The following is a 57,671-nucleotide window of genomic DNA, read 5'->3' as shown; positions in this document are numbered from 1 at the left end:
TGCACCAGCGAGGCTACCGGCAGGAGGTGGGGAGAGCGCCCCTGCGCGAGACGTTGGCGGCGGGCCTGCTGGGGCTCGCGGGCTACACAGGGGGCGTGCCGCTGGTGGATCCGATGTGCGGCTCGGGCACGTTCCTGGTGGAGGGCGCGTGGATGTCCCAGCGCAAGGCACCGGGGCTGCTGCGCACGTTCGCGTTCCAGTCGTTCCCTTCCTTCGACAAGGAGGCGTGGGCGCGCCGCCGCGCGGAGGCGGAAGCGGCCGTGCTGGTCGAGCCGCGTGTGGCGATTCGCGGGTATGACATCAACGCGGGCGCGCTGGGGACGGCGCGGCGCAACGCGAAGCGCGCGGGGGTGACGCTGACGTTGGAGCGGCACGACCTGCGCACGCTGAAGGCGCCGTCGGAAGGGCCGGGGCTGGTGGTGGCGAACCCGCCCTACGGCAAGCGCGTGGGCGAGGAGCTGGACCTGCCGGACCTCTACCGCGCGCTGGGTGCCACGTTGAACGGCGCGTTCAGGAGCTGGCGCAAGGCCATCATCATCCCCGACGAGCCGAAGCTGCTGGCCGCGCTGGGGCTGAACGGTGCGCGGACGGTGGATGTGAAGAACGGCGGCTTGCCGTGCCTGCTGGTGCTAGCCGGGCCGTGAGGCCCGGGCCCGGTTAGAGCGGCAGCACCAGTTCGAACCGCGCCCCACCTTCGGGCCGCGCGCCCGCGTGCACGGTGCCTCCGTGCGCGAGCACCACGCGCCGCACGATGGCCAGCCCCAGGCCGCGTCCGTTGGCGCGCGTGAGGAAGAAGGGCTCGAAGACGCGCTGCGGATCCACGCCCGGGATGCCCGGGCCCTCGTCCTCCACCACCAGCGACACGCCCTGCGGCACGCGGCGCACCGCCACGCGCACCGTGCCCTTCGCGGGCGAGGCCTGCAGGGCGTTGCGCATCAGGTGCGTGATGGCCAGCTGCAACAGCGTCTCGTCGCCGGAGATGTCCGGCACGTCCGGCGCCTCGTCCACCGCCATGCGCGGGGTGGGCAGCTCCTCCCGGCCGTGGAGCTGGCCTAGCGCGCGGTGAACCAGCTCCCCCACGTGCACGGGGCGCGGCCGGGGCTCCAGCGGGCGCACCGTGTCCAGCAGGTCGCGCACGATGTCCTCCAGCCGGATGGCCTCCTCCTCCAGCATCTCCACCGCCGCGGCACCGGACGGCCCCAGGCGCGACTCGCGCTTGAGCACCGCCACCGTGTTGAGGATGGCGCCCAGGGGGTTGCGCACCTCATGGGCCACCACGCCCGCCGCTTCGCCCAGCGCCGTCAGCCGCTCGCTCGCGACCAGCTCGCCCTGTAGCCGTTTCACCTCCGCCAGCCGTTCCTCGGCCGCGCGGTGGTGGCGCACGTTCTCCAGCGCCCCGCCGATGAGCTGCGCGAACAGCTCCAGCGCGCCGGCGTTCGCGGGCGTCAGCGTGGAGGACTGCACCGCGAGCACGCCGAAGGGTTCGTCCCCCACGAAGATGGGGGCGTCCAGCGCGCGCGAGCCCGGGGGATAGATGGACTGGATGCTGTCCGCCACGTCCGGCGGATGGATCTTCCGGACCATGCCGAACGCATCCGGATGGAAGGTCGCCTTGCGCCGGACGAGTACGTCCGTCAGGTGCGGCATGGCCGACCGGTGGATGCGCACCTCATGCAGGGCCTGCCCATAGAGGCGTTCGGCGATCGCCACGCTCTCCGGCTCCTGGCGCAGCGGACCGTGGCGCAGGAAGTCGCCCTCCAGCAGCATCACGGACACGTAGAAGCCCTGCCGGTGCACCGCCTCCACCGCCAGCTCCAGCACCGCCGTCTCATCCCGGCAGCGCAACAGCTCCGCCGCGGTGGACACCAGCACGGTGGACAGCCTGCGCACCGCGTCCCCGCCTTCGGCGTCCAGCAGCAACACGAGCTGCTCTTCCGGCACCCGGCCCGGCGCATGAAGCAGCGTCAGTTGGTGCTGCCGCCCGTCCGTGCCCTGCATCCTTCCCCAGGTGGGTTGATCCGGCAGGGGCTCGCCGCGCGAAAGGGCCCGCGCCAGCGGCTCCACCCAAGCCTGCTCGTCCGGACTGAAGCGGGCGCTGAACTCCAGGATGGTGGGCAGCTCGCCTTCGCCCAGGCCCAGCATCGTCCGGAGCGCGTCGTTGGTGAACACCAGCCGGTCGCCACGCACGACGAACAGCGGCACCGGCAACACCTGGAGCAGGCCGTCCAACGTGGCGGGAGGAGCGCCAGTGCTCATCGCGATACCTGCTGGATGACGCCATCCGCTTCCCTGGCCGCACGCCGTTCGGGCCCGGGCGTCCGCGAGGCCCGGGGCAATCGTCGCGCGCCGGGTCCGTAGGAAGAGGGGAAGACACTGATGATTGGAGAGAACACCATGAACTTCTCGAACGAGCTGGACCGCAGGGACCTGGAGTTGAAGTCCGTCATGGCGGTGATGGTGGCCTTCGTCGCCATGAGCGCGGTCTTCCTGGGTCAGTTGTTCTGACGCCTTTCTTGTAACCTGACTCGCGGCCCGATTCGCAGCCCGACTTGCGACGTCAGGGCTTCTTCGGTCGGCGGACGTACTGCTGGATGAAGTCGCGCTCCTCCGCGCGCAAGGCGCTCAGGCGCAACCCGTAGCCGCGCGGGTTCTTGCCGTCCTCCAGGGAGTTCTCCCAGATGACGGAGCTGCGCAGGGTCATCACGCGCTCCGGCTCATCGAAGCGCAGCGTCAGCTCCACCTGCGTCCCCAGTCGCAACGGCCGGTCCGTGCCGATGAACAGACCGCCCGACGACAGGTTGATGATGCGGTGGTCGGTGAAGATGCCCGTGTTCTTCATCGTCACCCGCACGTCCGCGTGCAGCCGGTCGTCCGAGCGCCGCTCCAGCCCCACGAACTCCGCGCTCGAATACGACGGCGCGGGGCTCGCCACCGGGGCACGCCGGACCGGGGCCGGAGGAGGGGGCGCGGGCGGCGGCGGCGCGGGAGGCGGCGGCGGTGCTGGAGGTCGCGCCGACGGTGTCATCACCGGAGGCGGGCGCGGCGGCGCGGGCGGCGGAACGTAGGGCGCGGGACGCGCCGCGGCCGGAGGGGGCGGCGGTGGTGCCGGGGGCGGCGGCGGTACGAACGCTGGCGGCCGCGCGGCCACCGGGGATCCGCTCAGGGGCAGCGGCGAGGGCGGGGGCGGCAGCGCGCCGTTCATGTCCAGCCGGGGAGGCGGCGGAGGCGGCGGTTGCACCGCGCCCTGGAGGAAGAGCGTCTCCGCCTCGCGGATCCGCCGCGAGAGGAAGTCGAAGATCTCCACGGAGATCTTCCGCAGCTCCGGATGCAGGTCCGGCGACAGGTGGTCCGGAGAGAAGCGCTTCGCCATGCGGAAGAAGGCGGTGCGGAACTCGTCCAGCGACGCCTGCGGCTTGAGCCCGAACACTTCATGCGGCGGCAGGTGCAGCAGGCCGCGCAACTGGGTGCGCAGGCGCTCCGCCTGCTGGGTCTCCACGGAAGGCGACGGCGCGGCGGCGAAGAGGTCGCGCACCTCCGGCAGTTCCTGGAGGGGAAACCAGTTCGTTCCATCGCGCGACGCGCGCACGGCCGTCTTCAACCGGCCGGAGGCGATGAGCTCACGGAATGCTTGCAGCTGGAGGGGGCCCAGCACGCGGCCGAGCGAATCTCCCACCCAGTAACCGACAGCGGATGACGACACGGGGACCTCGGAATCAGGACGCGAGTGCCTCGCGCATGGCCGACGCGATTTCCATGGGGTGGAAGGGCTTGCCCACGAAGCCCACCGCGCCCGCTGCGATGGCCTGCTCCACCACCGGCTCCGCGTCCATGCTGCTGATCACGAGCACGCGCGTTCCCGGCGACACGCTCTTGATGGCACCCAGCACTTCCAGCCCGCTCTTCTTCGGCATGAACAGGTCCAGGAACATCACCGCGGGCTGCTCCTTCGCGGCCAGCGCCAGGCCCTCTTCCCCGTCCGCTGCCTCCAGCAGTCTCAGGGCGATGCCCGTCTCCGCGATGACGTCCTTGAGGATGCGACGCACGAAACTGTCGTCATCCACGAGCAGCAGGGTTGGCAGTCCAGACATGGGCGGCAGGATACATGGACCGCGCGTTTTTCGGCGCGGTCGTCGTGCGGCGCCTGCCCGCCTTTTGGGTTAAGGGGTGGGCATGTCCACCGACCTCGCGCTGTCCCATTTCGAGTCCCAGAAAGCCGCGTACCTCGAGGACCTCAAGACCCTCGTACGCATACCCAGCGTGTCTTTTCCCGGCTTCGACGCGGGCCTCGTGCGCAAGAGCGCTGAAGCAACCGCCGCGCTGTTGAAAGACCGTGGGTTTGAAAACGTCCAGCTCCTCGAAATCGAGGGAGCCCACCCGTATGTCTATGGCGAGGTGCTCAAGGCGCCGGGCAAACCCACGCTTCTCCTCTACGCGCACCATGACGTGCAGCCCGCCGGAGACGAATCCGCCTGGAAGAGCGCGCCCTTCGAGCCGGAGCTGCGCGACGGTCGCCTGTACGGCCGCGGTGCGGCGGACGACAAGGCCGGCATCGTCGTGCACACCTCCGCGGTGGACGCGTGGCTCAAGAGCACCGGCCAACTCCCACTCAACGTGAAGGTCGTCATCGAAGGGGAGGAGGAGGCGGGCAGTGACCACCTGGGTGCATTTCTCCAGAAGCACGCGAAGTTGGTGGCGGCGGACGCCATCGTGTTGACGGACACGTCGAACTTCGACACGGGCCTGCCGTCCATCACCACGGCGCTGCGAGGGCTGGTGACGGTGGATGTGGAGGTGCGCGGCCTGAAGCAGGCGGTGCACTCGGGCATGTGGGGCGGGCCGGTGCCGGATCCAGCGATGGCGCTGTGCCGGATGCTCGCGAGCCTGACGCACGCGGACGGATCCATCGCCATCGAAGGGGTGATGGAGCACGTGAAGCCGCTGACGGACGCGGAGCGGCAGAGCATCCAGGCGCTGCCGGGCGACGACGCGACCTTCCGCGAGCAGGTGGGCCTCAACGACGGCGTGGAGCTGTTGGGTGGCGGACGTCACCCGTGGGAGACGAACTGGCGCCAGCCCAGCCTGGCCATCAACGCCATCCAGGCGAGCAGCCGCAAGGACGCGCGCAACATCATCGTGGAGTCGGCGTGGGCGCGCGTGGGCATCCGCGTGGTGCCGGACCTGGATCCGGAGGACGTGCAGCGCCGGCTGGTGGCGCACCTGAAGAAGGTGTGCCCGTGGGGATTGGAGCTGGAGATCCGCGAGGACCAGGCTTCGGGCTGGTGGTACACGGATTCGTCGCACCCGGCCTTCCAGGCGGCGTTCCGCGCGCTGGAGAAGGGCTACGCGAAGAAGCCCGTGACCATCGGGTGCGGTGGATCCATCCCGTTCGTGGAGCCGTTCGCGAAGGAGCTGGGCGGCGTGCCCGCGCTGCTCATCGGCGTGGAGGATCCGTACACGTACGCCCACTCGGAGAACGAGAGCCTGCACCTGGGCGACTGGGAGAAGTCCATCCGCTCCGCCATCCACCTCTATGAGGAGCTGGCGAAGGCGTTGACCGCTCGCGGATAAAGGACGTCCGACGTGAAACGCCTGTCCTGCCTGGCCCTGCTCCTCGCTGTCGTCGCCGCACCCCTCCTCGCGCACGCGGACGAAGGGATGTGGACGTTCAACCACTTCCCGTCGGACGCGGTGGCGAAGAAGTACGGCTTCAAGCCCACGCAGGCGTGGCTGGACCGGGTGCGGTTGGGATCCGCGCGGCTGGCGGAGGGCTGCTCGGGCAGCTTCGTGTCGCCGGACGGCCTGGTGATGACGAACCACCACTGCGCGCACAGCTGCATCGCGCAGCTGTCCACGGCGAAGAAGGACCTGTCGAAGGAAGGCTTCTTCGCGCGCACGCTGGCGGACGAACCTCGCTGTCCCACGATGGAGGTGGACCGGCTGACGGACATCCGCGACGTGACGAAGGATGTGCAGGGCGCGACGCAGGGCCTGCAAGGCGAAGCGTTCGAGGACGCGCAGCGCGCGGTGTTCGCGAAGCTGGAGGCGGCGTGCGCCACGCGGGACGACCTGCGGTGTGAGGTCGTCACGCTGTACCAGGGCGGCCGTTACGACCTGTACACGTACGAGCGGATGCAGGACGTGCGGCTCGTCTTCGCGCCGGAGACGGACATCGCGGCCTTCGGTGGGGACCCGGACAACTTCGAGTTCCCCCGCTACGACCTGGACGTGTCGTTCATGCGCGTGTACCGCGACGGCAAGCCCGCGAGGACGGAGCCGTACTTCCGCTGGAGCAAGGAGGGCCCGAAGGAGGGCGCGGTGACCTTCGTGCCGGGCAACCCGGGCAGCACGTCGCGGATGGACACGCTGGCGCAGCTTGCGTACCAGCGGGACCATTCGCTGCCGGAGAACCTCTTCTGGCGCTCGGAGCTGCGTGGGCGGTTGCAGGAGTTCGCGCGCCGGGGGCCGGAGTTCGCGCGCATGTCGGAGGAGCGGCTGTTCGGCCTGGAGAACGGCCTCAAGTCGATGAAGGGCGGACGCGAGGCGCTGGTGGAGCCCGCGTTCTGGGCGCAGCTCTCCGAGAACGAACGGGCGCTGCGCGCGAAGGTGGGCCAGGACGCGAAGCTCCAGCAGCAGTACGGCGACGCGTGGGACGCCACCGCGGAGGCGATGGACACGCTGAAGACGTTCCGTCGCGAGCTGCGGATGCTGGAGCAGAATGCGGGCATGGGCTCGCAGCTCTTCGACGTGGCGGCGACGCTGGTGCGCGCGACAGAGGAGGCGGGCAAGCCCAACGAGCAGCGGCTGCCGGAGTTCTCCGAAGCGAACCGGCCCTCGACGGAGCAGTTCCTGTTCAGCCCCGCACCGGTGTACCCGGCACTGGAGGAACTGGTGCTGGGCTTCTACCTCACGCGCCTGCGCGAGGACCTGTCTCCGGACCACCCGGTGGTGAAGGCGGTGCTGGGCACGGACTCGCCGGAGGTGGTGGCGAAGCGGGCGGTGCGCGGCAGCCAGCTCAAGACGGTGGCGGTGCGCCGGAAGCTGCTCGCGGGAGGGTCCGCGGCCATCGCGGCGTCGAAGGATCCAATGGTGATCCTCGCGCGCACGCTGGACGGCCCGGCCCGCGCGGTGCGCAAGCGCTACGAGAACGAGGTGGTGGCGGTGCTCAAGCGCAACGGGGAGCGCATCGGCGACGCGCGCTTCGCCTTGTACGGCACGTCGGTGGCGCCGGACGCGACGTTCACGCCGCGCCTGTCCTACGGCAGCGTGCAGGGCTACACGGCGGACGGGAAGCAGGTGGCGCCCTTCACGACCGTGGCGGGGCTGTACCCGCGCGCCACCGGGCAGGAGCCGTTCAAGCTGCCGCCGAGCTGGCTCCGGGCGAAGGCGAAGCTTCCGCCGGAGACGCCGCTGAACTTCGTCACCAGCAACGACATCGTCGGGGGCAACTCCGGGTCGCCCATCCTCGACGCGCAGGCGGAAGTCGTGGGGCTCGCGTTCGACGGCAACATCCAGTCGCTGGGCGGGAACTACGGCTTCGACGCGGCGGTGAACCGCGCGGTGGCGGTGGACAGCCGCGCCATCGAAGCGGCGCTGCGTCAGGTGTACGGCGCTGAGCGGCTCTTGAAGGAGCTGGGGCTTTCAACCCCGTAGGCGGTTGGATTAAGTGCGCGCCCATGCGCGCGCCTCCTGTCCGGACCGTCTGTCTTCTCCTCCTGTCGTGCCTGCTGAGCCCCTGGAGCGCGGGGGCCGCGGAAGCCCCGTGGGCCATCATCCTGGGCCAGGACGCGACGCGTCCCCCGGTGACGAAGTTGCTCGCGGCGCAGAAGAAGGCGCGTGCGTTCGCGTGGGTGAAGCCGGCGAAGGGCTTCCCCAAGCTGGTTGCCTCCAAGGCGCTGCCGGGGCTTCCGGAGGGCCAGCACTTCCTGTTGCTGGGGGTGTGCGGGACGAAGGAGGAGGCCCAGGCCGCCCGGGCGCTGGTGCGGCCGATGGTGCCGGATGTCGCCGTGCAGCAGTTGACCGGTCCCGCGGCGCTGGCGTGCCCGGTGCCCAACGCGCTGAAGGCGGAGCTGCCGACGGACGCGAAGGCGCAAGGGTCGTTCGCGTTCCCGGACGCGCCCGGGCTGGAGTTGACCGTCCACCGCGTGGCCCCGAGCCCCGCGCTGGCGTGCCCGGCCACGGACCTGTGGCTGCGCGTGGTGCAGGGCAACGCGGTGCTGGCCCGGCACGTGATGAAGGGACAGTGCGCGGGCGCCTGCACCGCCCAGGAGCAGGAGGCGGCGAAGGCGCGAGTCGCGTCACTCCAGGCGAAGGCGCGTCAGGGGGACTCGACGGCCGAGCTGATGCTCAAGAACGTGAGCGTGGACTGTCAGGCCCGCCAGACCCACTTCAAGACGGTGCTGACGGAGCTGGGGCAGCCCGTGGCGGTGGTCGCGCAGGAGCCCGCGATGAGCAACCGCATGCCGGACGTGGGCATGCTGGTGGGCACGGGTTGCGGGAAGCTCATCGTCTCCCCGTACCTGTCGGGTGAGACGGGGACGCAGGACCTGTCGAAGGTGCAGGCGAAGGCGGACGCGGAGGGCCCAGAGGGCTGGAGGGCCTTCAGCGTCTTCGTGCCCGGGCGGGACCCCACGGCCCAGGCGGAGCGGCGGCACCTGGGGCACTTCGTGTGGATCGCCCCGAAGTGCGAATGGGTGACGGACGATGAGGAGGGGCAGGACATGTAGCCGGCCCCTCGCGTCTGTTCTCTAGCGGCTGCGGAAGCGGTCCGTGGCCTCGATGAGCGCGGACGTGTTGCCGGGCTCGTTGGCGGAGTGGCCCGCGTCCGGGACGATGACGAGCTGGGCTTCGGGCCACGCGCGGTGCAGGGCCCACGCGCTCTCCGGCGGGCAGACGACGTCGTAGCGGCCCTGCACGATGACTGCGGGGATGTGGCGGATCCGGTGCACGTCGTCCAAGAGCTGGGTGTCGCTGCGCATCCAGCCCTTGTTGACGAAGTAGTGGCACTCGATGCGCGCGAAGGCGATGGCGAAGTCATCCCCGGCGTTGCGCGCGATGAGCTCCGGGTTGGTGAAGAGGCAGCTCGTGCGGCCCTCCCACATGCTCCACGCCTTCGCGGCCTCCTGCTGCGCGTGGCGGTCGTCGCCGAACAGCCGCCGCGCGTAGGCCTGGAGCAGGTCCCCGCGCTCCTCCTCCGGAATGGGCGCGAGGTAGTGCTCCCACGCGTCCGGGAAGAGCGCGTCCGCGCCGCGCTGGTAGAACCAGTCGATCTCCTGCTTGCGCAAGAGGAAGATGCCGCGCAGCACCAGCTCCGTGACACGCTCCGGATGGGCCTGGGCGTAGGCGAGCGCCAGGGTGCTGCCCCACGAGCCGCCGAAGAGCTGCCAGGCCTCCAGCCCCAGGTGTTCGCGCAGCCGCTCCATGTCCGCGACCAGGTCCCAGGTGGTGTTCATCACCAGGCTGGCGTGCGGGGTGCTGCGGCCACAGCCGCGCTGGTCGAAGAGGATGACGCGGTACACGCTGGGGTCGAAGAAGCGGCGCTGCTTCGCGTCGGTGCCACCGCCCGGGCCGCCGTGCACGAACACCACGGGCTTGCCATTCGGGTTGCCGCACTCCTCGAAGTACAGCGAGTGGTCCCCCGGGACGCTCAGCCGACCGGTCCGGTAGGGCTCGATGGGGGGATAGAGCGTGCGCGGAGGGGTGGGGGCAGGCACGACGTTCCTTCCGTGAAAGGGTGGTGCCGGGGAACCTAGCAGGTTGATCCACCGGTGCGGCTCCGCTCGGAAGCCCCCACCTCCGCCCGACGACACGTCGCCAGTCCCCCCACCTTCGCGGTGGCGTTCAGCCTTCAGCGTGGGCGGTGATTTCGCGTTCCAGCGGAGACGCCGGGTCCATCCGAAGGGGGGCTGGGACCTTCCGGGCGTCGCCGCCCGGAGTCCTCGTTCCAGCTCAGGGCCTGGTGGGCGGAACCGGCGCGGCGGCCGTGTCCGGTGCCTTGGGGGCGGCGGGGGCTTCGGGCGCCTTCGGAGGACCGGGCGGCACGCCGCGTCCTGCCTGGGCCACCATGTGCACCTCGGCGTTCTCCCCGAGCGCGAAGCCGTCGCCCTTGGTCTCCAGGTCGGTGACGTCGATGACGTCGCCGCGCTGGAGGTGGAAGAAGCGCTCGTTCTTCTCCGCGCGGTGGCGCTCCTGCATCGCCAGCCCCACGCGCCCCTCCGGTCCGCAGCCGATGTAGCGCTGGCGGCCCTTGCCCTCCAGCGACTCGCTGACGATGCGGAACAGCCGGCCCGGGGGCGGCTCCGGCCACGCCTCGCCCTTGGGCGCGACCACGAGGTAGCTCATCTTCAGCGATTCCTTGTGGAACCCCGCCGTGCGCGCCAGCTCCTCCACCACGCGCGGCATGGGCCACGCGCGTTCGGCGTGGCACCAGTCCGTCTCCTTCACCAGCGCGGGGCAGGCGCCCCGGTACAGGCACGGCGCGCGGATGCCGTAGCCGCGCTCCACCAGCAGGTCGCGCACCTTGAGCAGGTTGCGGCTCGTCTCGCGCAGCGCGGGCTCCATCACCAGCAGGCTGCCGCCCTTCTTCACCTTCGCGAGCACCGCCTCCAGCAGCGCCGCGCGCGGCTTGAGCGCGTCGTCATTGGCGCCGTACAGCTCGTTGACGACGTGGCCCATCGTCACCAGGTCGTACTGGCCGTCCGGCAGCGTGGCGTTCTTCTTCAGCGGATCCCACTCGCGCGTGGCCAGCGCCTCGCCCGCCTCGGTGGCCAGCTTGAGCGCCAGCGCCAGGGCCGGCTTGCTGCGGTCCGCCGCGGTGACTTCACTGGCGCCCCCGTCCATCGCCGCGAAGGCGACCGGGCCCGGACCGCTGCCCAGGTCCAGCACGTGGCGGGGGCGGTTGGGCAATTCCCCCAGCACCTGCCGCGCCTGGGCGTAGGAGACCGGCCAGTAGAAGAGCAGGTAGGCGCCCAGCAGGCGCGGGTCGTCCATGTACCGGGCGCCGGCCAGCTGCCGGTCGCGGGTCAGGCCGAGTGACAACTGCTTCACGCCCGCGCCCACCTCCTTGACCTCCTGTGGCGTGAGGCGCCCCTCCGGGCCGTCGCCCTTGCCTCGCGACGCGCGCCACACGGCGATGAGCCGCGGCAGCCACCGCTCCAAGTCCTTGCTGTATGCGTTGCTCATCCGTGCCTTCACTTCTGGGGTCGCCACCCGGAGGCGACCGCGTTAAACCCGTCCCGCCATGATTTCCGTCCGCGGATTGCGCAAGCACTATCAGGTTCACAAGCGCCCGCCCGGCCTGAAGGCGGCCCTGCGCTCGCTCGTCCACCGCAGCTACACGTCCGTCAAGGCCGTGGACGGCATCTCCTTCGATATCAAACCCGGCGAACGGGTGGGTTTCCTGGGCCCGAACGGCGCGGGCAAGACGACGACGCTCAAGGTACTGGCGGGCCTGCTCCACCCCTCCGAGGGTGAAGTCACCGTGGACGGCCACGTCCCGAAGATGCGCGAGGAGGCGTTCCTCAAGAAGATCATGCTGGTGATGGGGCAGAAGCAGCAACTGCTCTGGGACCTGCCCGCCGCGGAGACGTTCGAACTCAACCGGGCCATCTACGACGTGCCCCGCCTCCAGTACAAGCAGACGCTGGAGGAGTTGGTGTCGCTGCTGGAGCTGGAGGACCTCATCACCAAGCCCGTCCGCCAGCTCAGCCTGGGCGAGCGGATGAAGTGCGAGCTGGCCGCGGCCCTCATCCACCGCCCCCGGGTGCTGTTCCTGGACGAGCCCACCATCGGCCTGGACGTGTCCATGCAGGTCACGATGCGCAACTTCATCAAGGCCTACAACGAGACCACGGGCGCGACCCTCATCCTGACCAGCCACTACATGGACGACGTGGCGGCGCTGTGTCCGCGCGTCATCGTCATCGACAAGGGGCAGTTGTCCTACGACGGCACCCTGGACGCGCTGGTGCAGCGCGTGCGTCCGGAGAAGCGCGTGGTGCTGCGGCTGGCGCGGCCGGTGGAAGCGGCCCTGCTGGAATCGCTGGGGCGGGTGGTGTCGCACGAGTCGGGCACGGCGGTGCTCCAGGTGCAGCAGGACGCGGTGAACGCCACCGTGGGCCGCGCGCTGTCCACGCTGCCGGTGACGGACCTGACGGTGGAGAACGCGCCGCTGGAAGAGGTGATGAGCGAGCTGTTCCAGGAGGGCAAGGCCCGCCGGGCAGAGGCCGCCCGGGAGACGGTGTCCGCATGAGCCTGCGCACGTCGCTGAAGGCGCTGCCCACGCTGCTGCGCATCGGCTTCGCGGAGGCGGTGGCCTTCCGCGCGGAAATGATCGTCTGGGTGTTCGCCACCACGATGCCGCTCATCATGCTGGCGCTGTGGTCGGCGGTGGCTCGCACGGCGCCGGTGGGCCGCTTCGGGCAGGGGGAGTTCATCGGCTACTTCCTCGCCGCCTTCTGCGTGCGGCAGATCACGAGCTGCTGGGTGGCGTGGATGCTCAGCTACGAGGTGAAGCAGGGCACGCTGGCCATGCGGCTCTTGCGGCCCATCTCTCCGCTGCTCGCGTACGCGACGGACGTGCTGGCGGGCATCCCGCTGCGGCTCCTGGTGGTGGCGCCCGTGCTGGCCATCAGCCTCTACGTGGTGGGCGCCAAGGCCGTGCCGGCGTCGCCCGGGGGCTGGGGGCTGTTCATCCTGTCGCTGGCGGGAGGGTGGCTCATCACGTTCTACCTGAACGTGCTGCTGGGGACGCTGAGCCTGTACATGGAGTCCAGCCAGAAGCTGATGGACATCTACATGGTGCTGTTCTTCGTGTGCTCCGGCTACATGTTCCCGGTGGAGTTCTTCCCGGCCGGGGTGCGCACGTTCATCGACCTGTTGCCCTTCCGCTACCAGATGGGTCTGCCGGTGGAGCTGATGACGGGGGCACACGCGACGGGGGTGGCGCTGGGGTTGCTCGCGAAGCAGTGGGCGTGGGTGGCGGGGCTGGGCGCGGTGGCGATGCTCGTGTGGCGGCGGGGCCTGGCGCGCTTCGCGGCGTTCGGAGGATAGGGCGTGAGGCTGAAGCGATACCTGCGATTGCTGGGCGTGCAGTTGAAGGCGTCGGGCCTGCTGGCGCTGCAATACCGCGCGGACTTCCTGGCGGAGGGGCTGTCGTCGGTGGCGTGGACGTTCACGGCGCTGGCGCCGCTGTTCGTCGTCTTCGACAACCGGCCGAGCCTGGAGGGGTGGAGCTTCCACGAGTCCCTGCTGGTGGTGGGCTGGTTCACCTTGCTCCAGGGCGTGCTGGAGGGCGCCATCAGCCCCAGCCTCACGGGCGTGGTGGAGCACATCCGCAAGGGCACGCTGGACTTCGTGTTGCTCAAGCCCGCGGACGCGCAGTTCCTGGTGTCCACGCAGCGCTTCCTGCCGTGGCGCGCGGTGAACGTGCTGTCCGGCATCGGGCTGTTCATCTACGCGTTCGTGTCGCTGGGCCGGTGGCCATCGTTCCCGGGGCTCCTGGCGTCGCTGGTGCTGCTGGGGACCAGTGTCCTGCTGCTCTATTCGCTGTGGATCCTGGTGGTGAGCGCGGCGTTCTTCGTGGTGAAGGTGGACAACCTCACGTACCTGTTCACGTCCATCTTCGACGCGGCCCGGTGGCCGTCCTCCGTGTTCCGGGGCGCGCTGGCGATGGTGTTCACCTTCATCATCCCGCTGGCCCTGATGACCACGTTCCCCGCGCTCGCGATGCTGGGGCGGCTGCCGTGGACGTCGCTTTTGGGCGCGGTGGCGGGTTCGGTGGTGTTCGCGTGGGTGGCGCGGCGGGTGTGGTTGCTGTCCATCCGCCACTACACGTCCGCGAGCAGTTAGTGGGTGGGCTCAGCGGGGGGCTCGGGTGGAGGTGAATCGAGCCCGAGCCTTCGCGTGAGAGCCCAGAGCCTTTCCATGGCCATGTCGGCCTCGGCTCGGATGCTTGAGCGGGTCAGCCGAATCAGCGGCTCAATCAGGGAAGGCTCTCTCACTCCGCGCATGCTGAAGAGTGTCGCGAATCGGGTCATCTCGTCGGGATCCTCCAGCATTTCAAGGAGGGTGGCCGCCGCAGGCGCTTCGGGCTCGGAACGTTCGAGTTCGGAGCTCCGGTCCTTCTGTGTCGCGGTCACGCGTGGCCATATGGGGTGAGTTGAATCTTCGCGCCGCTTCAGGATGGCTTCCCTGAGCCTGGCGCCAGCAGTCGTGCGGCCTCTGAATTCAATGAGGTCGAGAATGGCGATCATCGCCAGCACAGCTTTCTCATCATTGCGTTCCTGGAGAGTGTCCAAAACGTTGTCGACCTCTCCAGGAAACCGGGCGCAGATGGCCAGCGCGGCACTGATTTGGAGCGGACGAGTCTTGCTGGAGAGAAGTTTTCTTAGGATTGCAAGTGCGTCCGGGGTGATGAGATGGGCCAGGAGGGTTGTCGCGGTATCCTTTAGCTCTGACTCAGGGTCTTTCAGCACCAGCTCGAGGATTCGTGGGGTCCTGTCTGGCTTGAGGATGCAGAGGTAGACCAGGGCACTGGCTCGGATGTGTGCATCCTCGCTGTTGGCGAGTTCTTCCATGCAAACCAGGACCCGAACGGCGAACTCCGAGAGACGGATTTTCTTGAGTGCTATCTCGCCGATATCGCGCGGCATGGCGCAGAGCCAGCGACTGAACTCTCCAGCGATTCGGTTCTGGAGAGGCACCGGGAGCGCATCACCTGCCTCCGTTGCGAGCAGGGCCGCCATGGGAATCTGTTTCCGAAGGATGCGGGTCAAGACCTCACGGATGCCCTCTTCCTGGTGATTCATCACCTGTTGGATGAACCGCTTGGCGCCTTCAGGCCGCTTCTGCACGAGCGCCATGTAACCCACGCCCAGCCGGAGAAGCTCTTCCCATCGCGGATCAAACAGGTGCTTCATTCCCTCTTCGGCGAAGGACTCGCTGGCATGGAGGCCGGCGGCGGCGAAGAACTCCTGGAAGGTCAGGTGCAGGAATCCCCATCGCATGGGCCCCCGTTCCAGGAGGATCTGCACATCCTTCCCCGCGCGATGGAGGAATTCCTGGGCGGAGCGTTCCGCTTCCTCGCGAGAGACTCCGTCGCGCTCCTGCAGGGTCGTCGCCAGCGTGGCGATGATGAAACCTTCTGGCGCGACCCCATTTGGCCACTGCCGGTGCATCTCCAAGGCGAGCCTGCCGAGGATGGGGATGGCTTCTTCCTCGTAGCGAACACGGGCTGCTTCCGTGTCGCTGGCGGTGAGCCTGCGGGCCTGACCCCAGGTCTCGCAGAGGGTCCGTGCGAGGATTTCGTAGGCTTGAACGCGGTGGCGCGGAAGCTGTCCTTCCGCGCGGTGGATGAGCGCCAGGGAGGCAAGGATGAGCGGGCTTCGTGACAGTTCGTGAAGTCGCTGGCTGGCGAACAGCGCTGTCAGCAGTTGTTCCGACTCACGGTCCGCCGCGACATCATCCGGCTGTCCCTCTTCCCAGTGGCGATAGGCCCGGTAGAAGGACCGGAGGTAGCAGCGCACCTGCTCGTCCTCGAAAGGCCCGAGCTCGACTTCCACGGCGTCCGGGAGCGTCAGCCCCAGATAGCCCACCCTCCGGGCCGAAGCGATGAAGCGATTCCTGGGATGGTGAGTCGCGAAGTCCTCCAACCACCGCATGAGGCGGGGGCTGGTTTCGCTTCGCACTTCGTCGAGTCCGTCCAGGAGCACCAGACAATCACCCTGTTCGAGACGCAGCTCCAGGAAGCGTCTCAAACTGTCTTCGTCTCGCCCAACGCCTCGCTGGTGCAAGAGGTGGGAGAGCGCTTCGGTGACGGACGTGTCATCCCCCAATGACGCGCGGACCTGGGCCAGATGCCCGACACTGACAAGCAGGGGCAGCGGAGGTGCCGTGTTCCCGAGGGCCGCATGCATGGCCAGCGGCCCTCCCGCGCCTACCAACGCGAGCCAGCGCAGCAGGGTGGTCTTTCCCGAACCGGGGTCTCCCAACACGACCAGGGAGCGATGTTGCTGGAACGCCTCCTGGAAGGTCATGCGTTGGGACGGCAGGGAGGGGGTCGCCTGCCGGACGGATTCCGTCAGATGCCCCAACGATGCTTCGGATCCACTCCCTCGCAGGAAGTCAGAGGACAGCAAGGAGAGGGTTTCAGAGTCCGGGAAGGACTTTCTCCGGACTTCGACGGACGGCATGACGAAGACATCGAAGAGGTCGAGGCTGGGTGGCTCCTTCTTCTGGAGCCGGAAGCCGACGTAGTGGAGCCGCCGCACCGCGGGACGGGTCAGGTCTCGCAGCAGCTCTTCCCACAGGGACTCTCCGTGGACGGACGCCCCTGGAGGAAACAGCGCCGCCAGGGTTTCCTCCCCTGTGATGGGCGCCGGGGGGGAGAGCTGCTTCCGGACGTCGTCCAACAGCACCCGGTACACATCGGGAGACACCGCGATGGTGTTTTCGGGGGCGTGCGCTTGAAGCTGCTCGCAGCGCTCCAGGGCCTGCTCCCGGCGTGCTGCTTCGTCCCCGACCACCGCCGCGTGGACGGCGATGCGGGACGGCAGGCTCAGGTCCACGAGGATGCGCTCGCGCAGCATCCTTGCCGCGTCGAAGGCTTGCCTCGCTAGCTCAGGCCCCTCTGCCCCCGTTAGGGACAGACGCCAGTTGCCCGTGCCCATCTCCCGCATTTCGGCGTCCGGAAGCTGCTGGGAAATGTACTGGATGCCCGCGAAGAGCCGGGCCTTGAGGACCATGGAAGACGCTTCATCCTGCGTCAGCCCCACCCGCACCTGGATCACCGCGAGCACGGGCGAGGATTTCCTTGGAACATCCGTCCCGTCGTCGCTCATGCGCTCACTCGCTCCGTCCAGAGCACCAGCTTGAAGTGGCCCGCCGTGATTTCGAGGGTGGGCTCCCTGAACCCCTTCTCGCCCAGCACCCGCACCATGTCGGGCACACCGAACCCCAGATTCTCCCTCCGCTGGGCCTTGGCCAGGAGGGACGCCAGGATGGGATTCCGCTTCTGGCTGATGCCCCCCTGCCGGATGTTCTCCAGCGTCAGGTGGTTCAGGAGGTCCCCCGGATTCGTGAACTCGATCCGGTCGTCGAAGATGCTGATCCGGATCTGAGAGGCTGGCCTGTAGTCGCGGTGGGTCACCGCGTTGAGGACCGCCTCGCGGATGACCTCCACCGGCAGGCCATCCTCGACGCGCGTCATGCCCTGGACATGCGAGGGCGCCGCGATGTTGCGCTGGATGAAGGCGCTGGCCTGATCAATCTGGTCGAGCAGTCGCCCCTCCATGTCCTGCCGGTCCAGGAACGTGCTCGAAATGGTCCGGCCCTGGACGCGCACCGCGGAGATGCGTGCATCCAGCAGCCACCGGGTGGGCTGCGTGCCGAACATCAGGATGCCGGCCACGGTCGGAACGCCTGTTCGCTCCAGACACTTGAGCGAGGTCAGGTGGGGCACGAGGTTCTGGTCGGAAACCTGCCGTTGATAGGCGTTCGCGAAGAACGCACGCACGGCCTCCGTGTCGAGGTCCTCGATGGAGGCCCCGGACATCTCCTGCTCATCGAAGTGGGCGTCCGTGGACTGGAGCATGCGGACCAACTCCTCACGCTTTGCTTCGCGTGAGACGTTGCCATCCCGGACGTAGTACCTGCTGGCTGCACGGTGAGGACGACTCGGGCTGAACGCGGGGACCTCCACCTGGAGGATCGTCTGGCCCTGGTACTCCCGCTTCTGGGTCGTGCAGATGAGGGGTGGCTCGATGCGATCCTGGCAGAGCTGGCCTACCTGCGTCATGAGCTTGTCGGTGTGCTTACGATCCCCGGTACCGGTCACGGTCCCGTCATCCTCGACGCCGATGAGAACCAGTCCGCCCTTGGTGTTCGCCATCGATGCGATGGCCTTCGCGATGTCTTCGGCATCGAGCTGGAAGCTTCTATGCACGACGCTCTTGAACTCGGTGAACGAGTCCTCGCCCAGGCGCAGCAGTTGCTCCAGCATCTCGTCGCTCTTCGGTGCCACGGTGCTCCCCAGGATACGGACAAGGGTCCTCCTCGCAAGGTAGCACCGGGGCGGCGACGGGGCAGGACGGACTGCACGGCAGTGGGGGCCGTCAGCAGGGAGCCTTGCCGGGCCTGCCCCCTCGCCACGAGGTTCGACACGGAAGCACGGACCGCTGGAACGTGGACTGAAAGGGATTCACTGGTGGTGTCTCCCTTTGATTTGGGTTAAGGGGCCGCCCCCCCACGGCGAAAGCCGTGTCCCCCCGCAGTGCAGTGAAGGACCACCCCTCAGATGATGCGTCTCCGTTTCAACGGCCTGATGGCCGCGCTCGCGCTTGCGTGCGCCTCGGCTTGTTCTCCTGATGAGCAGTCATTCGTTACCCGCTCCGCCGCGCTGGTCGATACGTCGGCGTGGAGCACCGCTGGATCCATGGCTTCGGTGCGCGTGGACCCCACCGCCACCCTGCTGCGCAATGGTTATGTGCTTGTCGCTGGCGGGAGCACGTCCGCCGCGGAGCTGTATGACCCGCGCACCAGCCGCTGGTTCTCCCTGGGCGCGATGGCGACCCACCGCCAGCGTCACACCGCGACGCTGCTCGCGTCCGGCCGCGTGCTCGTGGTGGGCGGCGGCACTTCTTCACTGGGCGCGGCGGGTTCGGAGGTGTTCGATCCCGACACCAACACCTGGACCGCCGTGAGCGGCCTGGACCTGCCCCGTTCCCAGCACACCGCGACGCTGCTGCCCAACGGGCGGGTGCTCGTCGCGGGTGGAGACAGCGGCGCCGGCAATGCGCTGGCCACCGCCCTCCTCTTCGATCCCGCGACGAACACCTGGAGCGCCACCGGCCGCATGGTCGCGTCCCGCGTGGGCCATACCGCGACGCTGCTGGCCAACGGGCGGGTGCTCGTCAGCGGAGGTCGCGCCAGCGCCAATGGCACCGTGCTCGCGTCGGCGGAGTTCTATGACCCGGCGACCGGGACGTGGCTGCCGGCGGCCCCCATGGTCGTCCAGCGCACGGGCCATACCTCGACGTTGCTCCTGTCCGGCCAGGTCCTGGTGACGGGCGGCTTCGCGGGCAGCCTCGCCACCGCCACCACGGAGCTGTACGACCCGGCCACCGACACCTGGACGCCCCAGGGAAGCCTGCCGTCGCTCCTCGTCTTCCACACCGCCACGCTGCTCACCTCCGGGCAGGTGCTCGTCACGGGCGGCTCCAACGGCGGACAGCCCTATCTGGAGAGCGCCTCGCTCTTCGAGCCGGCCACCGGCACCTGGGCGGGGACTGCGTGGATGGCCACGCGTCGCATCAGCCACACCGCCACGCTGCTGCCCTCGGGGGAAGTGCTCGTCCTGGGCGGCGTGGCGCAGGCGGGCGTCCTCAATGCGTCCGCTGAACGCTACCGGCCGTCCTCGCTGCCGTGGCGCCCGGCCGCGAACCTCGCCGCCGCGCGCGCGCAGCTCACCGCCACCCGGTTGGGCACGGGCGCCGTGCTGGTCGCGGGCGGTTTCCCTGTCGGTGGCGGTGCGCTCGCCAGCGCCGCGCTGTACGACGAGGCGACGGACTCCTGGCAGGACACCGCGGCCCTGGGGACCGCGCGCTTCCTGCACTCCGCCACGTTGTTGGGCAACGGCCGGGTGCTCGTCACCGGCGGACAGCGGGATGCGTCCACGTGGCTGTCCGCCTCGGAGGTGTACACGCCCACCACCGGCACCTGGTCGCCGGTGGCGGACCTGGGCACGCGCCGGGCGCGTCACACCGCGACGCTGCTCGCGACCTCGGGGAAGGTGTTGGTGACGGGCGGCGTGTCGGGTACGGGCTCGGCAACGAACCTCGCGAGCGTGGAGCTGTTCGACCCGGCCGCCGGCACCTGGAGTTTCACGGGCGCCATGGCCCACTCGCGTTCATTCCACGCCGCGGTGCCGCTGGCTTCGGGCGAGGTGCTGGTGATGGGCGGCATCTCCACGGATGGCGCGACCATCACCGCCACCGCGGAACTGTACAACCCGGCCACGGGGACCTGGCGACTCACGTCGCCGCTCGCGACGGCGCGCTACGGCCACGTCGCCGTGCCACTGGGCGATGGCCAGCGCGTGCTGGTGGTGGGGGGCTGGGGTTCGGACGGCGCGCTGCGCTCCGCGGAGGTCTATGACGTGGCGCTCGGCACGTGGAAGAACGTGTCGCCGCTGGGCACGCCGCGCTACCTGGCGCACGCCACGAAGCTGTCCACCGGTCGCGTGCTGGTGGTGACGGGGGAGGGCGGCTCGGGCCTGGGCGTCCTCGACTCCGCGGAGGTCTACGACGCCGCCACCGATACGTGGACGCCGGCGGGCATCCTGTCCTCTCGCAACACGCACCACGACCTCGCGGTGCTGCCTTCGGGACGGGTGCTGGTCGCGGGTGGCAGTGGGAGTGGCGGCGCGCGCCTTGGCGCGGATGTGTATTCACCCACGCCCTGACATTTCCTCCACGAGGGGCGAGGCTGCCCGCTCCTCGTGGGTGACGGCCGGGCTTCAGGCGCCCGCGTGCGGTGCTTCGTGCTCCGCCTCACCGTGGTGGTAGTGCGCGAGGCATTCGTCCTCGCGGCCCTTCACGACGCGCAGTCCATCCATCGGGCCACCGTGGGCTGTCACCACGGTGCACTGCCCCCGGATCTCATCCTGGTCGTAGTAGAGGACCACCCAGTCATGCGTGGTCTTCTGCCGGTGCGCCAGTGCCGTGTTGGAGAACAGGGCCCGCAGGTTCCATCCGTCCAGACGCTCGCGCAGCACTGGCAGCCAGGCCTCCCCGGAAGGGTTGAAGCGCTTGGGGGCGATGCGGCGCAGCTCCCCGTCCGCCGCCCTCCGGCGGTAGTCCGCATCCACGCGCAGCAGCAGCTCCACCGACGGTCGGGGCACATCCTCGTGGACATGGGACCGCGCCTGCTCGCGCGCTCTCCGGTTGCGTTCCAGTCGCGCCGCCAGCACCTCGCGCACCTGCTCCGCGCGCCGGGGTCCGAAGCCTTCCACGCGCTCCAGCCGGCCGTCATGCGCGGCCATCTCCAGCGCCTCCAGCGTGGTGATGGCCAAGGCCTCATGGATGCGTTTGGCCAGCTCCTCGCCAATGCCGGGCACGCTGGCGAGCAGGCTCTCGGGAGAGGCTTCCCCCTCCAGCCTTTCGAGGAGGTCCATCCGCCCGGTTCGCACGAACTCCGCGACCGCCGCCGCGATGCTCTTGCCCACCCCGGGCAGCTCCCGCAAGCCCGCTTCGCCTCCGGCCGCCAGCACCTGCGTGACGGAGTCCGGCCACATTGCGATGGTGGCCGCCGCCTTGCGGTACGCGCCCACGCGGTAGGGCATCGCGTCCTGCGTGTCCAACAGGTCCGCGACCCGCTCCAGCGCGTCCGCGATGTCGATGTTGCTCTTCCATTCGACGCCCATGGTACCTGCAAGGTAGGCCCTGCCACGGAGGACAGCCACCCCCGGGCCGACACCCGCCTACCTGCCCGGTGCGGGAAATAATTCCCCGCCCGCAACCGGCGCACGCCCGCCGGGTTGGAAGGAACAGCTGGCAGTCACGCGAACCTTTCGACCTGGAGATGACGATGCGCTGGAACAAGACGTTGGCGGTGGGGGCGGCCCTGGTGCTCTCGACGGCGTGCGGCGGGGTGGATGATCAGGAGGCGCTGGAGTCCCTGCCGGACTTCGAGGGCACCTCGCTGGAGCTCAACGCGGACGCGCTCGAACAGGACGGCGCGGCGCTCATCGCGCAGGACCTGCGGGAGACGGAGGCCGCGCTCGACGGCGAAGGTGCCGCGATGCTGGAGGGCGCGCGCATGGAGGTGAAGGCGCTCAACGACGCGCTCCGGCAGGCGCTGGTACCCCTCGCGGACCTGGTGAAGAAGACCGCCGACGCGCAGCCCGGCGACGTGCTGGTGTACGGCCCTCAGGACCGCGCCAACGCGACCTTCAAGCTCGCCGTGCGCAAGGGCGTGGGGCAGCGCTTCCAGTGGAAGCTGGAGGCCCGGCCGCTGGGTAGCACGGACGACACCGCGTACAAGCTGGTCGCCGCTGGCGCGCTCAAGCGCAACGGTGAGGCGCACCGGGGCCGGGGCACGCTGGTCATCTCCCTGGACAACCTGAAGGCGGTGTCCCCGTCCTTCGCGGGCCAGGGCAAGCTGATGATGTCGTTCGCGCACTTCGGCCAGGGCAGCAAGTCGCTGGCGTACCGGCTGGCGAACTTCACCCCCAACACCGCGCAGCATGAAGCCGTCACCGGCGCCTTCGTGGGCCACAAGCTCCAGGCCACCGGCGTCACGCGCGTGCGCGTGCTGGGTGCGTACAACCTGGGCAGCACCGCCACCTCCGCGAAGGAGAAGGTGCTCACCTCCGTGCGCCACATCCCGGGACTCGGCGGTCGCGCGGATCTCCGCGCTTGGGGCGGCGACATCGCGGCGAACACCTACTACGTCGGCAGTGCGTGCTGGGACGCGCAGGAGAAGGAGCAGTTCCGCGTCCTCCTCCAGTGCACGGACGGCGGCCGTGTGGAGTCCTGCACGGAGGTGGCCGGCAGCCGCGTGGGCACCGTCCAGGATTGCCGTGGGCCGGAGCTGCGCGGAGACGTGACGCCTCCCGAAGGCACTGGCGACGACCTGTCCCCCGAGCCCGGCAACCCCGGCGCGCCGGATGACGTGCCCGCCGACGTCAGCTCGGAGTTCTGAGGGCGGCTTCCTCCCGATGCATTCGGACTGGTGCGCTCGAACTGGCGCACCCGGTTCCGTGCGCTCGGACCCATGCGCTCGGCCCAGCGCATCCAGGTCCGTGCGCACGGGCCGGTCTGCCAGGTTCGGCGCATCCACGGGCTTCGTGCATGGGCCCGTCTGCCCGGCCCGGCGCATCCAGGGGCCATGCGCTCAGGCTCCTGGGCCCGGCGCCCTCAGCCGAGCGCGGACGCCACCACGGCGTCCGCTTCAATCTCCACCAGCATCCTCGGGTCGATGAGGGCCTTCACCTCCACCATCGACGTGGCGGGGCGGATGTCCCGGAAGCATTCCCCGTGCGCGCGTCCCACCTCTTCCCAGCGGGAGATGTCGGTGACGTACATGCGCGTGCGCACCACGTCCTCCATCCGAGCCCCCACCGCCTCCAGCGCCGAGCGGATGTTGGCGAGCGCCTGGGCCGCCTGCCGGTACGCGTCGCCTTCACCCACGAGCTGCCCCTGGGCATCCGTGGCGGTGGTTCCGGAGACGGAGACGAAGGGGCCCACGCGCACCGCCCGCGAGTAGCCCACGCGGGGCTCCCAGGGGGTGTCGGTGGCATGGAGGGTGCGCTGCATGGCGTGGCTCCAGGAGGGGCGGCGAGGGGGCGGGGAGGGGGCCTGTGGGAGGGCCGGAGCCCGGCCGGGCCTCCAGGCGCTGCTTGCAAGCTGCAAGGAAAGACCGCCCGTGATAGTTGGCCTCGGATCATGGCCAACGAGCTAGAGCGGGAGGTCGCACGGCGACGTACCTTCGCCATCATCTCCCACCCCGACGCGGGAAAGACAACCCTGACGGAGAAGCTGCTGCTCTACGGCGGCGCCATCCACCTGGCCGGCAGCGTCAAGGCCAAGCGTGCGCGGCGGCACGCGACCAGTGACTGGATGGAGCTGGAGAAGGAGCGAGGCATCTCCGTCACGTCGTCGGTGCTCCAGTTCACCTACCGCGACCACGCGGTGAACCTGCTGGACACCCCGGGCCACCAGGACTTCTCCGAGGACACCTACCGCACGCTGTCCGCGGCCGACGCGGCGGTGATGCTCATCGACGCGGCCAAGGGCGTCGAGCCGCAGACCAAGAAGCTCTTCAAGGTCTGCCGCATGCGCGGCATCCCCATCTTCACCTTCGTCAACAAGTTGGATCGCTACGGCCGCGAACCGCTGGAGCTGATGAACGAGCTGGAGCAGGTGCTGGGCATCCGCTCCTACCCGATGAACTGGCCCATCGGCATGGGGCCGGAGTTCCGGGGCGTCTACGACCGGCAGGCGCGCGTGGTGCACGTGTTCTCCGCCGAAGGGTCGCACGGTGAGTCGGAAGTCACTGAGCGCTCGGTGGCCATCGACTCGCCGGACATCCTCAACTTCCTCTCCGAATCAGAGCTGGCGAAGCTCAACGAGGAAATCGAGCTGCTCGACATCGGCGGTGACGCGTTCACCCGCGAGAAGTCGGACTCCGGGCAGTTGACGCCCATGTTCTTCGGCAGCGCGATGACGAACTTCGGCGTGCGGCCCTTCCTGGACGCGTTCCTGGACCTGGCGCCCGCGCCCTCCTCGCGCCTCACCACGACGGGCGAGCGCGAGCCGACGAACCCCAAGTTCGCGGGCTTCGTCTTCAAGATTCAAGCGAACATGGACCCCGCGCACCGCGACCGCATCGCGTTCATGCGCGTGGTGAGCGGCCGCTACGTCAAGGGCATGAACGCGTTCCACTCGCGACTGGGCAAGGAGGTGCGGCTCGCCAAGCCCAGCCAGTTCATGGCCGCCGAGCGCACCTCCATCGAGGACGCGTGGCCGGGGGACGTCATCGGCCTGTTCGACCCGGGCCAGTACCGCATCGGGGACACGCTGGCCGAAGGCGCCACGGACGTGGCCTTCGAGGGCGTGCCGCGCTTCAGCCCGGAGTTCTTCGCGGTGGTGCGTTCGAAGGATCCGCTGCGTCGCAAGCAGATGGAGAAGGGCCTGGAGCAGCTGTCCGAAGAGGGCACGGTGCAGATCTTCCAGCAGCTGAGCATGGGCATGAAGGACCCCATCGTCGGCGTGGTGGGCGCGCTCCAGTTCGAAGTGCTGCAGTACCGCCTGGAGCACGAGTACGGCGCGCGCATCGCGCTGGACCGGCTGCCCTTCAGCCACGCCCGCTGGGTGGTGGGTGCGAACTTCGACCCGCGCTCGTTCGACTGGGAAGGCAACCGGCAGACGGTGCAGGACCGTGACGGGCTGCCCCTGGTGCTCTTCCGCGACGACTGGGCGCTCCAGCACGCCGAGGACAAGCACCCGGAGCTGAAGTTCGTGGCCGAGGCGCCCATGATTCGCGCCACGACCCCGGTCGCCACCGGAAGCTAGCGCCGACGCGGGGCAGGGAGGCGGCAACGCGCGCCTCCCACCGCCCCGGAAGGCAGCGAGCTACTTGTGCGGCACCACGGTGCCGCCCCGGAAGGCGGAATCGCGCAGCACGAGGCCCTCCTTGAAGAGGCGCGCGGCCTTGGGGCCGACGAAGAAGTCCTTCGGGTCGCCGCGGCGGAAGGTCTTCTTGATGAACTCTTCGACCTCCAGGTAGAGGCGGCGGAACTTGTCCGGGGCGGCGTCGCGCCGGCCCGTCTGGGACGTCACCTCCAACTCCACCCACATCTGGCCGCTGAGCAGCTCGCCCTCTTCGTTGCGGCGCGAGCGCGCGATGAAGATGACGGGCGAGCGCACCTCGTCGATGCGCCACGAGCCCTTGTCCTTCCCGCGCTTCACCTTGTCCACCAGCGCCGGGCCGATGTCGCTGGCCACGAGGTACAGGTCCTCCTCCGGCAGGTGGGGAACGCTGTCCATGCTGGCGCGGAAGGGCTTCCAGTCCACGGGAACGCGCCGGGGGTAGACCTCCAGCACGTGGCGCTCCAGGAAACGGAAGAAGGCGACCTCATCGTCGGGTGCCATGAAGAATTGGAGGATGTTGGCCATCGCGGCGTCCTCATACCCTGGAAGCGCGTTAGAAACACAGTCATGGACACCTGGCTGCGAAACCGGATGCACGAGTTGTGCGACCTGCACGGCGTCATCAACCTGGCCTCCTGGGACCGGGAGGTCTACCTGCCCGCCAAGGCCGCCCCTGCCCGCGCCCAGCAAATCTCCACCCTCCAGGCCCTCCAGCACGAGCGGCTGGTGGACCCGCGCCTGGGCGAAGCGCTGGCCCGCGCCAGCGAACCGGGCCCTGCCTCCCAGGCCCTGACGCCCGACGAGCAGGCCATGGTGCGCGTGCTCACCCACGACCGGGAGCGCGCGGTGCGGCTGCCCGCCCGGCTGGTGACCGCGCTGGCGGAGGCCCAGGGCGCCGGCATCCAGGCCTGGCGCGAGGCCCGCGAGGCGAAGCGCTTCGCCCACTTCCAGCCCGCGCTGGAGGCGCTCCTGGCGCTCCGGCGCGAACAGGCGGACGCGCAGGGCCACGACGGCGAGCGCTACAACGCGCTGCTCGAAGGCTTCGAGCCCGGCATGCGCGTGCAGCGCCTCACGCCGGTGCTCACCGCGCTGCGTGACGCGCTCATCCCCATGGTGGCGGCCATCGCGGAGGCGCGGCGGCCCGCGCCCGCGTTCCTGGACGGACGCGCCTACGACACCGCCCAGCAGTGGCGCTTCACGATGCGGCTGTTGGAGGCGGTGGGCTTCGACCTGGAGGCGGGCCGGCAGGACGTCAGCATCCACCCCTTCACCAACAGCCAGCACGCGCACGACGTGCGGCTCACCACGCGCCTGGACGCGACGCACCCCCTGTCCGCGCTCTTCGGCACGCTCCACGAGGCAGGCCACGGCCTGTACGAACAGGGCTATGCCCCGGAGCTGCTGCGCACGCCGCTGGCGTCGGTGCCCTCCATGGGCCTGCACGAGTCCCAGTCCCGCCTCTGGGAGAACCTGGTGGGACGCGGCCGCGCCTTCTGGGTGCACCACTTCCCCGCGCTGAAGGAGTCCTTCCCGCGCGAGCTTGGGGAGGTGGACCTGGACGGCTTCCACGCGGGCATCAACCACGTGGCGCCCTCGCTCATCCGCGTGGAGGCGGACGAGGTGACGTACAACCTGCACATCGCCCTGCGCTACGAGCTGGAGCTGGCGCTCTTGCGCGATGAGCTGCCCGTGTCGGAGCTGCCGTCCGCGTGGAACGAACGCATGCGGCGCTACCTGGGCGTCACGCCTCCGGACGACACGCAGGGCGTGTTGCAGGACATCCACTGGGCCTGGGGCGAGCTGGGCTACTTCCCGACGTACGCGCTGGGCAACCTGTACGCCGCGTCACTGCACGCCGCGGCTTCACGCGCGCTGCCGGAGCTGGACGCGCACCTCGCCCGGGGGGACACGTCGTCCTTGAGGGGATGGTTGCGGGCCCAGGTGCACTCGCACGGCTTCCGGTTGCCCGCCGAGGAGCGCGTGCAGGCCGTCACCGGAGCAGGGCTGACGGATCGCGACTTCCTCGTGTACCTGCGCGCCAAGTACGGCGCGCTGTATGGCGTCACGCTCTAGCGGGGAGGTCCGCTCAGGCTGCGAACACCAGCGGACGGCACGCGCGCGCCAGGTGCAGCGCGTCCCGCGCGAGGGCATTGGAGGCGGGGTCCTGCGCCTCCAGCCACGCGGCGCGAGCCACCTGGCTGCCCAGCTCGAAGCACAGGCTGGCGGTGCGCCGCGACAGCCGGCTCTCCTTCTGGAGGGCCCGGACGTTGAGCTCGCACAGCTCCGCGCACTGGCGCAGCAGGCGCACGGCGTCGGCGTCCGCCGGAAGGCCCTGCGCCTTCAGCCGCGCCATGCCCTCCTCGCAGGAGGTCTGGCACTGCAGGCTCGCGGCGATGCACCGGGAAACCTCTGTACGCGCCCCACCTGCCCTGGCTCCCAACATGACCACGCCCTCCCTGGGTGAGGCGACAAAGGTACGCATGCTCGCTGTCCCGGCAACCTGCACCGGGGGTCCAGATGGGGCCTGAACACCCGCTTCCGGGGCCCCTGGACACCGCGCGCCCCAGGGATGCCCAGGCATTTCGCGCGCTTCGGGCGGGCCCGTCTTTACGTGCCGGGAAACGTCAGCTTCCCAGCACTGGGTAGGGCGCGAGCAGCGCGACGAGTTTTTCACCGTAGAGCCGCACCCGCTTCTCCCCGAAGTACGGCAACTGGGTCAGCGCCTCCGTGTTCGCGGGCGGCTGGGCCGCGAGCGCGTCCATCAGCGGGTTGGTGAGGATCACGCTGGGCGTCACCTTGCGCGCCGTGGCCTGGTCGATGCGGAAGGCCTTGAGGGCGTCCTCGCGCTTGCGCCGGTGGGGGTCGCGCGGACCCTTGGTCTCGCGGTCCAGGTCCAGCTCTCCCCGGGCGGCCTTCTCCTGCTGCTCGCGGATGAGGCCGAGGATGGCGTCGCCATGCGCGCGCACCACGGCGCCGCGCACGCCGGCCGCGCGCGCCAGGTCCTTGTGGGTGTTGGGCTGCTTCAGCGCCAGGTCCGTGATGGCCATGTTGGACAGCATCCGGCCCATGGGCACGTTGTCCTTCTCCGCCCACTCCAGCCGCTGCTTGTGCAGCCCCTGGGCGATGGCGTGCGCCAGCGCGTACTGCGTCGAGGACAGGCCGCTGCGCGACAGCTTGGGCTTGTACTCGGCGCCCGTCTCCGGGCGGGCCGCGGCCTCGTCGCACATCCGCGCGCAGTCCAGGAGCACCTCTTCCAGGATGTCCGCCTCGCGGCACGCGTCGCGCACCTGCCGGCCCAATTCGACCAGGTAGCGCACGTCGTTGGCGATGTAGTCGCGCATGCCCGGAGGCAGGGGGCGCAGGGCGAAGTCGGACTGCTGGTGCTCCTTGGGCAGTTCGATGCCCAGCTTCTCCCGGGCCAGGTCGGCCAGGCCCACCTTGGGCCAGCCCAGGAGCGTCACCGCGCGGTGCGTGTCGAAGAGGCCGCGCACCCGCACGCCTGCTTCGGCGAGGAACTGGAGGTCGCCCTGCGCTGCGTGGAAGAACTTGGTGCGCTCCGGGTCCGCCATGAGGGGGACGAGCAGGCGCGGGTCCACGCCCGGCTGGAGCGTGTCGAAGAGGAAGATGTCAGCGTCGGTGCCCAACTGGAGGAAGCACAGCCGGGCGCGGAAGGCGTGCATCGCGTCCGCCTCCAGGTCCACCGCCAGTTCGGGCGCGGATTCGAGCACTCGCGTGGCCGCCTCCGCGCCGGCTGCGTCCACCACATCCAGGGCACCTTGAGGGAAGGTCGGCATCGCGGGGAGCAGGCTAGCGGACCGGCCCGCCCCTTTGACGTGTTTTTTCCCGAACCGCCGCTAGGATGGCCCCGCCGATGAACGACGCCCAACGCCTGGAAAAGAGCCTGCTTGGCCACATGGGCCGAGCCATCGCGGACTTCCGCCTCATCGAGGCCGGGGACCGCATCATGGTGGGCGTGTCGGGGGGCAAGGACTCCTACACGATGCTCCACCTGCTGCGAGAGCTGCAGCGGCGGGCCCCCGTGAAGTTCGACCTCCTCGCCGTGAACCTCGACCAGGGACACCCGGGATTCCCCGGTCACATCCTGGAGGGCTACTTCCAGCGCGAGGGGTACGCCTACAAGATGCTGAAGGAGGACACCTACAGCATCGTGCTGGAGAAGACGCCGCCGGGGAAGACGCAGTGCTCGGTCTGTTCGCGGTTGCGCCGGGGCATCCTCTACAACGCCGCCGTGCACCTGGGCTGCAACAAGATTGCCCTGGGGCACCACCGCGACGACCTCATCCACACGATGCTGCTGAACATGTTCTTCGCCGGGAGCCTCAAGGCGATGCCGCCGCTCTTGAAGAGCGACGACGGGCGCAACGTGGTCATCCGGCCGCTGTGCTACGCGCCGGAGAAGGAGATCATCCAGTTCGCGCAGGCGAAGGCGTTTCCCATCATCCCCTGCGACCTGTGCGGTTCGCAGGAGAACCTGCAGCGCAAGCGGATGCAGAGGCTGGTGGAGGACCTGGGCAAGGAGATCCCCAACGTCCGCCAGAGCCTGCTCAACGCGATGTCGAACGTGCGGCCCACGCATCTGTTGGACAAGACCCTGAACCCGGACCCGCTGAACGCGAATGAAGACGGGCCCGTGGTTCCCCCCCCCACCGACGACACGCAAGGGAGCGCCAGTCCATGGCTCGAGACCAGGCAATAAAGACGCGCAAGGAGCGCAACGCGGCGCTGGTGGAGGCGATGCTGCTGGCCGCGATGGCCGACGGCAGCGTGTCCCAGCGCGAGATGCAGACCCTGCTGGCGCGCGTGCTGGAGCGCCCGGAGTTCGAGGGCACGCAGGCGGGCGAACTGAACCTCCTGGTGGAGTCCAGCGCGGCGCGACTGTCGGAGGCGCGCAACCTGGAAGAGGTGCTGGCGTCGCTGCGGCGGCGGCTGCCGGACCACAAGAACCGGATGCTGGCGTTCGGGCTGGCGGCGGCGGTGGCGCTGGCGGATCAGCGGGCCACGCGTTCGGAGCTGGGGCTCTTGAAGACGTTCCAGGCGGCGCTGGGCATCTCCGAGGACGAGGTGGCGCAGATCATCGACGTCATCGAGCAGGGCGGCAGCCTGTCCGAGGCGCTGGGTGAGCCCGTGGAGCGGCTGTTCGCGGAGGTGATGGTGCTGGTGCTGGCGGCGGACGGCCAGTTGAAGGAGGCGGAGGCCCGGGCGATGGTAGAGAGCTTCGCGGCGGATCCGCTCTTCCAGAACGTGAGCCCGGAGCGGGCGCAGGGCTTCGTCAGCGAGTCGGTGGCGGCGCTGGCGTCGGACGGCCTGCCGCAGCGACTGCATGTGCTGGCGCACGGGCTGGCCACGCACTCGCAGCGGATGAAGGCGTACCAGCTGGCCACGAAGATCGCCCACGCGTCCGGGAGGACCAGTAACGCGGAGCAGCGCATCCTGGACCTGCTCCAGGCGACGTTCGGTCTGGCGGACGATGAAGTGGCGCGGTTGGACCAGCAGGGGTAAGCAGGGAGTGGAATGACCCCGCACGTCCCCTCCGGTTCACGGCACTCCTTCCGTTTCGGCCTGCCGCCGTCGCTGGGCAGTGAGACGGCGCGCGAGCGCGCGGAACGGCTCGCGTCATTCCTCCAGCGCGCGCTGGGCAAGCTCGTGGAGGTGGGAGTCGCCACCAGCTACGAGACGCTCGCCAAGGACCTGCTGTCCGGGCGGGCGGATGCCGCCTGGGCGCCGCCCTTCGTGTGTGCGCGCATGGAGGCGATGGGGGTGCGGGTGCTGGTGCGCGGGGTGCGCCGGGGCATGTCCAGCTATCGCTCCGCGCTGGTGGGCCGGGCGGGCTCCGGGCTGACGCTGGAGAAGCTCAAGGGCGCCAAGGCGGCGTGGGTGGACCGCGATTCGGTGGCGGGCTACCTGCTGCCCAGCGCGTACCTCAAGACGCAGGGCCTGGAGCCGTCGCGGGCGTTCGTGTCGCAGCAGTTCACGGGCTCGTACCAGGGCGCGCTGGATGCGGTGCTGGGGGGCAAGGCGGATGTGACGAGCGTGTTCTGTCCGCCGGCCTCCACCGGGCTGACGTTCGCCGCGGGCGTGGAGGACGTGCTGGGCAAGGGGATGGGTTCGCGCTTCGAGCTGCTGGCCTACACGGACGAGGCGCCCAACGACGGCGTGCCCGTGGCCATGGGGTTGCCGGCGCCGCTGGTGGCGTCGCTGGAGTCGGCGCTGCTGGGGTTGCAGTCCACGCCGGACGGGCAGGCGCTCCTGGGCGATATCTTCAACGCGGAGCGGTTCGAGGTCGCCCCGCGCATGGGCTACCGCGCGCTGTACCGCGTCGCGCTGGCGAGCCTGTAGGCGCGATGTCCGCCCGGTGAGTCCGGGCGGAGGCGGGCCACGGCGTCACGCGAAGACGGCCTCCTTGGCGGGAGCGTCGCGCCCGCGGGCCTGGTTCCTACTTGTCGGAGTCGGGGCCGTTGCCGCGCGTGGGGCGCCGGGCGTTGGAGACGGAGCCCTCGGAGGCGCGGGCTCCCTTCGCGGGCACCTTGCCCCCGACGGAGTCCTCCGCCGCACGCACCGGCTTCGACGCGGAGCGACTGTCAGCGGCACCCTCCAGCGCGCGCACGGGCTTCGGGGCGGCGCGGCTGTCGGCGGCCTCCTCCTGCGCGCGAACCGGCTTCGGGGCGGAACGGCTGTCGGCGTCCTCGGAGGTCCGCACGGCCTTCGCGGCGGAACGACTGCCGGAGGCGCCCTCCGACGTGCGCACGGGCTTCGCGGTCGGCCTGAACGCCACGGGCCCTTCCGGCGTGGATCCGGCAGACTTCTCACCCGTCCGGCCCGCGTCCTCATCGCCCCGCACGGGGCGCGTGTCCGCGTGGCTCAGGCCGGTGTTCTCCCTCGTACGCACCGGCCGCGCTTCGGGACGGCTCAGGCCGGAGTTCTCCTTCGTCCGCACGGGCCGCTCCGGCGGACGCGCCACCCCGGAGTCCTCCGGCGTGGCCGCGGCCTTCGTCGACGACTGGCTCACGGCGGACGGCTCCGGCGAAGGCGGCTTCGCGGGCGCCTTGCCCTGGGCCGGCAGCGTCCCTGTCACCTTCGGGGCCGCGGCGCCCGGCCGGGCCATCAGGCGCGGGTCGAAGTAGATCATCGTCGGCTCGGCCGCGAAGCGCTCCTCCTCCAGTTCGTCCGCGTACACGTCGCGCATGAACGCGGCCAGGTGCGCGCTGGTGCCGTGCAGCTTCTCCTGCTGGAGGAACTCCTCCAGCGCGAGCTGCAGCTCGCCCGCGGTGGAGAACCGGTCGTCGCGCTTGCGCGCCAGCGCCTTGAACACGATGGCGTCCAGCGACTTGGGAATGCCCGGCACCGCTTCCGACGGCGGGACGATCTTGAAGCCCACCACCGCCTTGAGCGTGGCCATCTCCGACTCACGCTTGAACAGGCGCCCGTTGGTGAGCAGCTCGTAGAACACCGTCCCCAGCCCGAACACGTCCGAGCGCGCATCCAGCGGCTCGCCCCGCGCCTGCTCCGGGGACATGTACGCGTGCTTGCCCTTGATGGTGCCCACCACCGTCTGGGACAGCTTGCCCTGCGCCTTCGCCACGCCGAAGTCGATGAGCTTCACGCCGCCGTTGAAACCCACGAGCACGTTCTGCGGCGACACGTCCCGGTGGATCAGCGACAGCTTGCGGCCGGACGGACTGCGCGCGTTGTGCGCCGCGTCCAGCCCCGCCGCCGCCTCCGCGATGATGCGACAGCGCAGGCCCAGCGGGAATCCACCCGGGTGCGCCGACGCGCGCGGCACCAGCGACCCCAAGGGCTCGCCGTGCACGTACTCCATGGCGATGTAGTACTGCCCGTCCACATCCCCCATCTCGTAGATCTGCGCGATGTTCGGATGGTTCAGCAGCGCCGCGATGCGCGCCTCGTCCAGGAACATCTGGAGGAACTCGTCGTCCTCCGACAGGTGGGGCAACAGCCGCTTCACGACCAGCAGCTTCTGGAAGCCCACCGGCCCCTTCTGCCGGGCAAGGTAGACGGCCCCCATGCCGCCGGTGGCCAGCTTGCGCAGCAATTCATAGCGGCCGAACGTTTCCACTCCGACCGTGACGATAGCCGCGCCCGCGCGGATCTCAAAAGTCCGTCACCCCGGAAAACGCGAACCGGGCCAGCCCCCCTGGGGACCGGCCCGGCCGCGCTGCGTCACGAGTCTTGGGCAACCCCCTACGGCGTCGGGGCGCAGATGCTGCGGTAGCGGATCTCCACGGACTGGCCCGGGGTGGGCACCGAGCCCTCGTTGAAGATGATGGCGTTGCGGCCCGTGTCGTACAGCCACTGGTTGCTGGGGATGACGCGGCCGTTCACTCGCACGCTCAGCTCCCCGGTACCGTCCGGCTGGGCGGTGAGGGTGAAGTCGGCCTGCGGCTCACCGGCCTGCTGGATGATGGGGTCCAGGAACCCCCGGTAGTCGCCCTCGCAGATGGAGCCCACTGAACCGCCCGTGCCCTTGGCCACCGCGGCGAAGCGGTCCGCGTTGGGTCCGGCGGTGGTGCACGCGGTGCTGGTGGGGACAAGGGCGTGCAGGTTGCTGCGCTGGGACATGCCCGTGCCCTTCAGCGTCTGGAGGAACTGGATGTAGCTGTCCGGCTCGAAGCCCGAGTGGTCATCCTCGTCCGCCAGCACCACCACGGCCATGCGGGCCGCGGCGCGGGTGAAGCCCAGGTTGCCGTCGTTGGGCTGCGGCGTGCGGATGTCGTCGGCCTGCTCCGACAGTGGGGCGGAGAGGCCCTGGCGCATCGTCTCCAGGCCCTGCACCAGGTTGTGGCAGAGGCCCACGCCCAGGTTGGACTGGATGGTGGCCGCCGCGTTGGCGCTGGTGCCGGACACGACGCGGGCGCGGCTGCTGTCCACCGGGAAGAGGCGACCGGCCTCACCGCCGTTGGCGCCGCCGCCGCACAGGCCCGTGCGCTGCACGAGGCCGGTGCTGGTGACGCCCACGCGCACGTCCACGTTCAGCTCCTTGGCGCGCTCCAGCCAGCCGGGAATCGCGGACTTCAGGCGCTGCTGGTAGGTGTCCATGGTGGTGGTGTTGGAGACCACGAAGAGCACGTCCAACTGGCTGTCGGTGCCCTGCGTGAAGCGGTCCACCTGAATGCCCTCGTGGTTGGTCTCCGCGAGCAGCGGGACGAGGAAGCCGTTGGGCTCCGTGTCCGCCCGCAGGTACATGGGGCTGAAGTGCTGGCCCAGCACATTGCGGGCGTAGTTCACTTCCATCTCGAAGCCCTGGCCCGGCCCAAGCGTGACGGGCGCGGTGACGGGCGTCATCAGCGAGAACTGGTTGCTCGTGCCGTTGCCGATGATGGCGTCCGCCACGGTGAGCGGCTCGCTGCAGCGGTTGGAGATGAACGTCTTGCGAGGCTTCGCGGCGCAGTCGTAGCGGATGGGCCCGAAGTCCACGAAGGACGGCGTGGCGACGAGGCAGGACGCCTGCGACACGGCATGGATGGGCAGAGTCACCGTGGGGAAGGCGGGGTTGTTCACCGTGAGCTGGAGCTCGCCGTTGAACTCACCGCCCGTGGTGGGCGCCCGGAAGGAGATCATGGAGCTGAAGGCCGTGTCGTAGAGCACCACGCCGCCGGTGATGGGACCGCCGGGCATGGTGAACACGCCGCCGCCGTCGTTGGACAGGTGCACGTTCTTGATGGCGCACTCGGCCCGGCCGGGGTTGCGGAAGTAGAAGCCCAGCACCGCGCCGCGGCCCGGGGCCACGTTGGCGAACTCCAGCGACGGCTGGGGCAGCAGCTCATACACGCACGGGCCGCTCGCACGGGCGCGGCCTGTGAGGGTGATGGCGCGCTCGGGCGTGAACAGGTCGTTGGACTGCACGTAGAGCGTGGCGGTGAAGGGCCCTTCCGTCTTGGGCTCGAAGTAGACCTTCAATTCCAGCGCGTCGTCGCCCGGGGCAATCTGGAGGCCGTTGGCCTCCAGCGCGGGCCAGGTGCCGGCCTTCCACGGGTAGTTCTGCGTGCCGCGCGTGGGCGTGGCCACGGCGAACTGCACCGCGTCGCCTTCAGCGCGCACGCCGGTGAAGGTGAGGGGGCCGTTGCTGCCGGCGTTGGTGATGCGGATGACCTGCTCCACCTTGCCGCCCACCGGCAGCTCGCCGAAGTCGAGCGCCACCGGGGCCACGGCCAGCGTGGGCCGGCCGCCGCGAGCATCCAGCATCACGCGCGACTCACGCGCCTTGTCGGACGCGTACGCCACGGTGAGGTTGCCCACGTTGGGGCCGGAGAAGCGCGCGGCGAACTCCATCCGCATCTCCACCACCTCGCCCGGCTGCACCGTGGAGCCCTCGGGCTTGGACAGGGGCGAGAAGGCGGTGTCGCTGGTGGCCAGCGTGGAGATGGTGACGGGGCGCCAGGTGATGTTGCGCGCCCGGGTGAAGGACTCGGTGCGCTCGTGCACCGGGATTTCGTCGAAGGGCACCGGCGCCGGGTCGAACGCGAAGGCGCTCGCCACGGAGTTGCCCTTCAGGTCCACCACGGACGGGGTGCACGTCTCGCACGACACGACCTCCAGGCGGGCGCCCATCTGGCCCAGCGCGCGCGGCAGGTACTTGGTGCGGATGACCTGGGTGCTGTTGGGCGGCACGGTGATGGTGTCCGGCGTGAACGGATCCGCCTGGTCGCCCGCGACCTTCAACGTCAGGGGCAGGTCCACCGGGTTGGTGACGGTGACCTCCAGCACGCGGTCGCTGTCGACTTCCAGCGTCTCGTAGTCCAGCACCGGCGGGTTCACGCCGATGTTCGTGGGCGTGCCCAGGCCGCGCACGGGCAGCTGGTTCAGGGAGCCCACGTTGGCGTCCGTCGTCACGCGCAGCGTCTCTTCGACGGGGCCTTCGGCGAGCGGATGGAAGCGCACCTTCACCACGTGAGACTCGCCCGGCGGCACGCGGCCGCCACCTTCGGTGAGCTCCACCTGGTACGACGGATTGTTGCCCAGCCCCAGCGCCTCCAGCGCGGAGAAGGGCACGTAGCCCACGTTGCGGATGCGCACTTCGCGCTCACGCCATTCGCCCACCGGCACCTCGCCGAAGTCGAGCGCTTCCATGTCCAGCACCGCGGTGGCCTGCACTCCGCGCGTCTGGTCCTCCTCGTGACACGCCAGCGTCCCTGCCATCAACGAAGCCAGCAGGACGAACCGACCCCTCCACCCCTTCACCATTGTCCGCTCCCCACCCTTCCAACCCACACGCACACGGATGCCCGGGACACGTGATCCATCTCGGGCAGGGTCTAATCAAGTCCCGTGCCGTCGCTGGGCCGGCGGGGACATCCACCTGAAATCAGGGACTTGGCGCGCGGATTGGCGGCCAAGTGAGCGCTGGAGGGAAACAGGGTGCCCTGGAGGGTGAAAGGTTTTTCCTGACCTTTTGCCAACCCTCACCCCCATCTTTTCAGGGGGGATACCGGACGTTTCCCTGGACGAAGGTCGCGATCGCGGTGGCCACGGCCTGGGGCTGCTCCAGGTGGACGTGGTGGCCGCCGTCGAAAACCTGGGGTGGGCCCACCAGGGTGCGCAAGGCGTCCAGTCGTCCCTGGAGGATGTCCGGGGAAGGAGCCAGGCCCTCACTTCCGCGCAGCAGTTGGACGGGACAGGTGACGGCGGCCTCCAGGGCCAGCCACTGGTCCTCGTCGAAGCCCTGGCCGAAGCGGCGGCGGTGGCGCGGGTCGAAGCTGAAGGCCAGCTCGCCTTCCGGCGTGGGGTGGGTGCCGTGGCGGGCGAAGAGCAGGGCCGCGTCCGGGGAGAGGGTGGGGTTGGCCTGGCGCAGGCGCTCCGCGGCGGCCTCCACGGTGGGGTAGCGCTTGCGGTTGGGCGGGCGGCGCGCGTCATCCAGGAAGCCGCGCAGCCGCTGCACCGCGCCCGTGGGCGGACCTCCGGAGGGGCCCAGGCTTTCGATGAGGGTCAGGCTCTGGATGCGCTCGGGGCGCGCGGCGGCGTACGCGAGCGCGACGATGCCTCCCAGCGAGTGCCCCACGAGGTGCACGGAGGGCAGGGACAGCCCGTCCAGGGTGGCCTCCACGTCCAGCAGGTGGTCGCTGAAGTGGTAGGTGGCGCCGGGCCCCAGGTGGCCGCTCTCCCCCATGCCGCGGAAGTCGAGCAGCACCGTGCGCCAGTCCCGGGGCAGGTGTTCGCAGAGCGGGTCGAAGCTGTGCGAGTGGTCCAGCCAGCCGTGGAGGAACAGGACGGTGGGCGTTCCGCCCGGGTGGCGCTGGCGCACGTGCAGCGGCAGGCCCTCGGCATCCAGGGTGAGTGATTCGAAGGGGACGGTGGGCATGGTGGCTCCTCCTGCCCGTGTGTCAGGAACGGGGTGTGGGCCTCAAGGGGCCGCGCGTCCGCCAATCACGGGGAAGCGCTCGTAGGCGCGCAGGAGCGCGTCCAGGTGGGCCGGGTTGTCGAGGTCCAGCGGTGTGTCCGTGAGCTGGACGATCCAGCCGCCCGAGGCGGTGCGCCGCGACCGGGACAGCAGGTCCGCGTCCCGCGCGGGGTCGGGGAAGCCAATGACCTGGGCGGCGGCGGCGGACCAGTAGCAGAGCCACCCGAGACGCTGCGGAATCTCCGGCGAGCGGATGTCCCTGGGGTTTCTGAGCGCCGGGAGTCCGCGTGGAGGCGGGGTCGAAGGGGGTGTTCCGCTTCTCGTCTGGCGTGCGATGTCCAACCCCGCGTCGAACGGCGCCGCGTGTCCCCAGTAGGCATGTGCCGCCTCCGCGATGGCCTCCAGCACGTCCGAGGTCACCGCGATGCCTGCCGCGCTCAGGGGGACATCCGCATGGACTTCGAGCTGGGCCTGTCCGCCCGAAGAGTGGAATGCCTCACCGTCCCAGCCGCTGACCGACACGAAGTCACTCTCATCGCAGTTGTGAAGGAACGGAAACGCTCCGTTCATCTCTTGCTGGGCGAGCCACGCATCGCGTTCCGTCAGGAGGGTGCGCTGCCCGTCTTCGGCGGTGGTCCACACGAGGCGCTGGCCAGGGAACGCACGCTCCAATCCATTCACGATGGCCGCGGGGCGACCATCATCGCCCCTGAGCGCGGGTCCGTAGACGATGATTCTGATTTCGTTGCTTTGCGAGTCCGCCATGTCAGCACCAGTCCATGACGACGAGGATATCCTTGAGCTCCGGCTCCTCGAACTCCAGCTCGGCTCGGTGTGCTGCGCTCCGCACGCCGATGCGGAAGTCGAAGCCGCAGGCCCTGGCGAGTTCGAGCTCCCGCCGTAGCTCTCGCACCTGTTTGCTGATCACGATTCTTCGCAGGTCGCGCGAGTACGTATCGAAGTTGTCGGTCTTGATCTCCCACAGCACACGGGCGCGGAGTTGCAGCGCATCGAACCGCTTCCCGTTGACGAGCACATCGAAGCCGGGAAACCCGTTCAACGGAACCCTGTCCGCGCACATGTTGTGCAGGGCATCCCCACCCAGGTGTTGCACGGGCTGGGGCGTGCACTCCGGACGGCGCTCTCGCGGATCCGAGTCTCGCGGAGGCTCCGGCGGGAACCAGTCCTGCCCGGCGGGAGACGGATCCGGCACGGGCTTCCGTTGCGTCCCGGACTCCTGGGCCACGGGCACGGTTTCCGGCGCGGCCTCCTCCAGGGAGCCTTCGTCGGGAAACGAAGGCCTCAGCTCATAAGCCTCCATCTCCTCATGGATGGCGACCGCCACGACCACCAGGCCGACGACGACCACGGCTCCCACCACGAGCTCCGGCTGCGTCAGCAGGCAGACGCCGACCATCATCTCCAGCGTGGCCGCATCCGCCGAAGCCACGGAGCACCGTCGCGCGGTATCGCGAAAGCGGATCCTCCGGGTGTCGAGCGCGTGGAAGCACCGCTCCACCACCCCGGACCAGGGCTGGGACGCCTCCCGGACGACGCATCGCCCGTCGTCCATCCAGGGCAAGGCCGCAGCCCGCTGGAGGTTGCCGAGCCGGACCGCCGGCGGACGCGGACGCGACTCCGTCGTGGCGCAGGCCACCGACAAGAACAGCAATACAAGGAATGGACGGAAGCGCATGGCCCCGCCCCTTCACACCCGACACACGTCGGGTCAAGGTCGGGCGAGGCCGTGCGACAACGCTGGGTCGGCTCGGACCGGGGCGGCGTGCATCGCCGCCCCTGGCTTGAACTCAGGCGGCGTTGCTGGACGACGAGGCGGGACGCGGAGGGCCGCCCGAGTCCGGACGGCCGAGCACCAGCGCCAACTGCCGGGCCTGGCTCTCCGTGGCGCAGCGGTACTCCTGGACCTTGCCGTTGGGCCGTTCAATCCGAATCACCCAGACGTCATTCTCCTTGGTCACCACAGGCGCTTGGGACATTGCTCCCCTCCTTGCCCCGACACAGAAGCATCCTTCGTGCCGACCCCTGGGCTTGAGCCAAACGCCTGATATCCGGCCGTCTCCCCGGCTGGCGGCGGAGCGAGTGACAAAATTCGTTCAGCGAGCCGACAATTTTCGGGCACCTGGGTCGCACTCCTTGCGTAGCACCACAGGGCAACCCGAAGTCGTTGGAATGACAAACATGTTTCAGGCTGGGTCAGGCCACTCCCAGGCGGAGCGGTAGCCGCCGTCCGTCTGGGTGCCTTCGATGAAGCGCGCGTAGAACGCGTGGCTGCTCAGGGTGGCGGAGTCCCCCACGACGAACAGGTGCCGGCGGGCGCGGGTGAGCGCGACGTTCATGCGGCGCAGGTCGTTGAGGAAGCCCAGCTGCCCCTCGCTGTTGGAGCGGGTGAGGCTGACCAGCACGGCGTCCTTCTCCCGGCCCTGGAACGCGTCCACGGTGTCCACCTCCACCTCCGGGTGCACCGCCTCCAGCGCCTCGCGCAACTGGCGGGACTGGGCGCTGTAGGGCGCGATGACGGCCACCTCGCGCGGGGACAGGCCCAACGCCAGCAACTGGCGCACGCGGGCGACCACGTAGTCCGCTTCGCCCGGGTTGAAGAGGCTGTGCGTGGTGGGCTCCACCTCCTCGTCGAAGCCCTTGCCCGCCGTGTCCAGGAAGAGCACCGGCGGGGCGTCCACCTCCGCGCCGGGCGTGAGCACGTCCGCGAGCGTGCGCTCCGCCACGGACGGGTGGGCGCGCAATTCGTCGGCGTACATCTCCCGCGAGGGGAAGGCCATGATGGTGGCGTTCATCCGGTACTGCTCGCGCAGCATGCGCTTCACGTCGTCGCCGTGGTCCTTGAGCAGCCGCTCGAAGAGACTCACGCCCAGGCCCGCCTTGGACGCCTCCTGCGACAGCACGGTGGGCGGAAGCTGCTGCGGGTCCCCGGCGAGCACCACCTTGGGCGCGCGCAGGAAGCCCAGGAGCGCCAGGGGTTCGGTGGCCTGGGTGGCTTCGTCCAGCAGCGCCCGGTCGAACTCCTCGCCGGCCAGGATGCCGGAGCCCAGGCTCGCGAGCGTGACGCACACCACGTCGGACCTCGCGAGCACCGCCCTCACGGCCTTCTTCTCCAGCTTGCGCGCCTCGTCCATCAGGTCCTTGGCCTCCGACGTGGAGGAGCGGGCGTTGGAGAAGCGCTCGCGGCTGCGGCCCTGGTTGCGCTGGCGGCGCGCGTAGCCGAACAGGTCGAAGGCTTCATCGAACAGGTCGCGGCTGATGATTCGGTCCGGGTGCTCCTCCACCACGATGTCCAGCGTGTGCTCCTGGAGCCGAGCGGCGACGCGCGCCGGATGGCCTACGCGGATGGCCCTCAGGCCCTTCTCCAGACACAACTCCAACAGGTGGTCCACGGCGGCGTTGCTGGCCGCGGTGCACAGCAGGCGCTCCCCGCGCGCGACGGCCTGGGCCGCCACCTCCGCGAGCACGGTGGACTTGCCGGTGCCGGGCGGGCCGTGCACCAGGAAGAAGTCCTCCGCCGCCAGCGCGCGCTTCGTGGCGTCCAACTGCTCTGGATTGAGCGGACGGCTGGGCGTGAAGTCCTTCGTGTTGTCGAAGCGTGGGGGCTCGTTGCCCAGCAGCACCTCGCGCTTGTGCCGCTCGGCGCCCTTGTCCAGGGCCTTCACGCGCTGGAGGCCCGCGCGCACGCGCTCGTACGTGATGTCGTTGGGGACGACGTCCAGGCGCAGCAGCCCTTCGGAGATGTACGCGGGCGGGTCGCGGTCGAACGCGAGCTGGATGCGGGTGGAGGAGGCGCGCGACACGAGCGCCTTCGCCGGGTCCTTCACCTCCGCTCGGCGGGGCAGCACCGCCACGAAGTCGCCGTTGGACAGGCGGGTGGGCAGGCGCCCCCGGTCCGCGCGGGCGAGCGTGAGGAGGATGCGGCCCCCCAGGCCCACCTCCTCCTCGACGGTCTCCAGGTCCAACACCGACAGGCCCTGCTCCTCGCGCTCGCGCAGGGACAACCCTTGCGCGAACGCGACCGTGCGGGCTTTTTCGGCCTCGCGTTCCTGGGCGAGGAGCGAGCCGAGCTTGTCGAAGAACGAGACGTCACGGGCCATGGGACAGGTCATGCCACCACAGGCGCCCCGGCGGCCAGCGCGCCGTCACGGCCCGTGTCAGGCAGTGGCCTGCCCCATGCCCTGTCCCGCTACTGGCAGGCGTACGTGGACGAGGAGGGCGTGCTCCAGGTGCCGTCCGGGTTGATGAGGCGCACGGTGTAGCCGCTGGCCGGATAGGTGGTGCCCCAGCAGTCGCGGGCGCGCACGTCGTTGCGCAAGGCGGTGCCCAGGCTCCAGTTGCCCACGCGGCGCTGCTTCTCGTACGCGGCCACGCGGTCCACCGCCTCCACCCAGGTGGAGTCCCCCGCGAGCACGTCCCGGCGCTTCTCCAGGAACTTCTGGAGCCAGGCGTTCTCCGTGATGCCGTTGTAGCCAATCACCGGCGCCACCTGTCCGCTGTTGCCCAGGGCCGTGTTGGCGCTGCGGATGATGGCCTTCACGCCGCTCTCGCCGTGGTTGATGGCCGCGTCGTACAGCGCCGCCTTGGTGAGCGCCTGGGTGAAGCCCCAGCGCGTGGCCTCGTTCATGATGGGCGTGTAGTAGAGCGCGTCGCTCACCTGGTCCTGGCACTGCTTGAAGTCCGCCTTCGTCGCGGCGGTGTTGAAGCTCGCCGCCCAGTCCGCCGTCCAGTTGCCCACGGCGTCCAGCTCCGACGTGCCCGCCTGGTCCTGGCCCGTGGACAGGAAGCGGTTGTTGATGACGGTGAGCCCGTTCCAGTACTTCGCCAGCCGGTTGCCATTGGCCTCCGTGCGCAGCGCCCGGTAGCACTGCACGACCTGGATGGCGTCACCCGTACCGGTGCAGAAGCCCGCGCGCCCGTTGGTGTAGCCGCGCCCGTCCTGGATGTTCTCCGCGTAGGCGTAGTTGAGCGTGGGCGTGTCGTTCTCCCAGATGCTCGTCAGCGCCTCCGCCACCTTCTTCTGGTTCGCGGTGAGTCCCGGGCCGTCGGGGGGCGTGGTGGTGCCGCAGCTGTCCGACTGGACCTTCACGTTGGCCGCGGTGAACGACGTGTTGGAGGTGGTGGAATAGTAGAACGTGTGCGACGCATTCACCGCCACCGTCAGCGCGGAGGTCCGCGTGAAGGTGCACGTGCGGCCCGACTGCGTGTGCGTCCAGCCGGGTTGATCATCGTCACACGTCACGCCCGACGGCACGTCGATGGAGATTTGGGGGCTGGCGATTGCGACCGTGCCCGTGTTCTTGAACACGAGCGTGCCCCAGTAGTCCGCGCCCACATACGTGTTCGTGGTGACCGAGTGCGTGCACGCGCCCAGCGCCTGCTCCAGCGCGCCCGGTGCTCCTCCGACGTCGACTTCGCCCGCCGCACCACATCCGACGGCCAGCGCCGCCAGCCCCGTGAGGACGAAGAACCGACGGGCTCCGCCCTGTGAACGCTTCGCTTCCATGTGCCTGCTCCCTGTCGTGGACGGTGGAGGCTGGCCGTGAGGCTGCATCCCCGCCAAAGCTGGAATATTGGAATTTATAGTAAACTCCAAGTCTTGCGCGGCGGGCGGACGCGGAGCTGCGCGAGGCGACGAAGGCCGCGCTCAACCCGACGATGGCGCCGGAGCGTCCGGCAGTGGCAGCACCCGCCACAGTTGTGGCTTGTCGTACTGAGGCGGAATCATCCCCAGGGGCCAGCCGTCCGCGGTGAGCTCCGCGTACTGGTAGCCGCGTCCTGCGAAGGGGATGCGGGTGCCGGTGCCGGGCAGACTCACGCCGATGGCCGCGTGCGCCAGCGCATCCGAGTACAGCATCACCGCGTCCACGCCCACCTGCCTGAGCAGCATCAGCGCGAGCACCGCCTTGGAGTCGCAGTCGCCGCGGTCCTGCGCGGGCACCAGCCCCGGCGGGACGATGCCGAAGGGTTCATCCCCGGGCAGCTCGTAGCGGATGCGGCGCACGAAGCCGAGGATGAGCTCGGTGGCCTGCGCCGCGTCCAGGTCGCGCTCGCGGATGGAGGTGGCGAAGCGCTCGCCCAGGATGCGCACCGGCTCCGCGTTGCTGTGCATCAGCTCCGCGTAGATGCAGCGCATGTCCGTGCCGCACCCCGGAGGCGCCACGTACGTGAAGCGCTCCGGGCCCATGGCGCGGTAGCGCAGCCGCACGCTGTAGTCGCGGTGCGCCTGCTCCAACCCGCGCTCCACCGCCTCGCCCAGGCCATAGGCCACCTGCTGCCGGGCGGGCGTAAGGCCCTCCACGCGCCAGTCATACGCATGCGCGCGGTCCGGGGGCGTGCCCTCCGGCACCAGCACGGTGCCCAGGTCCAGCGTGGCCTCCACCGGGGCACCCGTGCCCGCTTCCGTCGGCGCGGGCGCCGCGAGCTGGCCTGCCTTGCGCAGCTCCACGCGCCACACGGCCGTGATCAGCACCGCGCCCACCAGTGCCAACACCCACCATCGGATCCACGAGCGCGGGGCCATGCGAACTCAGGCGGGCGCGCGCAGCATGCCGGTGGGGAGCTGCGGGAAGGGGATGAGCCCGTTGAGCGTGGCCTGCAACCCGGGCGCGGTGAGCAGAGCGATGACGAGCAGGAAGGCGCACAAGATGAGCGCTGCGGCGATGTTGCCCTTGCGCACCTCCGCCAGCTCGTCGATGCCCGGCGTCATCCTGTCGAACAGCCGCACGCCCAGCGCGAGCACCGCCACGCCCACCGCCAGCGACAGCGCGACGTGCACGAGCGACAGGCCCATCAACTGGAGCACCGCGATGGGCGGCACGGGCGGGTTCTGCACCGCGATGTCCACCGCGTCCCCGGTGGCCTTCAGCGCGTGCTGCACCAGCAGGCCCAGCGACACGAGGCTCGTCGCGTGCACCAGCCCCGCGGCGACGTTGCCCTGGCGCAGCTCCTCCACCGGGTGGCTGTCCAGCAGGCGGCCAAGGCCGTGCATTCCCAGGCCGATGCCGAGCGCGGCCACGAGGCCACCGAAGACGACCTTCACGAGTCCGACGACGAAGAGGGTGAGGTCCATGGGGCGTGCGAGGGACTGTAGCGGAAGTCCCCCTCGCCGCCATGCCGGATGCTCACGTCCTCACGCCGCGCCCTTCTTCCGGCGGGAGAGCGTCCAGCCGAGGAGGAGCAGCGCCGCCCAGCCCGCGCCCGACGCGGGCCCACCGCCCAGGGAGCACCCCAGGCTGCGCGACATGTCGGACGTCGGGTCGTACTCCACGGCAATATGGAAGTTGCACAGCGCCGCGTTGCCGGCCGCGTCGAGCGCGGTCACCTGCACCGAGTGCATCCCCGGCGCCAGCGGCGTCCCAAGCTCCGGACTGTAGAGCAGCTCCGCCTGGGACACGGTGTCCTCGGCGGAGGCCAGCGGGTAGTCGGCGCGGGTGCCGGACATCACGGCGGTCTTCAGCGTGACGTCCTCCGGGCAGGTAAGCACGGGCGGACGGGAGTCGCGCACCTTCACCTGGATTTCGCACGTGCGGCTGTTGCCCGCCTCATCGGTGCGGGTGAGCTGCACGCGGGTGATGCCCAGGGGGAACAGGTCGCCGGGCGAATGCGTCCGGGTGGTGGTCGTCTGGGCGGAGACGTTGTCGCTGGCGGTCGCCTCCGGCCACCATGCACGCGCGCCGTCGGGCCCTTCGGCCTCCACGCGCACCTCGCTCACCTTGCATGCGGCCGAGGGCGTCTGGCCGTCGCGCACGGTGACGGGGAAGGCGCAGGTGGACGTGTTGCCCGCGCGGTCGCGGGCCGTCATCGTCACCAGCGTCGTACCCAGCGGAAGCGTGCTGCCGTTCTCCGGGATGATGGAGGTGACGACGTCGCCGCCCGTCTCCTCCGTCACCGTGAAGGGCGGGTAGTACACCGGGGCGCCCTGGGGCGAGCGGGTGTTGACGACGAGCTCCGACGGGCAGCCCTGGATGGTGGGCGGCGTCAGGTCGGCCACGGTGACGTCCATGGCGCACGCGGCGACCCGGCCCTGCGCGTCCTCGGCCTCGTAGTGGACGCCGAAGCCCATTTGCATGGACAGCGGCGTGCCCTCCGGGTGGCTGGTGCGCACCGTCAGGGGCGCCTGTCCGCCGGTGAGCGCGGGCACCGCGAGGTGCATCTCCGTGCCCTGCGCATGCGTGGCGGGCACGTCCAGGTGGGCTGGGCAGTCCCGGAAGGCGGGCGCCGTGGCGTCGCGGTCCAACCGCCACAGCGACAGGCCCTGGAAGGGGCTGTCATCCGGCACCAGCAGCGAGTCCCCGAAGGGCACCACCGTCGAAGGTGAAGAGGTCCGGTTCGACGGCACGCGGGCGAGGCGGTACGTGCCCTGGGCGGTGCCGTCGGTGCGCCACAGCTCCGCGCCCCACGCATTGGGCGCGCGGTAGAAGACGAGCTCATCCCCCCAGGCGGCGAGGAAGCTCGGCACGACCTGCTGGCCCGCCTCCTCCAGGAAGACGACCGTGGTCTGCTCCGCCGTACCGTCCGTCACCCACAGCTGGCGGCCGGAGCCCGTTCCCTGGGTCAGGTAGTAGGCGCGCGCGCCGGCCCGGACGAGCGTGACCGTCCCGGTGAGGTCGCGCGGAAGTGCCTTCACCGGCAGGGTGCCCGCCTCGGTGCCGTCCGTGCGCCAGAGGTCCACCTGCTGGCCGTCCTTCACGAGGAACAGCAGCGTGTCACCCAGCACGGTGAACTGGCTCAGCTCCGGCTCGAAGCTGCCGGCGACGAGGTCGCTCACCAGGGACGTGCCCTTCTGCGTACCGTCCGTCTTCCACAGGGCCCGGCCGTGCTGGCCGTCGTCCGCGGTGAAGAAGCAGGTGGGGCCCATCGCGGTGATGGCGCTGGGATCCGAGGACCCCGCGCCGGAACGGATGTCGCGCACGAGGTGCGTGCCCTGAGCGGTGCCATCCGTGCGCCACAGCTCGCGGCCCTCGGGACCGTGCGCGCTGAACAGCATGGCGTCGCCACAAGGCCCGCGCAGGAACGGAGACGAGCCCTGGGCGCCGGGCAGCACGTCCTGGATGCGCACGGTGCCCGCTTCGGTGCCGTCCGACTTCCAGAGCTCGGTGTCGCCGTCGCTGTCCTCGGCGGCGAACAGCACGGAGGTGCCGAAGGGGATGAGCGCGCTCGGAATGTGCACGCCGCTGGCCGCACCCGGCTGGATTTCGCGCACGAGGTGGGTGCCCTGGGCGGTGCCGTCGCTCGTCCACAGCTCGCGGCCGGAGGTGTTGCTCCGGGCGGTGAAGAACAGGCGGCCGGGCACCGAGGCCAACGTCATGTGATCGATGACGGCGGAGGTCGGCATCAGGTCCTGCATGGAGCGCGTGCCCTGGGCGGTGCCATCCGTCGACCACAGGGTCAGGGGCCGGTGGTCGAAGGACTCCACGCGCGGGCCGGTGAAGTAGTACAGCCGCCCGTTCAAGGAGGCCCGGGGCTGGACCTCGAAGTTCGTGACCGAGCCGAAATCTCCGCGCTCGCCCGGCAGCGCCGACAGCCGACGCACGCTCACGGCAGGGGCTTCAGCGGAAGCGCCGCCGGACGCCAGCGCGGGACCGCCGACCGCCACCAGAGCCAACGCCGAAAGCCACGCACGACCGCTGTCAGTCATCATCCAACCCCTCCCCGCCACAACGCCCGTGACACCGACTGCTTGGAGACCGCTGGCCGGTGGAGCCACCCGGACCCCGCGCGCCCTGAACCACCCAGGGGGCGCACCGTCCTCACGGTCCGGCGGATCCACAACCGGGGGGCCGGCTGACTGTTCGCCAGCCATCGCACGGGGCCGGTGTCACACCTGTTTCATGTGTTCACCACCAGCCGGTGGACCCCGGATTCCCATCCGCCAAGAGCGGCAACTGTCGCGCCCCCCAATCCCCCGATAGAGTCCGCTCTGACGCATGGCGTCGTGCGTCTTCAGTTACGAGACAAGGTCCACCATGAGACAGCTTCAGGTCCGAGGGCTCTTCGAGGGGTATGGCATCGCGCCGGGCACCTGGGACGAGCTGCTGGGCACCGGGGAGTCCCCGCGCGAGGACGTGTTGCGGCTGCTGGAGCGGCTGGGCACGCGCTCCGCGGCGGAGTTCTCGCGGATGCAGGCGTTGGCGGAGCGGGCGCTGATGAACCAGGGTGTGACGTTTTCCGTGTACGCGGATCAGCGGGGCACGGAGCGCATCTTCCCCTTCTGCCTCATCCCCCGGCTGGTGTCGGCCTCCGACTGGGAGCACGTGGAGCGCGGGCTGGAGCAGCGCGTGCGCGCGCTGGGCCTGTTCCTGGACGACGTGTACGGCGAGCAGCGCATCTTCGCCGGGCGGCCGGAGCTGCGGGACATGGTGCTGGGCACGCAGCAGTACCTGCCGAAGCTCAGGGGCGTGCGGCCCGCGGGCGGCGTGCGCATCCACATCGCGGGCATCGACCTCATACGCGACGGGCAGGGCACCTTCCGGGTGCTGGAGGACAACCTGCGCACGCCCTCCGGTGTGTCGTATGTGCTGGAGGGGCGGGTGCTCTCCAAGCGCGTGCTGCCGGAGGTGCTGGAGCGCACGCGGGTGCGGCGCGTGGACCACTACCCGGCGAAGCTCGCGGAGACGCTGCGCGCGTCGTCCCCGGAGGACCCGGAGCGCTCTACCGCGGTGGTGCTGACGCCGGGCCCGTACAACTCCGCCTACTTCGAACACAGCTTCCTTGCGCGCACCATGGGCGTGGAGCTGGTGCACGGCGCGGACCTCTTCGTGGACGACGACCGCGTGTGGATGCGCACCACGCGAGGGCCCAAGCGCGTGCACGTCATCTACCGGCGCATCGATGACGCCTTCATCGACCCGGAGGCCTTCCGCCCCGACAGCATGCTGGGCGTGAGGGGCCTGTTGAGCGCCTGGGCGGCGGGCAACGTGGCGCTCGCCAATGCGCCGGGCAATGGCGTGGCGGACGACAAGGCGGTGTACGCGTTCGTGCCGGAGTTCATCCGCTTCTACCTGAACGAGACGCCGGTGCTGGAGCAGGTGCCCACGTACGTGTGCGCGCGCGAGGAAGACCGCCGCTACGTGCTGGAGCACCTGGAGGAGCTGGTGGTGAAGGCGGTGGACGAGGCGGGCGGCTACGGGATGTTGATGGGGCCGCAGTCCACCAAGGAGGAGCGGGAGGACTTCCGCCAGCGCATCCTCGCGCAGCCCCGGCGCTACATCGCGCAGCCGCGCGTGGAGCTGTCCACCTGCCCCACGTGGGACGCGGCCTCCGGGACGGTCGTCGCCCGGCGCGTGGACCTGCGGCCGTACATCCTCACCACGCCGCAGGGACCGTGGGCGCTGCCGGGCGGCTTGAGCCGCGTGGCGCTGCGCGCGGGCTCCTACGTGGTCAACTCCAGCCAGGGTGGTGGTTCCAAGGACACCTGGGTCCAGAAGGAGGATGCATGATTGCCCGCATCGCGGAGCACTGCTTCTGGTTGGGGCGCTACCTGGAGCGGTTGGAGAGCGTCGCGCGGGTGTTGCAGATGACGGATCAGCTCGCGCTGGACGCGGACCTGCCGGCGGATCAGTGCTGGGTGCCGGCGCTGGCCATCTTCGGCGAGCGGGCCACCTTCGCGCTCAAGCACGGCGTGAAGGCCGAGTCCGACGGCGAGGCGGTGCAGCACTTCCTCACCTGGGAGGAGGACAACGGCTCCAGCCTGGTGCACACGGTGCTGGCCGCGCGAGACAACGCGCGCACCATCCGCGAGGTGGTCAGCCGCGAGTGCTGGGAGGTGACGAACGAGCTGTACCACTTCCTCACCGGCGAGACGGGCCGGGCGGAGTACGCCGCGTCGCGCTTCGGCTTCTACCAGCACATCCGGCGCATGGTGCAGCTGTGTCTGGGCCTCCTGGACAGCACCATGCTGCACGACACGCCCCAGGAGTTCGTCTGGCTGGGCGTGATGCTGGAGCGGGCGGGGCAGACGTCGCGCCTGCTGGATGTGCACCACCACATCTTCAGCGAGGTGAAGCACGGGCACCGGGTGGTGGAGACGGCGCTGTGGCTGTCACTCTTGCGCGCGTGCTCCGGCTTCGAGCCCTTCATGAAGAGCCACCAGGGCCGGGTGACGGGCGATGCGGTGGCGGAGTTCCTGCTGTTCGAGCCGCGCTTCCCGCGCTCGGTGCGCTTCTGCCTGGAGTCCGCGTACCGCTACCTGGGGCACCTGTGCCCGGTGGTAGCCAAGGGGCAGCCGGGGGAGGAGTGCCTGTCCCGGCTGGTTCCCCTGGTGGAGGAGCTGACGCCCCATTCCCTGTCGGGCGAGGGTGAAGCGGTGCACGCCCTGCTCACGCGCATGGTGGAGGGCACGGACGCATTGTGCACGCTGATCTCCCGCGATTTTTTCGGGCGGGCCCCCGTGCAGGTGGGCACCCAGGAGATGGCCGGGTAGAGTCCGCGGCCATGTTGAACCTGCTCGCGCTGTCCTTCGAGGGAGAGCTCGCTCCCGGTCTGGACCTGCGCTGTCTTGCTCCCGGACGCAAGCCGCCGGACGGCTGGGGCGTGGGCTACTACCCGGGCGGCGAGTTCGCGGCCACGGTGTTGAAGGAAGCCGCCCCCCAACTGCACAGCACCCGCAGCGAGCTGGTGCGCACGTGGGATCCGCTGGAGTCCTCGCTGATGATGCTGCACCTGCGCACGGCGACGTGGGGGCCCATCACGGAGGCCAACACGCAGCCGTTTGTCCGCAGCGCCTGGGGCCGGGACTGGCTGCTCGCGCACAGCGGCAGCCTGGAGCAGCGGCTGAAGATTCCCGCCGGGGCGCGCTTCGAACCGGTGGGCTCCACGGACTCGGAGACGCTGTTCTGCCGCTTCCTGGACTGGATGCAGGAGCAGGGCTGGCGCAGCCTGGGAGAGGTGGACGCGTTCCGGCTGCGCGCGTGGCTGGAGGAGCTGAACCAGTTGGGGCCGCTGACGCTGGTGGTGTCGGACGGCCGGGACCTGCTGCTGTACGCGGACTGCACCGGGGCGACGCAGGGCTGGGTGTGGCAGGTGTCGCCGCCCTACGAGCGGCTGGTGCTGGGCGACGAGGACGTGGAGCTGGACCTCACGCGCCGGGGCGCCAAGAGCCGCAAGGGCGTCATCGTCGCCACGCAGCCGCTGGACTCGCGCACGGACGTGCCGGCGAACTGGACGCAACTGGCGCCCGGCGGTCTGGTGCTGGTGCGCCAGGGGGCCATCCGCGTGGAGGCACTGCCGCCGGGGGCGCAGGGCACGGTGGCGCCCACGATGGCGGCGGAGTTCGAGGCGCGAAGCCGCCTGCGCCGTCCGCCGGAGACGCCGGTGCGGGTGATGGACGTGGTGCACCGCACCGTCTACCGCTACCAGAACCCGGTGGAGCGCAGCTCACATCTCTTGAGGCTGACGCCCCGGCATGACCGGCTCCAGTCGCTCTTGTCACACGACGTGACGCTGTCGGTGGGCGTGACGCGGTCGGAGTACGAGGACGTCTTCGGCAACCAGGTGCGACGGGCGATGGTGGACATGCCCTACAAGGAGCTGGTGATGGAGGCCCGCTCGCGCGTGGAGCTGCGGGACACGGATCCGTTGGGATACCGGCCCCTGCACGTGCGCTCGGTGCTGCCGCTGGTGTGGATGCCGTGGCAGGCGAACATGCTCCAGCCGTACCTGCTGCCGCCGGAGCTGCCGGACACGCAGTTGGAAGAGCTGTCCGAGTACGCGATGAGCTTCGCGCGCCGCAACGACTACGACCTCTTGGACACGCTGCTGGACATCAACTACTCCATCTTCAAGGAGTACCAGTACGCGCAGGGCACGACGACGTTGAACACCACGGCCTTCTCCGTGTATTCGGCGCGCAGGGGCGTCTGCCAGGACTTCGCCAACGTGTTCATCTGCCTGGCGCGCCTGTTGGGCGTGCCCGCGCGCTACGTGTGCGGTTACCTCTACACGGGGCCCAAGCACGCGAACACGGCGCAGGCGGAAGCGTCCCATGCGTGGGTGCAGGTGTATCTGCCGGAGGTGGGGTGGAAGGGGTTCGACCCGACCAACGGCATCCTCACGCAGACCGACCACGTGCGCGTGGCGGTGGGCCGGCAGTACTCGGACGCGACGCCGACGACGGGAACCATCTACCTGGGAGGCGGGGGCGAGCAGTTGGAGGTGCTGGTCCGCTGCGAGCCGGTGATGCCCGAAGGGCAGTGAGGTCTCACCTGTCTCAGGGTCGTGTTTCACGACGCGGATCGCGCGCATCCCCCGGGTCCTGATCCGGGGGCGAACGGGGTGGTCTCCCCCGGTCCTCGTATCGAGATACCCGGATTCCTAGACTGTCTTTCCCCCTCAGTTGGAGAAAGACAGACATGGAAGCCGCATCCAGCCCCCCCGCGCGTCGCGTGCGGGTGGAGTCGCCCGACGCTGTTCCCTTCCTGCTCGTGCCGGAGTCCCTTCTTCCGGAGATCGACCACCCGTGTCGCATCCCGGTGAAGAACGTGGAGGAGGCCGAGTTCCTGTCGGCGGTCCTCCAGCAGCACGGTGGCCTCTACCTGGGAGCGCGCGCCGCTGAACACCGTGAGCTCGCGGACTGGGCGGACGCCACGCCCGTGGGTGTCGGCGTGGGCGGTCCCTGGAAGAAGGACCCGCCGGCGAACCTCACCGAACTCCTGGGCCGCGTGCCGGTGAAGAACCCCGTCTCCGAAGGCCGCCAGTTGTTCGCGGAAGGAGAGACGCGGCCGATGGAGCGTACGGACGCGGTGCTCGTCCACAAGCGGGAGCCGGCGAACGTGCTGCTCGCGAACGGCCACCGGGTGGGTGCGCTGCACCAGTTCAACGCGTTCATGGAGTCGCCCGAGTTCCTCTTCGACCATCCCTCCGAACACGTGCAGGGAATGCTCCTCACGGAGATTGCCCGCCAGGCGAGCCTCGCGAGCATCCACGGGGTGGGGCTGCCGTTCGACTGGGTCATCATCCTGACCCGGCTCACGCTGGAGTTTCAGCGCTTCGTGCGCCACGACGCGCCGCTGGTGATGCGCACCTTCGTCAGCTACCGGCTCCCGGAGTGGGAGGAGCCGGTGCGGAGCGAGGGCCGCAAGGGCCGCATGTGGATCGCCGTGCAGGGCTGGCAGGACAACGTCTGCTGTTTCTCGGGGCTGCTCGGTGCCGTCAGCAAGGCGGCGTCGTGAAGCACCTGCACCGCTGGATGCCCACCCTGCTGATGGTGACGGGGTTGGGGCTGCTCGTCCCGCTGGGCCTCCGGCAGCTGTCTCGCACGCCGGAGGAGAGCCGTGTCATCGCGGGCCTGATGATCGCGGCCTACGTGGCGTGGATGTTGGTGGAGAGCCGGGTGACGTTGCGTGAGACGAGCAAGCCCACGGCGGAGCGCGATGGCTCCACGCTCGAACTCTACGCGGTGGCGCGGCTGACCACGCTGCTGCTCGCGCTGGCGTTCCCCACGCTGGAGGCGGGCCCCGGGGGTCGTGCGGTGGGGCTGCTGGGCTTCATCGGTGGGGTGGCGCTGCGACTGACGGCCATCCGCACGTTGGGGAGGGCGTATTCGCACCGGGTGCGTCTGCCGGATGCGGACCTGCTCGTCACGGGTGGCGTCTACCGGAAGCTCCGGCACCCGGCGTACACCGGGATGTTGGTGGCGCACGTGGGCTACCTGCTCGTCTTCCCCAGCGTGCCGGCCATCGCCGCGTTCGGGCTGCTCTTCGTTCCGGCGGTGCTGCTGCGCATCCGGCATGAGGAGCGGCTGCTGTTGGGCTCCTTCCCCGGTTACGAAGCCTACGCGGCGACCCGCAAGCGGCTGGTCCCATGGCTCTGGTAACGGGCGGGGATGGCGTGGGCGTCGTGCTGCTCGGTGCGACCGGCCTCGTGGGACAAGCCATCCTGCGACAGCGCGGCGCGCATCCCGTGCACGCGCTGGTGCGCACCCCGGATGGACGTTCATGGGGGGATGGCGTCCAGGTCGTGCGGGGAGACCTGCACGGCATTCCCGAGGCGTTGTTCCCGTCGCATCCCTACGTCGTCCTCCACTTCGCCACGAAGCCCCGGGACACCGACGGCACGGGCTTCGAGTGGACCAACGTGGAGGGGACACGGAGGCTGCTGTCAGGGCTCACGAAGGACTGCCTGGGCGTCATCCACGGCAGCTCCATGTCCGTCTATGGCCCGGGTCCCCACCTGGGTGTGACGGAGGCGCATCCGTTGGTCCCCGTCACACCGCTGGCGCGCTCCCGCGTGGCATCCGAGGCGCTCATCACGAAGCACACCGCGGACGCCGGTCTGGGCGCGGTGGTGCTGCGTCCGCGCTTCCTCATCGGAGAGGGGGACCGGTTCGTCCTCCCCGCGATGGTGAAGATGCTCCAGCGCAGGCGCCAGCTCGGAGCGGACTCGGTGGCTTGCTCGGTCATCGACGTGGATGACTATGCGCGCATCATCTGGAAGCTCGCGCGGCGGATGGCGGAAGCGCGTCGTCCCGAACAGTGGGCCTACAACGTGGCGTATGCGCGCCCTCTGGTGCGCTCGGAGTTCCTGGGCACGTTGGTGCAGGGGCTTGGGCTGCCCGAGCCGGTCGTGAAGGTGCGCGTCCCCGACCTGCTCCTGAACGCCCTGCGCGATGCCCCCAGCCGCCGAGCCCAGGCGCTGGCCGAACGTCTGGAATTGCTGACCCGTTCGCAGTGCCTGGATGTCGCGCGGCTCAAGGCGGTCCCCGGCACGCGTGCACTCCTCGCTCGGTCTCCGGTGGAGGCCCTGCGAGCCGCCCTCGACACCTTTCGTTCCTGAAGGAACCCCCGCCATGTCCGCCCCCCTTCCGCTTGTGTCCATGACCGAGGCCGGAGACCCGAGCCACGTCGGTCAGAAGTTCGCGCGCCAGCAGCACCTGGCGCGGCAGGGCTTCCCCGTGCCGGAGTTCTTCTGTCTCACCACCACGATGTTCCAGGAGGTGGCTCAGCCCATCCTGCCCGCCATCGAGCGACTCACGTCGGCGGTGGACCGTTCGTCCCAGCAGGACATCCGCCGGGTCGCGGAGGAGATTGAACGGCTCTTCATCGAAGTGCCCCTGAGCGCCGAGCGCGAGGCCTCCATCCTGGAGGCCTTCGACCAGACCTTCGGAGCCAACGCGGTGGTTGCGGTACGGGCCTCCGTGGTGGGGCGCGCGCTGGGGGAGAGCGAGGACTCGGAGAGCGATCCGTTCGCGGGGGTGAGCTCGACGTTCCTCTATGTGCGGCGCGACGCACTGCTTGAACGGATCCGCCGGTGCTGGGCGTCGGCCTATACGCCGGAAGGGCTCATCTACCGGCTGTCACAGGGGCGTGACGTCCGGGGACTCACCGTGGCGGTGGGCGTCCAGCGGATGGTGCCGGGGCGCCGCTCGTTCGTGCTCTTCACGTGCGACCCGAAGACGACCGAGCGCAAGACGCTGATCGTCGCGGGGCACGGGATTGGAGAAGGCGTCGTCCAGGAGAAGGTCGGGGTGGACCACTACTTCATCCATCCGCAGACGGGACGCATCGACCGGCAACTGGGTCACAAGGCGGAGATGCTGTGTGAGAACCCCGAGCCCGGCGGCGGGTTGCTGGAACAGCCCGTGCCGGAGGCCTTGCGGGATGCGCCCTGCCTGACGGACGCGGAGCTCCAGCGGCTGGCGACGCTGGCGAAGGACATCGAGCGCACTTTCGGCGTTCCCCAGGACATCGAGGGCACGTTCACGGAGGACGGGACGCTGCACGTGCTGCAATCGCGGCCCATCGCCTTCGACTTCCGGAAGATTCGCGTCTGGGGTTGCGGCAATGTGTCGGAGAGCTTCCCGGGCGTCACCACGCCGCTGACATATTCGCTCGCGAGCCACTTCTACGAGGTCATCTTCCATGACTTCCAGCGCCGCATGTGGGGCGCGGACGCGCGGACGCTCCATGAGCACGGCCCGGCGTTCCAGAACATGCTGGGGTTCATCGACGGGCGCGTCTACCACTCGCTGTCGAACCTGATGCACGTCAATGGCATCAATCCCTTCCTCGCGGTCACCTCCATGCGGGACCTGGAGGACGTGCTCCAGTTGGATGCCTCGCTGGTCATCCGGCTGCCCGGCCACCGCGAGAGCTTTCCCAGCACCGCGAGCTATGCGTTCGCGCTGGGCCGTTCGGCCGTGGGGGCGCTGGCCGCCACCGTGTCGTTCCAGAGGGATTTCGAGAAGTACGCCGCATGGTGGCGGCAGACGCTCGCGGGGCTGCGGACCCTGTCCCTGAATCGGGAGGACCCGCTGGTCCTCATCCACCATTTCCGGCAGGTCTGGCGCGAGGTGGGGAACTGGTGGGGGCTCACGCTCATCAACCACTGGTACATCAATTCGTATTACGGGCTGGCGAGTCGGTTCCTCCGCAAGTGGACCGGTGCGGACCCCAGCGAACTGCTCGCGGGACTGCTGTGCGGGGCCCGGCCGGATGAAGGGAGCCACGCGCTCTTCTCCGCGGTAGCGCTCGCGGAGACCGTGCGCGCGGATGCGGCGCTGTCGAAGCTCTTCGCGGAAGTGACCGCGGAGGAGGTGTGGAGCAGGCTTGCTTCTGGAGAGGTGGCTCCCGCTTTTGCCCGGGCCTTTCGCGAGCACCTGAGCGAGTACGGCGACCGGGGCGTCCAGGAACTGAACGTGGAGCGCCCGAACCTGCGGGACACGCCGTGGGAGCTGGTGCGCATCGTCCAGTCCTACGCGCGCACGTCCGTCACCCGGGCGGAGCTGCGGACCTCGGATGTGATGCGGCGCACGGAGGCCGAGACGCGGCTGGCGGTGCTGCTGAAGGGACAGCCGTTGCGGAAGCTCGCGATACATCAACTGCTCGAACGGCTGCGCACGGTGATTGGGCTGCGCGAGGACAGCCGGTTCTGGCGCGGCCAGCTCTTCGGCTTCAGCAAGAGCGTGTTCGCGGCGCTGGGGCAGCGGATGGCGGAGCGGGGTGTGTTCGCTTCACCGCTGGACGTGCACTACCTCACGCTGCGGGAGATCCTGGACCACTTCGAGGGCCGGAGCGTCACCCGGAACCTGGGCGAACTCGTACGGCTGCGCCGGCGGGAGCAGCAGGACAACCAGGAGCGGCAGCCCCCGCGTGACTTCACCACCGTGGGAAGCGTGGCGGACGGCATTCCCAGGGCGGTGGAGGCCGCCAGCGATGATGCCTCCCTGCTCAAGGGCCTGGGGTCGAGCGCGGGCATCGTCGAAGGCTTCGCACGCGTCGTGAAGGACCCTGGAGCGGTGGGCTCCCTCACCAAGGATGACATCCTCATCGCGAAGGAGACGGACCCGGGCTGGCTCTTCCTGATGCTGGCCTCGGGCGGCATCGTGGTGGAGCGGGGGAGCATGCTGTCGCATACGGCCATCGCGGGCCGGAAGTTCGGCATTCCCACGGTGGTGGGCGTGGCCCACGCGACGACGCGAATCCCCGACGGCGCGCGGATCCGCGTGGACGGTTCGACGGGCACGGTCACGGTGGTGTCGACATGAGCCGGACCGTGGTGTCACGGATCCGGGCCGTGCTGCGCTACTCCGTGCAGCGCTACCCGCCGTTGTTCTACCTGGCGGTCGTCACGCTCTGGTCCCTGAGCCTGGACGGCATGCTGCGGACGCTGGGAGGAGGGCAGGAGCTGACGCTGTCGCGAGACCTGCTGCACGTGGGCTTGAGCGTGTTCGGCGTGGGCTACTTCATGCGCATCGTGGATGAGCTGCGCGACTACGAATACGACCGGATCCACAACCCGGAGCGGGGACTGGCGCGAGGCGACGTCAGCTTTCAGGACCTGTACGTCGCGCTCGCGGTGTGCGCCGTCATCCTGCTCGGCTCCAACCTGGCGGTGTCCTGGCTGCGAGCCCTCATCCTGTTCGGCATCATGCTCTACAGCCTGTTCCTCTGGTGGTTGGAGCTGAACAGCACCACGTACCAGGGGAGCATGTTCCTGACCATCGCGGTCGCCATCCAGTTGCACGTGGGGCAGGGCGCCTATGTCTGGGTGGCCCAGTCCGAGCGCGCGGGCCGGCCTCCGGAGCCGCAAGGACTGCTCGTCGTGCTGGGGCTGGTCTTCATCTACCTGCACTGGGAAGTGATGCGGAAGACGGCGTGGCCGGGGTCCACGAAGCCGGGGGAGAAGCTGTACTCCGA

At 69.7% G+C, this 57,671-nt stretch carries 45 protein-coding genes (1 of these 45 running past the window's edge); 22 read left to right on the top strand and 23 right to left on the bottom strand.

All coding sequences use genetic code 11. The features are described from left to right. Positions 1-644 carry the 3' portion of a THUMP domain-containing class I SAM-dependent RNA methyltransferase gene (locus OV208_RS19400; RefSeq protein ID WP_267575327.1) on the top strand. Its footprint begins 499 nt before the window's first position, so the window shows 644 of its 1,143 coding nt (coding positions 500-1,143); the start codon falls outside the window, past its left edge; it ends in the stop codon at positions 642-644. A 13-nt stretch (positions 645-657) separates the two neighbouring features. Here OV208_RS19400 and OV208_RS19395 read toward each other — a convergent pair whose 3' ends face one another. The 3 genes from OV208_RS19395 to OV208_RS19385 all read right to left on the bottom strand — a co-directional run bounded on the left by OV208_RS19395 (position 658) and on the right by OV208_RS19385 (position 4,088). Further along, positions 658-2,256, bottom strand: coding sequence for an ATP-binding protein (locus tag OV208_RS19395; RefSeq protein ID WP_267575326.1), 1,599 nt, complete (start codon positions 2,254-2,256; stop codon positions 658-660). A 301-nt stretch (positions 2,257-2,557) separates the two neighbouring features. Beyond that, on the bottom strand, positions 2,558-3,700 hold the full coding sequence (locus tag OV208_RS19390; RefSeq protein ID WP_267575325.1) for a TIGR02266 family protein: 1,143 nt from the start codon (positions 3,698-3,700) through the stop codon (positions 2,558-2,560). Positions 3,701-3,713: 13 nt separating this feature from the next. After that, positions 3,714-4,088 (bottom strand): response regulator transcription factor, encoded by a 375-nt coding sequence (locus tag OV208_RS19385; protein ID WP_120544842.1) that lies wholly within the window; start codon positions 4,086-4,088, stop codon positions 3,714-3,716. Between the two features lie 82 nt (positions 4,089-4,170). On the opposite strand from OV208_RS19385, the gene OV208_RS19380 reads away from it, so the two are divergent. From OV208_RS19380 to OV208_RS19370, 3 genes are read left to right on the top strand one after another with little or no spacing between them, the layout of a single operon-like run. Beyond that, positions 4,171-5,568 (top strand): M20/M25/M40 family metallo-hydrolase, encoded by a 1,398-nt coding sequence (locus tag OV208_RS19380; RefSeq protein WP_267575324.1) that lies wholly within the window; start codon positions 4,171-4,173, stop codon positions 5,566-5,568. Positions 5,569-5,580: 12 nt separating this feature from the next. Continuing rightward, positions 5,581-7,650, top strand: coding sequence for a S46 family peptidase (locus OV208_RS19375; protein WP_267575323.1), 2,070 nt, complete (start codon positions 5,581-5,583; stop codon positions 7,648-7,650). A 23-nt stretch (positions 7,651-7,673) separates the two neighbouring features. Beyond that, positions 7,674-8,723: a hypothetical protein gene (locus OV208_RS19370; RefSeq protein WP_267575322.1), complete on the top strand. Its 1,050-nt coding sequence runs from the start codon at positions 7,674-7,676 to the stop codon at positions 8,721-8,723. A gap of 21 nt (positions 8,724-8,744) precedes the next feature. On the opposite strand, the gene pip is transcribed toward OV208_RS19370, so the two are convergent. Both pip and OV208_RS19360 read right to left on the bottom strand, forming a co-directional pair. Then, a complete protein-coding gene (pip, locus tag OV208_RS19365) occupies positions 8,745-9,710 on the bottom strand; it encodes a prolyl aminopeptidase (RefSeq protein ID WP_267575321.1) in 966 nt (321 codons plus the stop codon). Positions 9,711-9,945: 235 nt separating this feature from the next. Next, positions 9,946-11,178 (bottom strand): small ribosomal subunit Rsm22 family protein, encoded by a 1,233-nt coding sequence (locus OV208_RS19360; protein ID WP_267575320.1) that lies wholly within the window; start codon positions 11,176-11,178, stop codon positions 9,946-9,948. A 58-nt stretch (positions 11,179-11,236) separates the two neighbouring features. On the opposite strand from OV208_RS19360, the gene OV208_RS19355 reads away from it, so the two are divergent. From OV208_RS19355 to OV208_RS19345, 3 genes are read left to right on the top strand one after another with little or no spacing between them, the layout of a single operon-like run. Next, positions 11,237-12,247, top strand: a complete 1,011-nt coding sequence (locus tag OV208_RS19355) for an ABC transporter ATP-binding protein (RefSeq protein WP_267575319.1) — start codon at positions 11,237-11,239, stop codon at positions 12,245-12,247. Next, positions 12,244-13,047 (top strand): ABC transporter permease, encoded by an 804-nt coding sequence (locus OV208_RS19350; RefSeq protein ID WP_267575318.1) that lies wholly within the window; start codon positions 12,244-12,246, stop codon positions 13,045-13,047. The genes OV208_RS19355 and OV208_RS19350 overlap by 4 nt, the downstream gene beginning before the upstream one ends. Before the next feature lie 3 nt (positions 13,048-13,050). Next, complete coding sequence (locus OV208_RS19345) at positions 13,051-13,845, top strand: ABC transporter permease (RefSeq protein WP_267575317.1); 795 nt, start codon at positions 13,051-13,053, stop codon at positions 13,843-13,845. Here OV208_RS19345 and OV208_RS19340 read toward each other — a convergent pair. Continuing rightward, positions 13,842-16,835 (bottom strand): NACHT domain-containing protein, encoded by a 2,994-nt coding sequence (locus tag OV208_RS19340; protein ID WP_267575316.1) that lies wholly within the window; start codon positions 16,833-16,835, stop codon positions 13,842-13,844. The two genes, OV208_RS19345 and OV208_RS19340, sit on opposite strands and share 4 nt — an antisense overlap. After that, entirely contained in the window at positions 16,832-18,016 is a 1,185-nt protein-coding gene (locus OV208_RS19335; protein WP_267575315.1) for an RNA-binding domain-containing protein, read from the bottom strand. The genes OV208_RS19340 and OV208_RS19335 overlap by 4 nt, the downstream gene beginning before the upstream one ends. 273 nt (positions 18,017-18,289) lie before the next feature. Between OV208_RS19335 and OV208_RS19330 the strand changes: the two genes are divergently transcribed. After that, complete coding sequence (locus OV208_RS19330; protein WP_267575314.1) at positions 18,290-20,455, top strand: Kelch repeat-containing protein; 2,166 nt, start codon at positions 18,290-18,292, stop codon at positions 20,453-20,455. A gap of 54 nt (positions 20,456-20,509) precedes the next feature. On the opposite strand, the gene OV208_RS19325 is transcribed toward OV208_RS19330, so the two are convergent. Then, a complete protein-coding gene (locus tag OV208_RS19325; RefSeq protein ID WP_267575313.1) occupies positions 20,510-21,415 on the bottom strand; it encodes a helix-hairpin-helix domain-containing protein in 906 nt (301 codons plus the stop codon). A 164-nt stretch (positions 21,416-21,579) separates the two neighbouring features. Here OV208_RS19325 and OV208_RS19320 point away from each other — a divergent pair, with 164 nt between their 5' ends. After that, complete coding sequence (locus tag OV208_RS19320; protein WP_267575312.1) at positions 21,580-22,695, top strand: hypothetical protein; 1,116 nt, start codon at positions 21,580-21,582, stop codon at positions 22,693-22,695. 215 nt (positions 22,696-22,910) lie between these two features. On the opposite strand, the gene OV208_RS19315 is transcribed toward OV208_RS19320, so the two are convergent. Continuing rightward, positions 22,911-23,309 (bottom strand): RidA family protein, encoded by a 399-nt coding sequence (locus OV208_RS19315; RefSeq protein WP_267575311.1) that lies wholly within the window; start codon positions 23,307-23,309, stop codon positions 22,911-22,913. 129 nt (positions 23,310-23,438) lie between these two features. On the opposite strand from OV208_RS19315, the gene OV208_RS19310 reads away from it, so the two are divergent. Next, positions 23,439-25,067 (top strand): peptide chain release factor 3, encoded by a 1,629-nt coding sequence (locus OV208_RS19310; protein ID WP_267575310.1) that lies wholly within the window; start codon positions 23,439-23,441, stop codon positions 25,065-25,067. A 60-nt stretch (positions 25,068-25,127) separates the two neighbouring features. On the opposite strand, the gene OV208_RS19305 is transcribed toward OV208_RS19310, so the two are convergent. Further along, positions 25,128-25,670: a hypothetical protein gene (locus tag OV208_RS19305; protein WP_267575309.1), complete on the bottom strand. Its 543-nt coding sequence runs from the start codon at positions 25,668-25,670 to the stop codon at positions 25,128-25,130. 42 nt (positions 25,671-25,712) lie between these two features. Here OV208_RS19305 and OV208_RS19300 point away from each other — a divergent pair, with 42 nt between their 5' ends. Continuing rightward, the gene (locus tag OV208_RS19300; RefSeq protein WP_267575308.1) at positions 25,713-27,218 is read left to right on the top strand and encodes a carboxypeptidase M32; all 1,506 of its coding nucleotides are present in this window, start codon (positions 25,713-25,715) and stop codon (positions 27,216-27,218) included. Between the two features lie 13 nt (positions 27,219-27,231). Here OV208_RS19300 and OV208_RS19295 read toward each other — a convergent pair whose 3' ends face one another. Then, positions 27,232-27,498, bottom strand: a complete 267-nt coding sequence (locus tag OV208_RS19295; RefSeq protein WP_267575307.1) for a hypothetical protein — start codon at positions 27,496-27,498, stop codon at positions 27,232-27,234. A gap of 271 nt (positions 27,499-27,769) precedes the next feature. Next, positions 27,770-28,939, bottom strand: a complete 1,170-nt coding sequence (locus OV208_RS19290; protein ID WP_267575306.1) for a ribonuclease D — start codon at positions 28,937-28,939, stop codon at positions 27,770-27,772. Positions 28,940-29,004: 65 nt separating this feature from the next. On the opposite strand from OV208_RS19290, the gene ttcA reads away from it, so the two are divergent. Genes ttcA through OV208_RS19275 form a run of 3 tightly spaced genes read left to right on the top strand, consistent with a single transcriptional unit; the run spans position 29,005 to position 31,502 of the window. Next, positions 29,005-29,862, top strand: a complete 858-nt coding sequence (ttcA, locus tag OV208_RS19285; protein ID WP_267575305.1) for a tRNA 2-thiocytidine(32) synthetase TtcA — start codon at positions 29,005-29,007, stop codon at positions 29,860-29,862. Beyond that, the gene (locus OV208_RS19280) at positions 29,841-30,665 is read left to right on the top strand and encodes a tellurite resistance TerB family protein (protein WP_267575304.1); all 825 of its coding nucleotides are present in this window, start codon (positions 29,841-29,843) and stop codon (positions 30,663-30,665) included. The genes ttcA and OV208_RS19280 overlap by 22 nt, the downstream gene beginning before the upstream one ends. Before the next feature lie 12 nt (positions 30,666-30,677). Further along, positions 30,678-31,502 carry a phosphate/phosphite/phosphonate ABC transporter substrate-binding protein gene (locus tag OV208_RS19275; RefSeq protein WP_267575303.1) on the top strand — a complete coding sequence of 275 codons (825 nt, stop codon included), beginning with the start codon at positions 30,678-30,680 and terminating at the stop codon, positions 31,500-31,502. Between the two features lie 97 nt (positions 31,503-31,599). Here the strand turns inward: OV208_RS19275 and OV208_RS19270 are convergent, their stop codons facing one another. The 11 genes from OV208_RS19270 to OV208_RS19220 all read right to left on the bottom strand — a co-directional run bounded on the left by OV208_RS19270 (position 31,600) and on the right by OV208_RS19220 (position 47,179). Then, complete coding sequence (locus OV208_RS19270; protein ID WP_267575302.1) at positions 31,600-33,240, bottom strand: serine/threonine protein kinase; 1,641 nt, start codon at positions 33,238-33,240, stop codon at positions 31,600-31,602. A gap of 125 nt (positions 33,241-33,365) precedes the next feature. Continuing rightward, positions 33,366-36,365: a choice-of-anchor D domain-containing protein gene (locus OV208_RS19265; protein WP_267575301.1), complete on the bottom strand. Its 3,000-nt coding sequence runs from the start codon at positions 36,363-36,365 to the stop codon at positions 33,366-33,368. A gap of 232 nt (positions 36,366-36,597) precedes the next feature. Beyond that, positions 36,598-37,479, bottom strand: coding sequence for an alpha/beta fold hydrolase (locus OV208_RS19260; protein WP_267575300.1), 882 nt, complete (start codon positions 37,477-37,479; stop codon positions 36,598-36,600). 42 nt (positions 37,480-37,521) lie between these two features. Continuing rightward, positions 37,522-38,283: a DUF5953 family protein gene (locus OV208_RS19255; RefSeq protein ID WP_267575299.1), complete on the bottom strand. Its 762-nt coding sequence runs from the start codon at positions 38,281-38,283 to the stop codon at positions 37,522-37,524. 1 nt (position 38,284) lies between these two features. After that, positions 38,285-39,214, bottom strand: a complete 930-nt coding sequence (locus OV208_RS19250; RefSeq protein ID WP_267575298.1) for a DUF6310 domain-containing protein — start codon at positions 39,212-39,214, stop codon at positions 38,285-38,287. Between the two features lie 112 nt (positions 39,215-39,326). Next, positions 39,327-39,515: a hypothetical protein gene (locus tag OV208_RS19245; RefSeq protein ID WP_267575297.1), complete on the bottom strand. Its 189-nt coding sequence runs from the start codon at positions 39,513-39,515 to the stop codon at positions 39,327-39,329. 207 nt (positions 39,516-39,722) lie between these two features. Then, complete coding sequence (locus OV208_RS19240) at positions 39,723-41,636, bottom strand: AAA domain-containing protein (RefSeq protein WP_267575296.1); 1,914 nt, start codon at positions 41,634-41,636, stop codon at positions 39,723-39,725. Positions 41,637-41,725: 89 nt separating this feature from the next. Next, positions 41,726-43,042, bottom strand: a complete 1,317-nt coding sequence (locus OV208_RS19235) for a chitosanase (protein WP_267575295.1) — start codon at positions 43,040-43,042, stop codon at positions 41,726-41,728. Positions 43,043-43,183: 141 nt separating this feature from the next. Continuing rightward, positions 43,184-44,059, bottom strand: coding sequence for a hypothetical protein (locus OV208_RS19230; RefSeq protein WP_267575294.1), 876 nt, complete (start codon positions 44,057-44,059; stop codon positions 43,184-43,186). Positions 44,060-44,065: 6 nt separating this feature from the next. Further along, positions 44,066-44,608, bottom strand: coding sequence for a DUF350 domain-containing protein (locus tag OV208_RS19225; RefSeq protein WP_120531945.1), 543 nt, complete (start codon positions 44,606-44,608; stop codon positions 44,066-44,068). A gap of 60 nt (positions 44,609-44,668) precedes the next feature. Further along, positions 44,669-47,179 carry an HYR domain-containing protein gene (locus OV208_RS19220; RefSeq protein WP_267575293.1) on the bottom strand — a complete coding sequence of 837 codons (2,511 nt, stop codon included), beginning with the start codon at positions 47,177-47,179 and terminating at the stop codon, positions 44,669-44,671. Positions 47,180-47,504: 325 nt separating this feature from the next. Between OV208_RS19220 and OV208_RS19215 the strand changes: the two genes are divergently transcribed. The 8 genes from OV208_RS19215 to OV208_RS19180 all read left to right on the top strand — a co-directional run. Then, positions 47,505-48,977 carry a circularly permuted type 2 ATP-grasp protein gene (locus OV208_RS19215; protein WP_267575292.1) on the top strand — a complete coding sequence of 491 codons (1,473 nt, stop codon included), beginning with the start codon at positions 47,505-47,507 and terminating at the stop codon, positions 48,975-48,977. After that, positions 48,974-49,960 (top strand): alpha-E domain-containing protein, encoded by a 987-nt coding sequence (locus OV208_RS19210; protein ID WP_267575291.1) that lies wholly within the window; start codon positions 48,974-48,976, stop codon positions 49,958-49,960. Before OV208_RS19215 ends, OV208_RS19210 begins: the two co-directional genes overlap by 4 nt. An 11-nt stretch (positions 49,961-49,971) precedes the next feature. Then, complete coding sequence (locus OV208_RS19205; protein ID WP_267575290.1) at positions 49,972-51,732, top strand: class II glutamine amidotransferase; 1,761 nt, start codon at positions 49,972-49,974, stop codon at positions 51,730-51,732. Positions 51,733-51,887: 155 nt separating this feature from the next. Continuing rightward, the gene (locus tag OV208_RS19200; RefSeq protein ID WP_267575289.1) at positions 51,888-52,706 is read left to right on the top strand and encodes an AfsA-related hotdog domain-containing protein; all 819 of its coding nucleotides are present in this window, start codon (positions 51,888-51,890) and stop codon (positions 52,704-52,706) included. Beyond that, a complete protein-coding gene (locus tag OV208_RS19195; protein WP_267575288.1) occupies positions 52,703-53,350 on the top strand; it encodes a methyltransferase family protein in 648 nt (215 codons plus the stop codon). The genes OV208_RS19200 and OV208_RS19195 overlap by 4 nt, the downstream gene beginning before the upstream one ends. Further along, complete coding sequence (locus OV208_RS19190; RefSeq protein ID WP_267575287.1) at positions 53,338-54,309, top strand: NAD-dependent epimerase/dehydratase family protein; 972 nt, start codon at positions 53,338-53,340, stop codon at positions 54,307-54,309. Before OV208_RS19195 ends, OV208_RS19190 begins: the two co-directional genes overlap by 13 nt. Before the next feature lie 13 nt (positions 54,310-54,322). Next, positions 54,323-57,019 (top strand): PEP/pyruvate-binding domain-containing protein, encoded by a 2,697-nt coding sequence (locus OV208_RS19185; RefSeq protein WP_267575286.1) that lies wholly within the window; start codon positions 54,323-54,325, stop codon positions 57,017-57,019. Further along, positions 57,016-57,671 (top strand): hypothetical protein (locus OV208_RS19180; protein WP_267575285.1); only part of this gene is annotated, 656 nt, incomplete at its 3' end. The genes OV208_RS19185 and OV208_RS19180, both read left to right, overlap by 4 nt.

This window comes from Corallococcus sp. bb12-1 (assembly GCF_026626765.1).
GTDB lineage: Bacteria > Myxococcota > Myxococcia > Myxococcales > Myxococcaceae > Corallococcus > Corallococcus terminator.
This window is presented reverse-complemented; position numbering and strand designations above follow the sequence as displayed.

What these genes read in the sequence shown, in the direction of transcription:
- OV208_RS19265 (WP_267575301.1), bottom strand. Translation starts at nt 36,365, where the DNA reads ATGGTGAAGGGGTGGAGGGGTCGGTTCGTCCTGCTGGCTTCGTTGATG.
- OV208_RS19355 (WP_267575319.1), top strand. Translation starts at nt 11,237, where the DNA reads ATGATTTCCGTCCGCGGATTGCGCAAGCACTATCAGGTTCACAAGCGC.
- ttcA (WP_267575305.1), top strand. Translation starts at nt 29,005, where the DNA reads ATGGCCCCGCCGATGAACGACGCCCAACGCCTGGAAAAGAGCCTGCTT.
- OV208_RS19315 (WP_267575311.1), bottom strand. Translation starts at nt 23,309, where the DNA reads ATGCAGCGCACCCTCCATGCCACCGACACCCCCTGGGAGCCCCGCGTG.
- OV208_RS19240 (WP_267575296.1), bottom strand. Translation starts at nt 41,636, where the DNA reads ATGGCCCGTGACGTCTCGTTCTTCGACAAGCTCGGCTCGCTCCTCGCC.
- OV208_RS19380 (WP_267575324.1), top strand. Translation starts at nt 4,171, where the DNA reads ATGTCCACCGACCTCGCGCTGTCCCATTTCGAGTCCCAGAAAGCCGCG.
- OV208_RS19200 (WP_267575289.1), top strand. Translation starts at nt 51,888, where the DNA reads ATGGAAGCCGCATCCAGCCCCCCCGCGCGTCGCGTGCGGGTGGAGTCG.
- OV208_RS19215 (WP_267575292.1), top strand. Translation starts at nt 47,505, where the DNA reads ATGAGACAGCTTCAGGTCCGAGGGCTCTTCGAGGGGTATGGCATCGCG.
- OV208_RS19325 (WP_267575313.1), bottom strand. Translation starts at nt 21,415, where the DNA reads ATGGGCGTCGAATGGAAGAGCAACATCGACATCGCGGACGCGCTGGAG.
- OV208_RS19190 (WP_267575287.1), top strand. Translation starts at nt 53,338, where the DNA reads ATGGCTCTGGTAACGGGCGGGGATGGCGTGGGCGTCGTGCTGCTCGGT.
- OV208_RS19310 (WP_267575310.1), top strand. Translation starts at nt 23,439, where the DNA reads ATGGCCAACGAGCTAGAGCGGGAGGTCGCACGGCGACGTACCTTCGCC.
- OV208_RS19295 (WP_267575307.1), bottom strand. Translation starts at nt 27,498, where the DNA reads ATGGCGCGGCTGAAGGCGCAGGGCCTTCCGGCGGACGCCGACGCCGTG.
- OV208_RS19385 (WP_120544842.1), bottom strand. Translation starts at nt 4,088, where the DNA reads ATGTCTGGACTGCCAACCCTGCTGCTCGTGGATGACGACAGTTTCGTG.
- OV208_RS19230 (WP_267575294.1), bottom strand. Translation starts at nt 44,059, where the DNA reads ATGGCCCCGCGCTCGTGGATCCGATGGTGGGTGTTGGCACTGGTGGGC.
- OV208_RS19280 (WP_267575304.1), top strand. Translation starts at nt 29,841, where the DNA reads ATGGCTCGAGACCAGGCAATAAAGACGCGCAAGGAGCGCAACGCGGCG.
- OV208_RS19210 (WP_267575291.1), top strand. Translation starts at nt 48,974, where the DNA reads ATGATTGCCCGCATCGCGGAGCACTGCTTCTGGTTGGGGCGCTACCTG.
- OV208_RS19395 (WP_267575326.1), bottom strand. Translation starts at nt 2,256, where the DNA reads ATGAGCACTGGCGCTCCTCCCGCCACGTTGGACGGCCTGCTCCAGGTG.
- OV208_RS19255 (WP_267575299.1), bottom strand. Translation starts at nt 38,283, where the DNA reads ATGGCGGACTCGCAAAGCAACGAAATCAGAATCATCGTCTACGGACCC.
- OV208_RS19330 (WP_267575314.1), top strand. Translation starts at nt 18,290, where the DNA reads ATGATGCGTCTCCGTTTCAACGGCCTGATGGCCGCGCTCGCGCTTGCG.
- OV208_RS19250 (WP_267575298.1), bottom strand. Translation starts at nt 39,214, where the DNA reads ATGCGCTTCCGTCCATTCCTTGTATTGCTGTTCTTGTCGGTGGCCTGC.
- OV208_RS19205 (WP_267575290.1), top strand. Translation starts at nt 49,972, where the DNA reads ATGTTGAACCTGCTCGCGCTGTCCTTCGAGGGAGAGCTCGCTCCCGGT.
- OV208_RS19275 (WP_267575303.1), top strand. Translation starts at nt 30,678, where the DNA reads ATGACCCCGCACGTCCCCTCCGGTTCACGGCACTCCTTCCGTTTCGGC.
- OV208_RS19340 (WP_267575316.1), bottom strand. Translation starts at nt 16,835, where the DNA reads ATGAGCGACGACGGGACGGATGTTCCAAGGAAATCCTCGCCCGTGCTC.
- OV208_RS19300 (WP_267575308.1), top strand. Translation starts at nt 25,713, where the DNA reads ATGGACACCTGGCTGCGAAACCGGATGCACGAGTTGTGCGACCTGCAC.
- OV208_RS19260 (WP_267575300.1), bottom strand. Translation starts at nt 37,479, where the DNA reads ATGCCCACCGTCCCCTTCGAATCACTCACCCTGGATGCCGAGGGCCTG.
- OV208_RS19370 (WP_267575322.1), top strand. Translation starts at nt 7,674, where the DNA reads ATGCGCGCGCCTCCTGTCCGGACCGTCTGTCTTCTCCTCCTGTCGTGC.
- OV208_RS19360 (WP_267575320.1), bottom strand. Translation starts at nt 11,178, where the DNA reads ATGAGCAACGCATACAGCAAGGACTTGGAGCGGTGGCTGCCGCGGCTC.
- OV208_RS19305 (WP_267575309.1), bottom strand. Translation starts at nt 25,670, where the DNA reads ATGGCCAACATCCTCCAATTCTTCATGGCACCCGACGATGAGGTCGCC.
- OV208_RS19320 (WP_267575312.1), top strand. Translation starts at nt 21,580, where the DNA reads ATGCGCTGGAACAAGACGTTGGCGGTGGGGGCGGCCCTGGTGCTCTCG.
- OV208_RS19350 (WP_267575318.1), top strand. Translation starts at nt 12,244, where the DNA reads ATGAGCCTGCGCACGTCGCTGAAGGCGCTGCCCACGCTGCTGCGCATC.
- OV208_RS19290 (WP_267575306.1), bottom strand. Translation starts at nt 28,939, where the DNA reads ATGCCGACCTTCCCTCAAGGTGCCCTGGATGTGGTGGACGCAGCCGGC.
- OV208_RS19225 (WP_120531945.1), bottom strand. Translation starts at nt 44,608, where the DNA reads ATGGACCTCACCCTCTTCGTCGTCGGACTCGTGAAGGTCGTCTTCGGT.
- OV208_RS19185 (WP_267575286.1), top strand. Translation starts at nt 54,323, where the DNA reads ATGTCCGCCCCCCTTCCGCTTGTGTCCATGACCGAGGCCGGAGACCCG.
- OV208_RS19245 (WP_267575297.1), bottom strand. Translation starts at nt 39,515, where the DNA reads ATGTCCCAAGCGCCTGTGGTGACCAAGGAGAATGACGTCTGGGTGATT.
- OV208_RS19235 (WP_267575295.1), bottom strand. Translation starts at nt 43,042, where the DNA reads ATGGAAGCGAAGCGTTCACAGGGCGGAGCCCGTCGGTTCTTCGTCCTC.
- OV208_RS19220 (WP_267575293.1), bottom strand. Translation starts at nt 47,179, where the DNA reads ATGATGACTGACAGCGGTCGTGCGTGGCTTTCGGCGTTGGCTCTGGTG.